Source organism: Comamonas jiangduensis, from assembly GCF_030162955.1.
GTDB lineage: Bacteria > Pseudomonadota > Gammaproteobacteria > Burkholderiales > Burkholderiaceae_C > Comamonas > Comamonas jiangduensis.
In genome coordinates this window covers 1-57671 of the sequence record NZ_JARXOV010000006.1, presented here as the reverse complement: position 1 = coordinate 57671, position 57671 = coordinate 1, and the positions used below count along the sequence as shown (strand labels likewise).

The window sequence follows — 57671 nt, the reverse complement described above, 5'->3', positions numbered from 1 at the left end:
TCAGCAACCCAGATGTGCGTGTGGCACGCAGCCTGGCTGCCTTGTTCAACCCGGTGCTCTACCCCGGCGGCAGCAGTGTGCTGCGCATTACCCAGCAGGAGCTGGCGTATTTGGTGGGCCTGTCGCGCCAGCGGGTGAATGAAGCGCTGGCGACGTTGGAGAGCCATGGTGCCATTCAGGTGGAATACGGCGGACTGCGGGTGATGGATTTGCAGGCTTTGCGCGAAGCGCGTTTTTGTGCCGCCAAGCGCCCAGCCGTGACAGAGAGTTACGTTCACAGGGCATAGTCTGAGCGGCCAGCAAGGCTGTGCAAGCGGAGTGACAATAGCCCCCTAACTCCAAGAGCCGAGCATGTCTTTCAAAGACCACCCCCATTCCCGAGGCCCCGCCAAAGACGGCGCCTCCCGTTCCGACCGACCTGACGGTGAGCGCTCCGAGCGCCGTGGCGGTGATCGCCCCCGTGGTGGTCCATCTTTTGGCGCACGCGATGAGCGCGGCCCCCGCCGCGAAGGCAACTTTGGGGGAGATCGCCCCCGTTTTAACGATCGCAACGATCGTGGCCCCCGCCCTGAAGGCGGCTTTGGCGGCGGTGATCGCCCCCGCTTTAACCGCGACGAGCGCGGCCCCCGTCCAGAGCGCAGCTTTGGTGACCGCCCACGCCGTGAAGAGGGTGGCTTTGGCCAGGCCGATCGTCCCCGCTTCAATGATGCGGAGCGCGGCCCCCGCCGCGAAGGTGGCTTTGGTGGTGACCGCCCCCGTTTTAATGACCGCAACGACCGTGGCCCTCGCCCAGAAGGCGGCTTCGGTGGTGGTGATCGCCCCCGCTTTAACCGCGACGAGCGCGGCCCGCGTCCAGAGCGCAGCTTTGGTGACCGTCCCCGCCGTGAAGAGGGTGGCTTTGGCCAGGCCGACCGTCCCCGCTTCAATGAGGCGGAGCGCGCGCCCCGCCGCGAAGGTGGCTTTGGTGGTGACCGCCCCCGCTTTAACGATCGCAACGACCGTGGCCCTCGCCCAGAAGGCGGCTTTGGCGGCGGTGATCGTCCGCGTTTTAACCGCGATGAGCGCGGCCCCCGTCCAGAGCGCAGCTTTGGTGACCGCCCACGCCGTGAAGAGGGTGGCTTTGGTCAGGCTGACCGCCCGCGTTTTAATGATCGCAACGACCGTGGCCCCCGCCCTGAAGGCGGCTTTGGCGGCGGTGATCGCCCCCGCTTTAACCGCGATGAGCGCGGTCCGCGTCCAGAGCGCAGCTTTGGTGACCGCCCACGCCGTGAAGACGGCGGCTTTGGTGGCGGTGACCGTCCCCGCTTCAACGATGGGGAGCGCGCTCCCCGCCGCGAAGGTGGTTTTGGTGGCGATCGCCCTCGCTCCAATGAGCGCAGCGACCGTGGCCCGCGTCCAGAGCGCAGCTTTGGTGATCGCCCACGCCGTGAAGACGGTGGCTTTGGCGGTGGTGACCGTCCCCGTTTTAACGATCGCAATGACCGTGGCCCTCGCCCAGAGGGTGGCGATCGCCCACGCTTTAACAAAGACCGTGGCCCACGTGATGACCGCAAGCAGGGCGACCGTCCCCGCTTTAGCAAGGGGGGCGATCGTCCCAACGCGGTACGTGAAGAGCGCCCTGACTACGCCAACAGCGTAGGCGAGGTACGCCGCTCCTTCAGCGGTATTCGCACCTACCGTGCGCCTGCTGAACTCAAGGGCAAGGCTGCGCCGGTGAAGGTGATTCGTCCAGAAGACAACCCGGGCGACGACAGAAAATAAAGAGAGCGCCTGGCGCTTGATAAACAAGCATTTCAGATATAAAACCATCTGAAATCCAGAAAGGGAGCGCGCAAGCAGCTCCCTTTTTTATGTCTGGCGCATGCGTGCTCTCTGAGACCCATCGGCACGAGCGGGCAGTTGGTGGTCACCGCCCGCAGCCAGGCCCAAGCCGGATGGCGCTGGCGTTGGCTGGGTTCAATCGTCGGCGCGGTTGGCCAGCAGGCTTTTGTAGATCACGGCACCGATGATGGCGCCGACGATGGGTGCCACCCAAAACAGCCACAGCTGGCTCATGGCAATGTCGGGGCCAAATACGGCCACGCCGGTAGAGCGCGCGGGGTTGACCGAGGTATTGGTGACGGGAATGCTGATGAGGTGAATCAGCGTCAGGCACAGGCCAATCGCCAGTCCGGCAAAGCCGGCGGCGGCACGTTGGGCCGTGGCGCCCAAAATCACGACCAGGAACAGCGCGGTCATGACGACTTCGGTGAGCACTGCCGCCGACAGGTCATAGCCGCCGGGTGAATGTGCACCAAAGCCGTTGGTGGCAAAGCCACCCAGGTCTGCACCGGCTTTGCCCGTGGCAATCACGTACAAAATGCCGCCGCCCACGACGGCGCCCAGCACCTGGGCGATCACATAGCCGGGGAGTTCGGCCCAGGCAAAGCGCCCGCCCATGGCCAGCCCCACGGAGACTGCGGGGTTGAAATGCCCGCCAGAGATGGGCCCCAAGGCGTAGGCGCCGGTCACCACGGTCAAACCAAATGCCAGTGAAACACCCACCGGCCAATCCCGATTTCTGGGAACGCCGCCGCCAGCACGGCGCTGCCGCAACCGCCCAGGGTGAGCCAGAGCGTGCCAATGAATTCAGCCGACCATTTTTGAACTGAGGTGTGCATAGCGCCTCCTGCACAAGATGCGGGGTGGATGCGGGCAGTACATCTGCCCGCTGTGGTGCATCCTAGGCACGCGGGGGGCGTGCGTGGGGGAGATGTAACGGTCAAAAATCGTCTTTCGAGGCGCGTGCTGCGCCTTTGTGACGCACGTAACATTTTGAAATTCCGTCTGTCGGGTTGGGGCTACGGCGTTAGCGCTGCCACAGGATGTCCGGCGTAATGTCGGCCACCCGTGCGCAGCCCAGATGTGCCATTGCCAGCTCCAGCTCCGCCCGCAGCAAATGCAGCAAATGGGCCACGCCCAGCAGACCTGCCGTGGCCAGCGCATGCATTTGCGGCCGGCCAATCAGCACCGCATGGGCGCCCAGCGCCAGTGCCTTGACCACGTCCGTGCCATAACGCACCCCGCTGTCTACCAGCAAAGGGGTGCCAGCGCCCACCGCAGCCGCGATGGCGGGCAGCACTTCCACGGGGCTGACGACACCATCCAGCACGCGCCCGCCGTGGTTGGAGACGACCAGCGCATCCGCACCGTACGCCACCGCCTGGCGCGCCTGTGTGGGGGACAAAATGCCTTTCACGATCAGTGGCAGCTGGGTGTGCGCGCGCAGCCAGCGCAGGTCGTCCCAGCTCGGGGCCTGTTGCATCAGCGGCGTGCCAAACAACATCGGGCCTTGCAGTGCACTGGTGTGCGTGGTGCTGGGCATATCGCGCAGGTTGGCCGCCTCTACGCCGTAGGGCAGCGCAAAGCCCGAGCGTTTGATGGACGCATCCACCGTCCAGACGATCGCGGTGTAGCCCGCAGCTTCAGCACGGCGAATGAGTTGCAGGCTGTGTGCACGGTCAGGCTGCAGATACAGCTGGAACCAGCGGGGTGCGCCTTGCCCCATTTCAGCCGCTGCCGCCTGGCCAGCTTGGGCAATGTCTTCCAGGGTGTAGCTGGACAGGGTGCTCACTAGCATGCCGGTTTGCAAAGCGGTGGCTGCCCGCACGGTGGCCAGCTCACCCTCGGGGTGTGCCAGGCACTGGTAGGCCACGGGGGCGAGCAAGAGGGGGCTGGCCAAGTCGTGGCCCAGCAGCGTGGTGCGGGTGTGGGCGTGCCCCAGGTCGGCAATCGGCTGGGGCAGCAGGCGCAGTCCATCCCAGGCCTGGCGATTGTGGGTGAGTGTGAGGTTTTGGTCTGCTCCGCCTTGAATGTGCCGCCAGGCATGCGCCTCGATGTGATGGATGGCATGGCGCTCATAGTCTGCAGCGCAGGCAATATCTGCAGGTATCTGGCCGTGCGCTGCACGCACCGGCGCTCCCAAGGCGTTGAGTTGGGGGGCGTGCATCAGGCCTCCGACCACATGCGCAGCAGGTTGTGGTAAGTGCCCGACAGTGCCGAGAGCTTGGAGTGCGCGGGATGGTCGGCAGTGAGTTGCTGGATGGACTGGTCCAAGTCAAACAGCAGCCGGCGCTGTTCGTCAGACTTGATCAGGCTTTGCGTCCAAAAAAACGAGGCATAGCGCGTGCCACGGGTGACGGGGTTGACGCGGTGCAAGCTGCTGCCGGGGTAGACGATGGCATCGCCCGCCGCCAATTTCACGCTTTGGTGGCCGAAGGTGTCTTCGACGATCAGCTCACCCCCGTCGTACTCGTCAGGCTCGCTGAAGAACACGGTAGTGGAGACATCGGTACGCACCTTGGTGGCCGTGCCCGGAATGACGAACAGGGCGTTGTCAATGTGGTTGCCGTAGGTGCCGCCGCCTTCGTAGCGGTTAAAACGGGGGGGCAGCACCCGCAGGGGCAGCGCTGCCGATAAATACAGCGGGTTGTGCCCTAGCTTGTCCAAAATCAGATTACCCATCTGGGCGGCCAAGGGGCTGTCTACTGGCAGTTGCCAATTGCTTTTCACTTGGGCAGCCAAGTGGCCCGCAGTCAGGCGGCCATCTTGCCAGTCTGCGGCCTCCATGGCTTGGCGGCATTCGCGGACTTCTTGCGCAGAAAGCAGGGCGGGGATGCGGAGCATCATGGTGAAGAACCTTTCAAAACACCGACCCCAGCAGGGGCGTGCGGCAATCAGTATCTACGCCAAAACCCCGCAGCAGTGCAGGCTGGCGGGGCTTGGTGGTGTGCGACTGGCCCTGGTCGAAACCGGGGCCAGGGTTGTGTGCATCAGTAGTTGAACTTCAGCGCTGCGACGGCAGAGCGGCCAGCACCCAAGGTGGCATAGTGCGGGGAATTGGCTGAAGCGTAGTACTGCTTGTCGCCCAGATTCATCACATTCAGCTGGAACGTCACATTGGGGTTGATGACGTAGCTCAGCATGGCGTCGTAGCGGGCGTAGCCGCTGACTTGGCGAATCAGCAACGCATCACCGTTATCCGCGTAGCTGGCATTCATGCTGCTTTGCGCATATGCACCCAGGCCCATAGTGAGCTTTTGCGTGGGCTTGTACGTGGCCCACAGGCTGGCGCTGTGCTTGGGTGTACCAGGGAAGGCCATGCCCGTGCCGGCTTTGGGTTTCCCTGCACTGGTCAAGCCGATGTCTTTTTGCTCGCTATCCATGAAGGTGTAGCCAAAGCTCACATCCACGCCGGGCGCAACGCGTCCTGCTACCCCCAGCTCCAAGCCATTGACCACTTTTTGGCCCGACATGCGCGCGTAGTTGTTGCTGCCTACGCCATCGGTCACCCGTGCGTCGGTGACTTCATTGCGGAAGATGGCTGCGTTGACGCTCAGGCGCTGTTCCAGCAGTTCCCATTTGGTGCCAAATTCGATGGAGCGCGTTTTCTCGGGCTTGAGGTCTTCCGCATTCAGGGTGCCTCGTGTGCCCGTGCTGTTATTGATCGCGGTGTTCCCATCCAGACCCAGATTGCTGTTGCCAGGCGTGGAGGAGCTGCCCATCGAGGCATACAGATTGCCCTGCGGGGTGAGCTTGTACACCACGCCCAATTGGTAGTTCAGCAAAGTGTCCACACGCTCAAAATTTTCGGTGGTCGTGCTGGCGCGGGTGCGGTAGTGGTCCAGGCGCAGGCCGGTGTTCAACAGCCATCGGTCGTTCAAGTCGATGGTGTCAAAGCCATACAGCGACAGTGTGTTGGACTGGAACTGGTTGGTGATGGGGCCTTTGACAATCGTGCCGCTAAATACACCGCCGGGGTTGCTTAAGCTGGTGCAGTACTGCGCATTCGCGCCGGTGCAGGCTGCTGCGTTGCTGCTAAATCCTGTGCCCGAGTAGCTGCCGTACTCCGAGGCTTCGTGTGCAATTTCTGCGCCGAAGGCAAAGCGGTTTTTCAGGCCCAGCCAGTTGCTTTGCCCCGTCAACTCGCTGACGTTTTGCCATGTTTGTGTTGCAGAGTGGCGGGTGTTGTAGCGGCGAAATACCTGCCCGGATGCCACGTTGCCCTTGCTGTCATCGGGCTGCGCCCAGATGTACTTCTGGGTGGAATCCGTATAGCGCAGGGTGTTGCGGAATCGGTTGGTGTCGCTCAGGTCGTGCTCGTAGTTGACCGTGAACACATCGCTGCGCTCCTTTTGCATGTCCAGGCCGCGCAGGCCGTACCAGTTTTCGCGATTGCCGCCGGTCGTGGGCTTGATGATGTGCGTGCCACTGGTGGGGTAGGTGGCGGGGCGATTGAAGGGCATGCCGCCATCTGGCACATCGTCGGTTTCCAGATGCTGCAAAGACAGGGTCAGGCGATCGGGCGTGTTCAGGCCAAACGTCACCGAAGGTGCAATCCCCCAGCGCTGGTTTTCGGGGCCATTACGACCGGGTACATCCGCGTCATGGGCCATGGCATTCAAACGCAAGGCGGTGGTTTCACCCAGTTTCCAGTTGCCGTCCAGGGTGGCGCGTTTGTAGTGGTCGGTGCCCAGGCCCACATCACCCGAGATGAAGTTTTCGTTTTTGGGTTTTTTGGTGCTCATGTTGATGGAGCCACCAGCCCCACCACGGCCTGCGTAGGCCGAGTCAGAACCCTTGACGATTTCAATCGCTTCGAGGTTGAACACTTCACGGGCGGAAGGGGCGATGTCACGCAGGCCGTCGATGAAGATGCTCGACTGTGCATCGCTGCCGCGCATGAAAGGCCGGTCACCGGACGCACTGCCGCCTTCGCCGGAGCCAAATGTGATGCCTGAACTGCCTTTCAAGGCATCTTTCAAGCTGGTTGCGCCGGTTTGCTTGATGACTTCTTCGCTGATGATTTGCACGCTCTTGGGCGTTTCTTTCAGCGGAGCCGTGAACTTGGAAGAGACGGCTTCGTCGACTTTGACCGGACTGGTCGCAGCCTCTTTGACGGTTACGGTCGACAGGGTGGCGGTTTCCTGGGCGAAAGCGGACGCACCCACGAAGCACAGGCCAGTGGCAAGAGCCAGCTGGGTGAGTTCGCAGTGCAGTCCCGCCTTGTTGGATGTTTTTGCGGCGTTGGACATGAAAATTTTAGTATGAGCGCCCCAGCGACATGTGGGGCATGCGCAATTCTATTGTTAATTGAGAATGGTTCTCTTTCGCCTTTCTATTGTTGTGGTGAGCGGTGTTGCTACATGGCAACAGCACAGCGGTCTTGAATTCTGGGCGACAGCCCCTATCTGGCTGGCTGTGCCAGCGTGCTGGCTCTGCATAATCGATGTTCCCGTCAGACAGTCAAAGATCAAACGATGAGTAAGCAAACCCATTCTTTTCAAGCGGAAGTAGCCCAACTGCTGCATCTGGTCACGCATTCGCTGTATTCCAACCCTGAAATCTTTGTGCGAGAGCTGATCTCCAACGCATCGGACGCTTGCGACAAGCTGCGTTTTGAGGCGCTGAACGACAGCAGCCTGTATGGCGACCAGCCCAACCTGGAAGTGCGCGTGTCCTTCGACAAGGATGCCAAGACCATCACTATCGCTGACACCGGCATCGGCATGAGCCAGCAGGAAGCGATTGAGAACTTGGGCACCATTGCCAAAAGCGGCACCAAAGCCTTTATGGATAAGCTCAGCGGCGACCAAAAGAGTGATGCGCAGCTGATTGGCCAGTTTGGTGTGGGCTTTTATTCGGGCTACATCGTGGCCGACAAAATCACCGTGGAATCGCGCCGCGCAGGTCTGCCTGCCAGCGAGGGCGTGCGCTGGGTCAGCGGTGGCACCGGCGAGTTTGAGGTCGAGCAAATCGAGCGTGCGCAGCGCGGCACCAGCATCACGCTGCACCTGCGGGATGACGCTGAGGAATTCTTGAACGGCTGGAAGCTCAAGCAACTGATCACCAAGTACTCCGACCACATCAGCCTGCCCATCTTGATGGAAAAGGAAGAGTGGAAGGACGGCGAGAACGATCAGCCCGGTGCCATGGTCAAGACCGGCGAGTGGGAAACCGTCAACAAGGCCAGCGCCCTGTGGACCCGCGCCAAAAAGGATGTGACCGAAGAGCAGTACAAAGAGTTTTACAAGGCCATCAGCCACGACTACGACGATCCGCTGAGCTGGAGCCACAACCGCGTGGAAGGCAATACCGAGTACACGCAGCTGCTGTACATCCCGGCCAAGGCACCGTTTGACCTGTACCACCGCGAAAAGAAAGCGGGCGTGAAGCTGTATGTCAAGCGCGTCTTCATCATGGACGACGCCGAAGCCCTGCTGCCTGGCTACCTGCGCTTTGTGAAGGGCGTGATCGACTCGGCCGACCTGCCGCTGAACGTGAGCCGCGAGCTGCTGCAGGAAAGCCGCGATGTGAAGCTGATCCGCGATGGCTCGGTCAAGCGTGTATTGAGCATGCTGGAAGACCTGGCCAAGCACGACAAGCATGAAGCGTCCACCGACGCCGACGGCGTGACCGACGTCGTCAGCGAAGAGGACAAGGCCAAGGAAGGCAAGTACAGCCAGTTCTACGCCGAGTTTGGCGCGGTGCTCAAGGAAGGCTTGGGTGAGGACTTCGCCAACAAGGAGCGCATTGCCAAGCTGCTGCGCTTTGCGTCGACCAGCAGCGACACCGTGACGGTCTCGCTGGCCGACTACAAGGCCCGTATGAAGGACGGTCAAGAAGCCATCTACTACATCACCGCCGAAACGCTGGCCGCTGCCAAGAACAGCCCACAGCTGGAAGTGTTCAAGAAGAAGGGCATTGAAGTCCTGCTGATGACCGACCGCGTGGACGAGTGGGCACTGAACTACCTGACGCACTTTGACGGCACACCGCTGCAGTCGGTGGCCAAGGGCGCCGTGGACTTGGGCAAGCTGCAAGACGAAGAGGAAAAGAAAGCCGCGGAAGAAGCCGCTGAAGCCTTCAAGCCGGTGTTGGCCAAGCTCAAAGAAGCGCTGAAAGACAAGGCCGAAGACGTGCGCGTGACCACCCGCCTGGTGGACTCACCCGCCTGCTTGGTGGTGACGGATGACGGCATGAGCCAGCAATTGGCCCGCATGCTCAAGCAAGCGGGGCAGGCCGTGCCGACCTCCAAGCCGGTGCTGGAGGTCAACCCCGAGCACGCCTTGGTGAAGAAGCTGGACGGCAGTGTGCACTTCCATGATCTGGCGCACATCTTGTTCGACCAGGCCTTGCTGGCCGAGGGCGGTATTCCGGAAGACCCCGCTGCCTACGTCAAACGTGTGAACGCGCTGCTGGTGTAAAAGTTTTTTACACCCACACCCATAGCCTCGGCAGTGCAAGCTGCCGAGGCTTTTTTTTAAGCGTTTTAGGCCTCTTGTGCTTATAAATAAAGCGTTGGAAGCTATGGTTTTATTCCCGCGTGCGCATGCCGTGCAAGCGGGGTTGCAGTGCGGGCTCCCGCAGATTTACGCACAATGCAGGGATGAAAAAACTGTGGACTTCCATCGCGCTGCTGTCCTTGCTGGCGGGGTGCTCTACCTCGGCAGGTGTCGGGGTGGGTGTGCCCGTGGGGCCATTTCGCATTGGCGTGGGTGTGGGAACCGGGGGCGTGTCTGCAGGCGTGGGCACCGGTGTGGGGCCGGTGGGCGTGGGCGTCGGGGTGAACCAGCGCGGGCAAGTGACGGGGAGTGCCGGCGTCGGGGCATCTGTGCCTGTGGGCGGTGCGAGCGTGGGGGCGGGCGTTGGAACTTCAACGGTCTTGCATGACCCCAAGGCTGGTTCTGCGTCCAAGGCGGAGCCTGCTGCAGCGCCTGACACTGCGCGGCCCTCCTCTGCGCCCGCCGCATCGGGCGCCGGTGCTGTGCAGTGGCGCGATGCGCAAGGCAATCTGGTGCCGGAGTGCCGGGTGCGTAGCGGCTGCTAATCGTCGCTCACGATGCGGTTGCGGCCACCACGTTTGGCGCGGTACAGGCGCGCATCGGCAATCGACAGAATTTGCTGGCTATGTCCCAGTTGATGGGGCAGCTCTGAAGCGACGCCGATACTGACCGTCACAAACGCTGCGGCCTGTGCTTGTACATGCGGCAAGCGCAGCGCTGCAATTGCTGCCTGAATGTCGTGGGCCAGTTTCAAAGCACCATCCAAGGTGGTATCGGGGAGCAGGCACACAAACTCTTCCCCGCCATACCGGGCGACCATGTCGCCGGGGCGATGGAGGCGCTGCGCAATCGCGTGGGCCACTTGCTGCAGGCACTCATCGCCATGCACATGGCCGTAGTGATCGTTAAAGGCTTTGAAGTCATCCACATCCAGCATTAGCAGCGCCAATGGCTGGTTGTGGCGCTGCATACGGCTGAATTCGCGCGTGAGCATGGTGTTGAAGTAACGGCGGTTTGCAATGCCCGTTAAACCATCAGCATGCGACAGCCGCTCTAGCAGGTTGCGCTGTTGCGCCAACTGCAAATGATTGCGCACGCGAGCAAGCAATACGGCAGTGCGAAAGGGCTTGGCAATAAAGTCTGCAGCCCCCATGTTCAGGCACACTTCTTCGGCACTGGCATCAGAGATACCCGTCAAAAAGATTACCGGGATGTGCGCGGTACGCGGCTCATTTCGCAGGCGGCGAAATACCTCAAAGCCGTCCATCTCGGGCATGAGTACGTCCAGCAAAATCAGGTCTGGATGGTATTGCAGCGCCATCTCCAGCCCCTTTTGGCTGGATGTCGCGGTTTGCACATCACACAACGTACCTACGACACTCGCGATCAGTGCCGCATTAATTTCCACATCGTCAATCACCAGCACTTTTTGTGCTTGTGTCGCAGACAGCAGCTGTGGGTGGATGGGCAACCAACTTGCGTAGGGCATGGCGCTTAATCGTGGGGTGAGGTGGTCGTGCAGTAGGCCTGGAGTTCGAGCACGCCAGCCTCGGCGGATTGGGCCACATGGTGTGCCAACTCCATGGCGCGCTCCGAGTCGGATGCTTTTAACGCGGTAGTCAATGCGGACGACAGATGGCCCAGGCGCATCAGCCCGAAGGTCGCTGCGGTGCCCGTCAGCTTATGCGCTTGCGCACGCATGGCTTGCCAGTCATGTTGCAGCGCCAGTGCAGGAAGTTGGCGGGCACGCTGTAGGCTGTCATGGGTGAACTGGTGGACCAATTGCTGCAGTTTGGCGCTATCAAACAATTGGGCCAGTGCATCGATGGCGCCGGGCTCAAAAACGGGGGGTAATGCGGTGGCTTGCCGATGGGTGGCGGAGGGCGCTTCGGAGGTGGGCCCTGCGCTGCCCAGCCATTCTTGCAATGCATGGTGCAGTGCAGATTCCAGCAAAGGCTTGCTCAAATGCGCATTCATGCCGGCCGCATGGGCGCGCTCTACGTCTTGCACCGCGGTGTGTGCAGTCATTGCAATGACGGGCAAATGTGCAAAGCCCGGGCGTTGGCGCAGCGCCTGGGTGGCGCTGAGGCCATCCATGTGCGGCATTTGAATGTCCATCAGCACGCAGGCGTAGTAGCCGGGGCCAGCGTGCTCTAGCCGCTCCAGCGCCTGCAACCCGTCTTCGGCAACTTCCGTTTGCAGGCCCAGTACATGCAGCATGCCCTCAGCCACGGCGCGGTTGAGGGGGTTGTCATCCACCACCAAAACGCGCAATCCCTGCCAGGTATTGGCAGGGGTGTGTGACTGCTGCTGGAGTGCCGGTGTTTGCGTGGGGGCGTGGACATAAGAGCGCGCAGGCTCCAAGACGGCAGTGAACCAGAAGGTACTGCCTTGGCCCAAGGTGCTGTGTACCCCGGCTGAGCCACCCATCAACTGCGCCAGGGCGCGTGAAATGGTTAAGCCAAGGCCAGTGCCGCCAAAGCGTCGCGTGATGGAGTTGTCGGCTTGCTGAAAGGCTTCAAACAACAGAGGCAAATGGTCTGCAGGAATGCCGGGGCCGGTGTCTTTGACACTCACGTGCAGCACGATGCGGTGCAAGGTGCTGCTGGCATCCAGTCGCAAAGCAATGTGAATGTGCCCAGACGTGGTGAACTTGATGGCGTTGTTGATGTAGTTCAGCAATATCTGCGCAATGCGATGGGGGTCGCCGCGCAGGTGATCGGGCACCTCGCGCGCCATTTTGTAGTTGAGTGACAGCCCTTTTTTGCTGGCATCTTCATGGCACATGCTGAGCACATCCAGCACCACGTTCTCCAAGCTGAAGTCAGTGCTCTCCAGCTTGAGCTGCCCCGCATCAATCTTGGAAAAGTCCAAAACTTCATTGACGATGCCGCGCAAATGCTGGCCCGCCCGCAAGATGTTGTAGAGCTGCTCACGCTGAGGCTGCGGCAGATCGGCTTTGAGCAGCAGTTGCGTCAGCCCCAAAATGGCATTGAGGGGCGTGCGAATTTCGTGGCTGATGCTGGCTTGCAGGGTGGAACGCTCTGCCGCGCTTTGCTCCGCATGGCGTTTGGCTTTTTCGAGTGCACGCGACTGCTGCATTTCTTTGGTCACGTCCAGCCACACGCCATTGAAAGTGATGCTGCCATCGCTTTCTTGGTGCGGGTTGGCCCGGGTTTTGATCCAGCGGGTAACGCCATCGAGCATCACGATTGACTGATCAAAGTCCACAGGCGTCAAGGTGCGTGCACTTTCCGCAAAGTGCTGTTCGGCCATGCGTGTGGCCTGCTGGTCGTGATGGCGAATCACTTCGGCGGCATGGCCAATGCCCGTGTCGGCATCGGAGGGCATGCCCATGAGTTGTGCCCACTGCGGGCTGGCAAAACGCAGGCGCAGTGCCCCTCCCGGCGCGAGCTGCATCTGGAAGACGGCACCGGGCAACGCGCTGGTGAGTTGTTGCAATTGTTCAGTCAGCAAGTGGTTGTGCTGGTGCAAGGCAAGCTCGCGCTCGAGCTGTGCCGCTTCTTGCAAGGCCGTGGCAAAGCTTTGCAAGGTGCGCGCCATGGTGCCGATTTCATCGGTGCGATCTTGGTCGGCAATCTGGAGGTGGTAGTCGTGCCTGCTCATGCGTTGCATGCTGGCGGTAAGACGGCCAATCGGTTGCGATACGTGGCGCAGGGCAATCCAGGCCGCACATGCTGAAATGGCCAGCACGCTCAACCACCCGGCCAGCGTGGTGGTAGTGATGGCTGCTTGGGTGCTGTGTTCGGCATCCTGCGACCTGGCCTGGAAAAACATTTGGCTTTCCGTGCGCAGCATATGGACTTCGGTCAGCAGATGGGTCAGCGCAGGCGTAAAGCTTTGGCTCAGTACGATCAGCGCATGCTGTGCCTGCCGCTGCAAGCTGGCGGTGACGACGCCGCGCCCCGCCGCAAACATATGCCTTGACTGGGTAAGCACTTGGTCCAATTGCAGCTCATGCTCGGGCAGCAGGGCATAAATTTCATGCAAATTGGCCTCAAAACGTTGCTGCATCAGCGCAAGATGCTCCTGAGATAGGAGTATTTGATCCTCGTGGCTTGCGGTGAGCACCGTATGCACCAAGGCAGACACCTCCGCGAGGTGTTGCCGCACCAAGGCCACGCGGCTGGTGGTGGCGTCTTGTTGCGCCATCAGCTGGTGGTAGCGCGATTCAATGCGCTGCATGTGCCAGGTGGCATAAACCGTGATCGTGGCAGAGGCAACCCCCATCAAGGCTACCAGCAGCACGATTTTGGCAGTCAAACTGAGAGAAAGGTGCTTCATGGGGAGCGATAGCTGTCGGCGCGTGGACTGTCAGTCGAAGGAGTCGGAGACGCAAGCATACGGCCTTGCGGCGCTGCAAGGCTAAAACAGATCGCAATCTTGGCAGCCTGCGGTTGTTGTACCGCTGGGCGGTGTGCGCAGCCCGTATCGGCAGTGATGGCCGCCTACAAAGAAGCGCTAGGCCGGCCGCCCTGGCAGCGGGGCAGGCCAAGGAGGGCGCAGTACAGCGCTGCGCCGACCGGGCATATCAAGCAGGTTCCACCACTTTTTCAGGAGCCGACAAAATTTCCAGCCGATAACCCAAGCCGTAAATCGCGCTGAGCTGGTAAATCTGGCCATCGCCGTGGAATTGCCCCAATTGCAACTTGGTGCGCAGTCTGGAGGCGTGGGTGTCGAGCGTGCGCGAAGGCGTAGGGGTGATATTGCCCCACACGGCTTCGGTCAGGTGATTGCGGGACAGCAATCGGCCGCAGTTTTGGAATAAGAACTCTGCCAGTTCATATTCGCGGTGCTTGAGCTCAATCGGCTGGTTGTTCAAATACACGGTGCGCGCGACAGGATCAAGGCGGTACGGCGAAAAATCCAGCCGCATGGTGGAGACGTCCGGGTAGGCGCGGCGCATCAGCGCGGTGACACGTGCCATGAGCTCTTGCACACGCAGAGGCTTGACCATGAAATCATCGGCACCGGCGTTGAACGCGGCAACAATGTCTTGCTCCTCGTGGCGCTGGCTGGCAAACAAGATGGGCAGTTTGCTGCCGCCCGCATCGCGCAGGGCACGCACCACCTCAATGCCGCTCAGGCCGGGCAGCAGCCAGTCAACGATCAAAAGGTCAAAGCTTTCGCGCCGCATGGCGCGCAGCAAATCTTCCCCCGTCTCAAACAAGATGGTGGCGTGGCCCATTTGGTGAATGGTGGCTTCCACCAGCTTCAGGAAAATTGGATCGTCGTCCAGAACAGCAATGCGCATGGCAGTGTTGTAACAAAAAATTTCACATTGTGGTGTGCGTCAATGCAAATGAATGCAAAACCGCAGGATATGTCTGTAGCTGAGGCGTTCATCTGGGCGTTTGGCGTTGCTTCTTGATGGGCGGCGGTAATCCAGCTAATATTTAATTAGAAAGTGAGCGCATGCTTTCTGTTTGGCTTGGAGTGTCCGAAGTTTGCAACTGACTGAGTGCTTCGAAAGGTAATTGCTGCTTGACCAGGATGACCGTGCAGGGGGCATCGCGTGCCACCCGCATGGGTACGGTGGCGATCAGACGTTGCATTTGTAGGCCATGGGTGGCGGCACCAAGGATGAGCAAGCCCACGTTATTGCCTTGCGCGTAGCGCACGATGGCTTGAGCGACGTCGGAGGCTTCAAGGACGTGGTAACTCACACCGTGCCCCCCTGTCTCCAGCCCTTGGGCCCAGTGCTTGAGCCTTGCCAGGTGGGTGCGGTGCAGCTGTGTTTCGCTACGGCTGCTGTCGGTGCTGCTACTGTCGGAGGGCGAGATCACGGTCACGACCGCAAGGCGCGCTCCTGGCCGGGTGGACAGCGAGCGCGCTACCGCTTGCCGCAGGCTGTACAGCGTGGCATCGCTCACGTCTTTGTGTGGCACGGCCACCATCAGGATCGGCACTTCAGTGATTTGCTGCACAGGCAGGGGGCTGGGCTGGTATTCCATGCCGGCGGCGGTGATCCAGCGGCGTAGCTTGCCCAGCAAAGGTATGCCGTGCAGGCGCATGCCGCGGCGTGTGATGGGCACTTGTTCTGGGTTGACTAGGTCAAAGGCCAGCTCGGCGGCGCTGGCATAGCGTTGGGCGGCGGCTGGCTCCAGGCAGCGCAGGATGATTTCTTGCAGCCAATCGGGTACGTCAGCGCGCAGCGCACGCGGCGGTGTGGGCGCCATCCACATGCGTTGGCGCATGCCGCCTTCGGTGGCGGGTGCGCCGAAAGGTAATTCTCCCGTGGTCAGTTCATAGAGCATGACGCCGATGGCAAAAATATCGCTGCGCACATCGCCGCGCACACCCACAATTTGCTCGGGTGCAATCCATGCTGGTGAGCCCACGGCTTTGCGCAATTCCTCGGCCAGCAAATCGGGGTAGTGCGCGTGGCAAGACAGGCCAAAGTCCAGCAGCACCGCGTTGCCGCTGTCTTGGATGATGACGTTGCCGGGCTTGAGGTCCAGGTGGCAGCAGTTTTGCTGGTGCAGGCTGTGGGCGGCCTGTGCCATGGCCGCTCCCAGCTGGGCAATGGTGTCGATGGCCAAGGGGGCAGGGTGATCCAGCCAGTGCTGCAAGGTGTGGCCCGTCATGTGTTCCATAACCAGGTAGGGCAGCCGCACCAGATCTCCCGCTGCCACAAAGCGTGGCACATGGGGCCCGTGTAGCGCGGGCAGGATTTGCAGCTCCATCTCAAAACTGACGATGTTTTCTGCGCCGTCGCCCGCGGTCATGCGCGGGATTTTCATCACCATCGGAAAGCTGGGGGCTGCCGCTGGCCGCGTGGTTGGTGCGTAACGCACGCTGTAGATGTGGGCCATGCCGCCTGCGTGGATGCAGTCCTCCACCACAAAACCATCAATTTCGGTGCCGGGCGTGAGCTTTTTCATCGGCCTTGCTCCAAGCGCTCGGCAAAGCTGCTGGGCATGCCGCTGCGCTGCAGTGCCTGTACGGCGGCAGGGTGGTCGTAGGCGACGCGGTGGAACGTCATGGTGGCGTTGTGGGCGTCGTACAGCGCATACATGGCACGCACATCACCATCGCGGGGCTGGCCGCAGGAGCCCACAATCGCCAGCCACTGGCGGTGTGCGGGCACCGGGATGGGCACGCCGGGTTGTGGCACAAAGCGCATCAGCTTGGCGGTGGGGGTGAGGTAGTACAGCGACTGGTGGTGTACGTGGCCGCTGAACACATAGCGGATGGCGGGGTCGATGTCGCTGGCAGCGGTCATGCTGCGCTCTGCCATCACGCTGTTTTCAATGTAGGTCCAGCGTTCGGGCTGGTGGGCGCTGGCGTGTACCAGCAGCACACTGCCGTGCTGGCTGAGCAAGGGCAACTGCTCCAGAAACTGCAGGTGCACGGGGGCGAGTTGCGCGTGGGTCCACTGCGCGCCTTGCTCGCCCATGTGCAGGATGTCGCTGGGCGGGTGCAGGGCCAGGTCATCGTGGTTGCCGCGCACGATCCATGCGCCTTCTTGCACGGCATGCATGATGGTGTCGAGCACCGCTGCGGGGCTGCCGCCGTAGCCGAGCATGTCGCCCAAAAAAGCCATTTGCGTGGCGCCTTGTGCGCGCGCATGGGCCATGCAGGCCTGCAGCGCTTGCAAGTTGGCGTGAATGTCAGAAAACAAAGCCAGTTTCATGCTGCCCATGGTTGCGCGAAAAGCTGGCGGCAGGCTTGCATGACACATTGGGGCTTACCCGCGAGGGGTGGATAAAAAATGAGCGCTTGGCACTTGAAGCCAAAGCGTTTCAATAAGTTTTTGCTCTGAAAGCATTGTTGAAAGAGCGCTAGCAGCTATTGTTTTTTATTTGCCCGATGTGGCTTGTCTTGCTGGCACACTGCAGCGCTTATGTCGTTACCCACCCCCAGTTACACCGAAGTCTGTGAAGACCGCGATTTTGTCGAGTGGCACCGTGGCTGCCCTTGGTGTGCGGTTTGGCTGATCCGGCTGGAGCATGCGCAGGTGATTGCACAGGTGGAACAAGTCCGTACCAGCGTTCAGCAATGGCTGCTGCCGCGCTATGCCCGCCAGCCCCATGTCACGCTGGGGTACCGGGGCTTGATGGCTGCGGCAGAAGGCACCCACGCTGCCGCAGAGTTTGGTGTGGCGCAATTGCGCGCTGATATTCAGGCGCTACAAGCGGCGCAGTTACAACCATTTGCACTGCAGGTACAGAGGGTAGGGAGCTTTGCCACCGTACCGTATCTGGCGGTTGCGCCGACTACGGCGTTGCTTGCCGCGCATGCGGCACTGCTGGCGCATGGGCCGTACCCTGGCTGGCGTTATGTGCCCCACGTCACCCTGGGGCACTATGGCAGCCGCTTACCTCTGCAGACGGTGTTGCAGCAGTTGCGGTGCAGTGTGCCTGCGGCCTGGAATTGGCAGGCACCGGTCACGCAGCTGTGGCTGGCACGCTACCGCACCCACGATATTGCGGGCGCATTGAGCTTTGAAGGGTATTTTGATTTACGCACCCAGGCTTACCATGCGCTGGCCGGTGCATGCATCGGCCCTGCGGCCCTCAATCAATCGTGAGGGTGACGGGAATGTTGCCGCGGGTGGCGTTGGAATAGGGGCAGACTTGGTGCGCAGCATCCACCAGCGACTGGGCCTGGGCTTTGTCCATGCCCGGAAGATGAATGCGCATACGCACGGCAATCCCAAAGGCTGGGCCGACAGGCCCTAAATCTACCTCTGCATCCACCGACACATCGGGCGGCAAGCTGATCTTCTGGCGTGCAGCCACTGCTTTGAGTGCGCCAATAAAGCAGGCAGAGTAGCCTGCCGCAAACAGTTGCTCGGGGTTGGTGCCAGTGCCGCTGCCGCCTGGCGGCGTGAGCTGAATGTCCAGTTTGCCATCGTGCGTGCGCGAAGCACCTTCGCGGCCGCCGGTGGTGTGTGCGTGGGCGGTGTAAAGCACTTTGTCCAGTTGCTGGGCCATGACGAATCTCCATCGTTCAACATTGAGGAAGTGAGCGTGCAAGCGCCCTTGCAGGCGTGCCGCAGTCAATGTACCTGCGCGGCGCCGGCAAGGGCGTAGGTCATCGCGCAAAACGCAAACGCCCAGCGGCGTGGTGCGGCTGGGCGTTTTTTGGATGGGGCGCGGGTTTAGTAGGTGTACACGCCTTGACCGGTTTTGCGGCCCAAGCGGCCAGCGGCCACCATTTCACGCAGCAAATAGCAGGGGCGGTATTTGCTGTCGCCGAATTCTTCCAGGTACACCTCCATCACGGCCAGGCACACGTCCAGACCAATCATGTCAGCCAGCGCCAGGGGGCCAATCGGCTGGTTGCAGCCCAGCTTCATGCCCGCATCAATGTCTTCCGCCGTGGCCGTACCTTCGCTGAGGACGTAGAAGGCTTCGTTGATCATGGGCACCAGAATGCGGTTCACCACAAAGCCGGGTGCATTTTTGACGGTGATGGGGCTCTTGCCCAGCTTTTCCGACAGGGCCTTGACGGTGTCGTGGGTGGCATCGCTGGTCTGCAGGCCACGAATAATCTCCACCAGCGCCATCATGGGCACGGGGTTGAAGAAGTGCATGCCGATGAACTTGTCGGCGCGCTGAGTGACGGCGCCCAGCTTGGTGATGGAGATGGACGAGGTGTTGGTGGCAACCAGTGTCTCAGGAGGCAGCGTGTCATCCAGCTGCTTGAGGATTTTGACCTTGAGGTCGTAGTTCTCGGTGGCGGCCTCAATCACCAACTGGGCGGGCTTGAGGTCGTCATAGCTGGTGGAAGTCTTGATCAGCGACAGGGCTTTTTCTTTGTCGGCGACGGTGATTTTTTCTTTTTTGATCAGGCGGTCAAGGCTGCCAGAGATAGTGGCCAAGCCCTTTTGCACGGCGGCTTCGGAAATGTCCACCATCACCACCGCAACGCCTGAAACGGCACATGCTTGTGCAATGCCGTTGCCCATGGTGCCTGCGCCAACGATGCCTACGGTTTGAATGCTCACGGTTGTATCTCCCTAGTTAATGATTGGTATGCGGGGAAGATGGTATCCAAATTCTGAAGTAGAGCGCGTAACGTAGGTGCCTTCAAGCTGCGGGAGCGGTCTGCATGAATGAAGTATTTGACTATGTCGTAATTGGTGCGGGCTCTGCGGGCTGCGTGCTGGCCGGTCGGCTGAGTGAAGATGGTCAGCACCAGGTGTGTGTCCTGGAGGCCGGAGGCACGGATGCCACGCCATTGGTGCAATGCCCGGCAGGTCTAGCGGCCATGTCCAAAGCAACGCACCTCAATTGGGCGATGCAAACGGTACCTCAGGCTGGTCTGAACGGGCGGTGTGGTTATCAGCCGCGCGGAAAGGTGCTGGGGGGCAGCAGTTCGGTCAACGCGATGATTTATCTGCGGGGGCAGCCGCAAGACTATGACGGCTGGGCGGCACAAGGTAATCCCGGGTGGGCTTGGGCAGATGTCAAGCCGTGGTTTTTGAAGGCGGAGCACAACGAACGCGGGGCCGACGCCTGGCATGGCCAAGGCGGGCCGTTGAATGTGGCGGACTTGCAGCAGCCCAACAGCTTGAGTCAGGACTTTGTCGAAGCGGGCGTGCAAGCGGGGTTTGCGCGCAATACAGACTTCAATGGCGGCAGCCAAGAAGGTGTAGGGCTTTACCAAGTGACCCAGAAAAATGGGGAGCGGTGGAGTGCCGCCAAGGCTTACCTCACACCGCATTGGGGGCGCCGTAATTTGCAGGTACGTACCGGGGCGCAGGTGCTGCGGATTGTGCTCACAACTACCAAGGCAGGACTGCGTGCAACGGGGGTGGAATATGTGCGTGGCGGTGTGCGCCACACAGTGCATGCGCGCCGCGAGGTGTTGTTGAGTGCCGGTGCGTTGTTGTCGCCGCAGATACTCATGCTGTCGGGCATCGGGCCTGCCGCGCATTTGAGAGAGGTGGGTGTGCAGCCTGTGCATGATTTGCCAGGCGTGGGCCACAACCTGCACGACCATCTGGATGCGCTGCTGGTGGCAGATGCTCCCCAGCTGACGCAGTCCTTTGGTTGGTCCGCGACAGGGCTGATGCACATGGTGCAAGGCGCATGGGAGTGGCACAGCAAGCGAACCGGCAGGCTAACCACCAATTTTGCGGAAGCAGGGGCTTTTCTGAAAAGCAGCCCCGAAGTATCGCGGCCTGATTTGCAACTGCATTTTGTGGTGGCCAAACTCATCGACCATGGGCGCCAGACCGTTTGGGGGCATGGTTTTTCCTGCCATGTGTGTGTGCTGCGCCCACAAAGCCGTGGCACGGTCAGGCTGCGCAGTGCAGACCCGTTGACGTTGCCCTTGATCGACCCCAACTTCTTGGCAGTGGAAGACGACTTGCAGCGTACCGTCCGGGGGGTGCAAATGGCGCGCCGCATCTTGGCGCAAGCCGCTTTGGCGCGGCATGGCGCGCAAGAGTTGCCTCATTCCGCCTGCGCGCAAACGCCTGGGGAAATTGCACAGTGGGTGCGGCAAACTGCAGACACGATTTACCACCCCGTGGGCACCTGCCGTATGGGGCATGGGGCGATGGATGTGGTGGATAGCCAATTGCGTGTGCACAGAGTGCTCGGGCTGCGGGTGGTGGATGCTTCTATTTTTCCGAGCATTCCAAGTGGTAACACGAATGCGCCCACCATCATGGTGGCCGAAAAAGCGGCATGCATGGTGCTGTCACACGCAGAGAAAACGTCTGTGGCAGCGGACTGAATGTGCGCTGGAGTCCTACAGTGCAGGAGGAGTGCGCTGTGCGTCGTCTGTTTACAAAAAGTAAATATTGCACGAGCTGTAACGGGGGCGCTTTGCCCTAGCTGGAACGTCTGTCCGGACAATCCGGCGACCAAAGCGTCTATTGCATACTTTGAAGACAGTAGTGCGATGAAAGCTTGATCAGTGTCAAGGCCGGAGCCTTTGGATTTGGTGGAAGTCCTTCTTTTCTTGAGAATCAGATGTTTCGGGCTTGATACAAGCTGTAACGCTGCATGGAGATGAAGTGACTGCTGAAAATAACCAGAAAGATTTGCAAGCTGAAGCTGCTCAAACTTTGGATGATCGCGTACGCGCTGCGTTGAGTGCTTCGACCATGGGCCTGTCGCCCGTGGCCTTGGGGTTGGCAACAGCCGACTGGTGCATGAATTTGGCATCTTCCCCCGGCAAGCAAATGACACTGGCGCAACGTGCGCTGCATCTGGCGCAGGAGGCTGCGCAAGCCAGTGTGCAACCTGCGGGTGAGCGTGATGCGCGCTTCAAAGACGCCGCATGGCAGCAGTGGCCTTACAGCGCCATGAAGGAGGGCTTCAAGGCCAGTGACCGCTGGTGGCGGGAGGCAGCGCAGGTGGAAGGTATGACCCGCCATCACCGTCAGCTGATGGATTTCTTTGCCCGGCAGTGGATGGATGCCTTGGCACCTTCCAACTGGGCGATTACCAATCCCGAGGTGCTGGCCAAGGCCAAGGAAACGCAGGGCGCAAGCTTGCGCAAGGGCTTTGAGCTGTTTGTGCAAGATCAGCAAGCGGCACACCAAGCCAAAGCCGATACACCAGCGCAAGCGCTGGAGCCACTGGAGTTCGCCGTCGGCAAAGACGTGGCCTGCACGCCCGGCAAAGTGGTGTTTCGCAACCATTTGATTGAGCTGATTCAATACAGCCCCAGCACTGACAAAGTGCTGCCAGAGCCTGTGCTGATCGTGCCGTCTTGCATCATGAAATACTACATTTTGGATTTGTCGCCGCACAACTCCATGGTGAAGTACTTGGTCGGGCAAGGACACACCGTGCTGATTGTGTCTTGGCGCAATCCCGACGCATCAGACCGAGAACTGAAGATGCAGGACTATCTGAGTACAGGTGTCTTGCAGGCGATGGCTGCTGTCAAAACGGTAACCGGTGCTCGCAGCATCCACACCATGGGGTACTGCTTGGGAGGTACTTTCTTGGCGATTGCAGCGGCCGCCTTGGGGCGCCTGAAGCGCAAGAAAACACGCACAGAAAAAGAGCAGGCCTTGATTCCCTCCGATATGCCCGAACTCAGTTCGGTCATCTTGCTGGCGGCGCAAACCGACTTTTCCGAACCCGGGGAGTTGGGTGTATTTATCGACGAGGCGCAACTGGCCAATTTGCGCCAGAGCATGAATGAAAAGGGGTATCTGTCAGGTAAACAGATGGGCGGATCTTTCCAGTTCTTGGCCTCCAAGGATTTGGTGTGGTCGCGCAACACACGGCGCTATCTGATGGGTGAGGATGACGCCAGTTTTGATTTGATGAGCTGGAATGCGGACCAGACCCGGTTGCCCGCACGCATGCACAACGAATATCTGACCTCGATGTTTTTGAACAATGCGTTGGCAGCCGGGCAGTACCGCTTTGCGGGTGCTACGGTGGCACTGATGGATATTGATGCGCCCATGATGGTGGTGGGAACCACCCGGGATCACGTCTCGCCGTGGAAGTCGGTCTACAAAATCCACTTGCAGACGGACACGCATGTGACTTTTGTGCTGGCTGCAGGCGGGCACAACGCCGGGATCGTGTCCGAGCCGGGGCGCCCACGTCGCAGCTATCAAATCGCCAGCGTGGAAGACGGTGCAGGCTGGATGGATCCCGATGACTGGGCAGCGCAGACCCCCGTGGTACAGGGCTCCTGGTGGGAGGCGATGGACCAGTGGATCAAGCAGCGCTCAGGCGCAGCGGTCAAAGCCCAACCCATCAAAGCCGAGCACGTGGTGTGCGATGCGCCTGGTGAATACGTCATGGTGCGTTACGCAGATTAAGGGCCTTCAGGCCCACGCAAGAGGTTGCGCAAGGCAGCAATGCAAGGCATTGCCTGCTTTCTACATAACAAAAGAGGGAGTGATGAGATGACGAATGCAGCAGCATTTACTTTGGCAGGCAAAAAAGGGCTGGTTCTGGGGGTGGCGAACGAGCGCTCGATTGCGTGGGGCTGCACAGCATTGGCGCGAGCGCAAGGTGCTGAGGTGGTGGCTTCTTGCCTGAATGAAAAAGCGCGCAAATGGGTGGAGCCCCTGACAGCGCCGATTGGTGTGGACTTGGTGAATTGCAACGTCGAAGAAGACGGGCAGCTGGCAGCATTGGTTCAGCATGCAGTAGACAAGTTCGGCAAGCTGGATTTCGTGATTCACTCGATTGCTTGGGCGCCTTTGGAAGACTTGCAAGGTGATGTGGTGGACAGCTCGCGCGAGGGTTTTGCCCGTGCCGTGAGCGTGTCGTGCCACTCCTTTGCGGAGCTGGCGAAGTTGTGTGCGCCGCACATGAAAGATGGTGGCAGCATGCTTTCCATGAGCTATCTGGGCTCCGGTGAAGCAGTGCCTAACTATGGGCTGATGGGGCCGGTGAAAGCAGCCCTGGAGTCCATGGTGCGCTATATGGCGATGGAGTTGGGACCACAGAACATCCGCGTGCATGCGGTCTCTCCGGGCCCCATCTTGACGCGTGCAGCATCTGGGATTGCAGACTTTGATGGCTTGATGGCTACCGCCCAGGCCAAGGCACCGCTGCAGCGCCTGGTGACGCTGGAAGAAATTGCCCAGCTGAGCGCATTTTTGTGTTCAGACGCGGCATCGGGCATGACCGGGCAGACCATTTATGTGGATGGTGGCGTGCACGCTGTCGATTAACGCCCGACATTGGGAAAACTGCTGCAGTGCCCTGCCACTGCAGATGTAGAAGATGTAAATTAAGGGAGAGCCGTATGAATACCCAAGCACCAGCCATAGACTGGATGGAAAACGTGACGTATGACGAGCTGGCGGTGGGCGACAGCGCGCGTTTGCTGCGCACTGTGACATTGCAAGATATCCAAGCCTTTGCGGCGGTCTCGGGTGATATCAATCCGGCTCACCTGAATGCCGAATATGCCGATGCGACCATGTTCCATGGCGTGATTGCACACGGTATGTTGGGCGCTGCTTTGATCTCTGCATTGTTTGGTACGCAGTTCCCTGGCCCAGGCACCATTTATCTGGGGCAAGAGCTGAAGTTCACCAAACCCGTGCGCATTGGCGATACCTTGACCGTGGTGGCTACGGTGGCGGAGAAGGACGACGAGAAAAAGCGCGTCAAGATGGACTGCCTAGTCACCAACCAAAAGGGGGAGGTGGTGCTCAAGGGCGAGGCCAAGCTGATGCCGCCGACGCAGAAGGTGAAAGTGCCCAAGATTGATGCGCCGCAGATTCAGCTGTTCGATCCCGAGGCACGGTTCAAGGAGTTGCTGTCACGGGTAGAGACGCTGGAAGCGGTGCGCTGCGCTGTTGTACACCCTTGTGATGAAGGCTCGCTCAGTGGTGCGATGGACTCTGCGCGCCATGGCTTGATCGTTCCGGTGCTGATTGGCCCGGAAGGTCGTATCCGCCGTGTAGCGCAAGAGGCTGGAATCAGCCTGGAAGGCGCAGAAATTATCTCCGTGGAGCACAGCCATGCCGCGGCAGAGCTGGCTGCAGCCATGGCCGCCCGCAATGAGGTGGAGATTTTGATGAAGGGCAGCCTGCATACCGATGAGCTGCTCAAAGCGGTGCTGGCACAACCCGGATTGCGCACAGGGCGTCGTCTGTCACACGTCTTCCGGTTTGATGTGCCGCGCTACGCCAAGCCGCTGCTCATTACCGATGCGGCCATCAATATCCGTCCGAGCTTGCAAGAGAAGGTGGATATTGTGCAAAACGCGATCGACTTTGCGCGCGTGCTGGGCACGCCAACACCCAAGGTGGCGATCTTGTCGGCGGTCGAGATGGTGACGCCCAGCATCCCTTCGACACTGGACGCCGCTGCGCTGTGCAAAATGGCCGATCGCGGGCAAATTCAAGGTGGAGAGTTGGACGGCCCTCTGGCTTTTGACAATGCCATTTCCATGGATGCCGTGCGCATCAAGGGCATTGATTCCGGGGTGGCGGGGCAGGCAGACATTTTGGCGGTTCCAGACTTGGAAAGCGGCAACATGTTGGCCAAGCAGCTGGAATATCTGGCTGGCGCTTCAGGCTCCGGCCTGGTGCTGGGTGCCCGTGTGCCGATTGCCTTGACCAGCCGCGCAGATGGCCCGCGTGCACGCGTCGCCTCGTGCGTGCTGGCCGTGCTGTCTGCACACGATCATCGCCAGCAACAAGCGGCCAATGCTTGGAAGCAAGGCTAACGTAGCAAGGAGAGAAAGATGGCCATTTTGGCGGTGAATGCGGGGTCTTCCTCGCTGAAGTTTTCTTTGCATCCTTTGCAAGATGGTCAGGTGCAGCCGTTTGTGCTGTCCGGCAACATTCAGGGGTTAGAGCCACACGGCACTCCCGAGATGAGCTGGACATACTTAGGCAAAAAGCACGCTGAGGCGCTTGTAGTAAGCGCTGATAGCTCTCCTTTTGCAACTGCTTTGCAAGGCGTGCGGGCCTTGGTTCAGCGGCTGGAGGCTGCGCCCGACATTCAGGCGGTAGCGCACCGCGTGGTGCATGGCGGCGGGGTGTTTACGGAGTCGGTGCTGGTGACGCCAGAGATTCTGGACAAGCTCGCCTCCTTCAACTCTTTGGCGCCCTTGCACCAGCCGCACAACTTGGAAGGCATCCGCCAGTTTCAGGCTGCATTCCCAGAGCTGCCGCAGATTGCCTGTTTTGATACGGCATTTCATGCCTCGATGCCCGAGGTGGACTATGCGTTTGCGCTGCCCAGGTCGCTGCAAGATCAGGGTGTGCGTCGCTATGGTTTTCATGGTTTGTCTTACCAATACATCATGTCCGTGTTGCAGGAGCACACCATCCGTGGGCGTGGCCGCGTGGTGATGGCGCACCTGGGCAACGGTGCCAGCCTGTGTGCTGCATTGGCCGGCAGCAGTGTGGCAACCACCATGGGCTTTTCAGCCCTGGACGGTTTGATGATGGGCACGCGCAGCGGCGCGCTGGATGCCGGGGTCTTGCTGTATTTGCTGGAGCAGGGCTGGACCCACGCGCAAATGGAAAAACTGCTCTACAAACAAAGCGGTTTGCTGGGTGTCTCAGGAATTTCTGCGGATATGCGCAAGCTGCGCGCGGACGGCAGCGAGAACGCACAGCGTGCGATTGACCAGTTTACGCACCGTGTCATCCGTGAAACCGGTGCCCTGGTGGCATGCCTGGGCGGTTTGGATGCGCTGGCATTCAGCGGCGGAATTGGTGAGAACGATGCCGTATTGCGTGCACAAGTGTGTGAGCGCCTCGCGTGGCTGGGCATTCGCATGGATGCACAGCGCAACCAGGAAGCTTCTGGCAAGCAGGCCTATGCCATTCATGCGCCGGACAGCTCGGTCGAAATTTGGGTGATTCCAACCGACGAGGGGCGTGTGGCTGCGCGTGAAGCGGCAGCGTTGCTGGCCCGCCAGGGCAAAGCTATGGCACAAGGGCAGGCGCCCGCAACGTCAGCGCTGGCTTAAGATAGTTCGACGGCACGTGCTGGGGCCAACAGTGGGGGCGTGGTAGATGGTGCAAAGGCCAGTCTGCCGCGCCCTTGATTTTTGGCGGTGTACAGCGCGTTATCTGCTTGCTGGAGCAAAGAGGCGAAGGGCGGCGAGTTTTCAGCGCTTTGCAGCGCGCAACCCGCACTCAGATGCAGGGCAAAGCCCAGCCTGTGCAGTGATTGATCGTGCAGCGCAGTGCTCAGGCGCTGGTAAAAATGCTCCACTTCCGCCTGGTTGGCATACATCAACAGACAAAACTCTTCACCCCCCCAGCGAGCGGCAAGCTCTTCGGCACGGATGTTGGCCTGCAGCACTTGCCCCAGAAGTTCCAGGGCTTCATCGCCCCTGGCGTGACCATGCTGGTCATTGACGGCCTTGAAGTGATCCAAATCCAGTAGCACCACAGCCCAAGGCAGGTTTTGGCGTTGTGCCAGTGCTTGCCGCTGGGGCGCAGCTTGCAGCAGGGCCCGTCGATTCGCCAGGCCTGTGAGCTGGTCCGTCATGGCCATGTCACGCAGCTTTTGGTTGGTTTCATCACGCCAGGCCACCAGCATGCTCACCAAAGACAAACTGCCACATACCTGGGCAATGATGGCAAACAGGTGGTTGGGCAAGCTGTCCTGGGTGAAACCTTCTTGGAAGAGTGCTTGTGAGGCCAGGTAAGACCGGGTCAACAGGCTCAGCCCCATCACCGCGGCGCAAGCTGCCATCAGATACCGCCACGACGAGGCGGCGGCGCGCTGGGGGCGCAGGCACATCCAGCCCAAGCTGGCAATGACGATGGCATGGCAGGCGCTGTACCACGCCATGCGCTGGGGAATGCTGTCTATCAAAAATGCAAAACCCACGGGGCCCAGGACACACAAAACCACTACCAAGCTGCGCAAGGGGCGCGGGCCCAGCCAGTGTTGCAGCGCTTGCGCCATTTGCCACTGCGCAGCGGAAGCCGCACAGGTAGCCGCCAAGCTCAGCATTGGCGCCCAACCACTGCCCCGCAGCCGGGCTGCAGCCAAAATCAGCCCCCAGCCGACGGCTTGCAGCACAAAATATTTCTGCGCATGCTGCGCTGCGGTGCTCACCGGGCTGCCCATCACCAAGGGCAATGCCATGCCGATCACCACCAAATTGATGGCAATTAAGACGGCCATGGATGCAAAGTCAAGCTGCATAGCGGAACTTTATTGGAAAGCAACTTCCGCAAAGCTGCGCAGCTTGCGGCTGTGCAGGCGCTGTGCACCGCCTTCACGCAGCAGTTCCACGGCACGCATGCCAATGCGCAAATGCTGGTCGACACGCTCGCGGTAAAAGTGATTGGCCATGCCGGGGAGTTTGATCTCTCCATGCAAAGGCTTGTCACTCACGCACAGCAGTGTGCCGTACGGCACACGAAAGCGAAAGCCATTGGCGGCGATGGTGGCGCTTTCCATGTCCAGTGCCACGGCGCGGCTTTGGCTAAAGCGGCGCTGGGGCAGGTTATCGGGCAAGAGCTCCCAATTGCGGTTGTCGGTGCTGGCCACGGTGCCGGTGCGCATGATGCGCTTGAGATCATCGTCCGACACCTGGGCCACATCAGCCACCGCCTGCTGCAGTGCTTGCTGGATCTCGGCCAGCGCCGGAATTGGCACCCACAGAGGCAGTTCCTCGTCCAGCACATGGTCTTCGCGCACATAGGCGTGTGCCAGCACATAGTCCCCCAGGCGCTGGCTGTTGCGCAGCCCTGCGCAGTGGCCCAGCATCATCCAGGCATGCGGGCGCAGCACGGCAATGTGGTCGGTGATGGTTTTGGCATTGGCCGGGCCGACGCCAATATTCACCATGGTGATGCCGCTGCGGTCGGCGCGCACCAGGTGGTAGGCTGGCATTTGCGGCAGACGCGGGGGCGTGGTGCCCAAGCCATCGATGGCCTCTGGTGCCAAGCCCGTGCGGCGGGTCACCACGTTGCCGGGTTCGATAAAAGCGATGTACTCGCTGTCCGCGTTGGCCATTTCGGCGTGGCCCAAGCGAATGAACTCGTCGATATAAAACTGGTAGTTGGTGAACAGCACATAGTTTTGGAACCACTCGGGTGCCGTGCCGGTGTAGTGGCGCAGGCGGTGCAGCGAGTAGTCAATGCGCGGTGCGGTAAACAGCGACAAGGGCAGGGCGCCACCGGGCTGTGGGTGCCAGGTGCCATTGGCAATGCCGTCATCCATGGCGGCCAGGTCTGGCAGGTCAAAGACCTCGCGCATCATTTGTCGGCGTTCCGCGCTCAAGCTGCCTTCGACGTGGTCGTTGTCCGCAAAAGAAAAATGAACAGGAATGGGCTGTGTGCTCAGTCCCACTTCAAATTGCACATCGTGGTTGCGCTCCAGCAAGCTGAGTTGGGTGAGCAGGTAGTCAGAAAAAAGGTCGGGTCGGGTGATGGTGGTTTCGTAAAGGCCCGGATGGTCCAGAAAACCATAGGCCAGACCGGTGTCAGGCCTGCGTACGGTGTGGGCCTGAAGACGCAGCAGTGGGTAACAAGCGCGCACGGGGTGGGCAAAGTCCTTGCCTTCCACGTACGTCTGCATGGCAGAGCGTAGATGCGCTATCTGCTGCTGGTACAGCGTTTTCAGGTGTTGAACCGCATCGCCAGCACGGGTGAATACGGCGGTAGCCACGGGAGGGGAAGCAGCAGAAGGTGTGTAGTGCATGCACTTATTGTGGCGCACCCATTTGACAACGGTGTTGTTGCCAGCGTAGGGCATCTTCGGCAGACATGGGGCGACAGAGGTAGTAGCCCTGAATCAGATCGCAGCCCAGATGCTTTAGCAAGCTCCATTGCGCTTTGGATTCCACCCCTTCTGCCACGGTGCGCAAATTCAAGCTGCGTGCCATTTGAATGATGGCGGTGACCAGGCTCACATCGTCTTGGTCTTGCGGCGTGTCTTTGATGAAAGCGCGGTCGATTTTGAGCTTGTCCAGAGGGTAGCGCTTGAGGTAGGCCAGCGAAGAGTAGCCTGTGCCAAAGTCGTCAATCGCCAGGCGAACGCCCAATTGCTGCAGCGCCTCCAAGGTCCCCAGTACATGTTCGGACTGTTTCATGAGCGTGGTTTCGGTCAACTCAATCTCCAGCCACTGCGGGTCAATCCCGGTGTCGGTCAGCACCTGCTGCACCTCGGTCAGCAAATTGCTCTGGTTGAACTCAATGGCGGACATGTTGACGGAAACCACCACGGGCGGCAGGCCCGCATCCCGCCACGCGCGCAGTTGCTGGCAGGCCGCACGCATCACCCAGCGGTCCACCAAAGAGATCAGGCCGCGAGATTCCGCAAAACTGATGAATTCACCCGGTGGCAGCAGGCCGCGCTCGGGGTGCTGCCAGCGCACCAGGGCTTCAAAGCCTTCCATGCGGTTGCTGTTCAGATCCCACTGGGGCTGGTAGTGCAGCACCAGCCCTTGGTTGGTTTCGATGGCTTCACGCAGGAGGCGGTCTTGCACCAGCAGTCGGCTGGGGCGCATATGCAGGAGTGCGCTGTAGTACTGGTGGCTGCCATGCCCTATGTTTTTGGCCGTTTCCATGGCGGCGCTGGCGTTGAGCATCAGCGCTTCGGCAGTGTCGCCATCTTCCGGGTAGATGCTTACGCCAATCGAGGCGGGCAGGTTCACCAGCCCGTTGTGCAGGGCATAGGGCTTGGTGAGCACAAACCGCATCTCGCGCAAGATGCATTCGGGCTGGCATGCCGTCAAGGGAGAGGCCAAAACCACCACAAACTCATCGGCCCCCAGGCGCGCTACGAGGTCGTCGGGGTGCACTTTGCTGCGCAGGCGGCGCGCAGCCTCCACCAGCAGCTTGTCGCCCGCATCGTGGCCCAGTGAATCGTTGACATCTTTGAAACGATCCAAGTCCACATATAGCACGGCAGCGGGGCGCTGGCATTGCTCTGCGCTTTGCAGCACCTGGCGCAGCTGGCGCATCAGCCCTTGGCGGTTGGGCAGGCGCGTGAGCGGGTCGTGAAAGGCCAGGAAATGCATTTCCGCCTCAGCCCGTTTGCGCTCGGTAATGTCGCGCAGCACCATCAGGCCAATCACATCCCCATCCTCGGGCAGCAGGTGGACGGTGACTTCCACATGCAACTCTTGTCCGCTGTGGTGCAACAGGCGGGTTTCCTGGGCGTTGCTGGTGCCTTGTTCCACCATGGGTTGTGCGCTGGCGCGCAAGACGTGGGGCAGCAGGTGCAGAACCGGGCGATCCACCAACTGGCTCAAAGGGTAGCCGGTGAGTGCAATGGCCGCAGGGTTGGCATCAAAAATGCGGCCATGGCGAAAGAAAATGATGGATTCACTGGTCGCTGCCGCATAGCGGCGCAGGCGGGTGTCGCTGTCTTGCAGCATTTGCATGGCATCGACCAGCGACAGGTTGTGCAGCGGCACCACCACGATGGCGCATACCTTGTGCTGGTGTGTCTGTGCAATCAGCTGGGTTTGGATGCGCTGCTGGTGGGCAAATGTCAGCGGTGTTTGCAGGCTGGTGCCCGATTGCTGGGCACTGGCCAGGCGCTCCAGCTCGCACAGCCAGCTGTTCCAGTCGCAGGGGCTGAGGTAGTTTTGCAGCAGTTTGCCCTGCAACTCCTGCGTGGGCATGCCCAGGAGTTGGGCATAGGCGGCGGTGGCCCACAGGCAACGGCCTTCCGGCCAGCTCAAGCAGGCCATTGGTGCGCCGGTGACCAGGGCCACGGCGTGCAGCACGTCGTGGGGTGGCTCGCTGGGGGCGTAGGTGGGTGCGGTGCTCATGGCTGCGGCGCAGAGAGGGGGTGATGGCATGGCCGAGCCGCGGCGCAAAGGCCTGGGCGCCCGAGCTTGCGCGGTGCGGGACAATCAACGAAAAGAGTGGTCGCGTGCATAGGTTGGCGGTATACCGGAGCCCAGGCACCGCCGTTTTGCGTTACGGCAAGTTACATCATCCTGGTGGCAGCTTACAGACAGCTGGCTGGATCGGTAGTGATGCATAAAAACAGGAGCTGTCAGCGTACGCTGTATAAGCATTTGAAAGCTCAACGGGGGGTAAGTGCCTATCAGTACTGCCCCAGTAACTATGATTTTTAAGGTTTCATGATTACGGTATTGCAGCGTGTGCGCCAAGCGCGGGTAGAGGTGGATGGGCAAGTGAGTGGGCAGATTGCCCAAGGGCTGCTGGTGCTGGTGTGTGCCGAGCAGGGCGACACCGAGCAAGAGGCCGATAAATTGCTGGCCAAAATTTTGAAGCTGCGCATCTTCAGCGACGATGCAGGCAAGATGAACCGCAGCGTGCAGGATGTGGGGGGCGGGCTGTTGATCGTCAGCCAGTTCACGCTGGCAGCAGACACCCGTGGCGGCAATCGCCCCAGCTTTACGCTGGCCGCCAAGCCTGAGGAGGGGTTGCGCCTGTACAACTACATGGTGGCGCAGGCCCAGCAGTGCTACGCAGCGGGCCCGGTGCAAACCGGGGTGTTTGGCGCCGACATGCAGGTGCACCTGGTCAACGATGGCCCGGTGACCATTCCGATGCGCATTGCCCCGGCAACTGCCACGGCGGATGCCTGACTGCGGCAAACCTTGAAGGGCTCGATTACAATCGCAGCCTCTTTTCCTTCCGAGGAGCGTTGCAGCGTCCACCCAGCACCCGCGGTGGCGTGAGGCTCGGAAGGGCAGCAGACGGCACACCCTGCCGCCTCGCTCCTAGGCAACGACGCTCACCCACGCTTTCTGTGCGGTGAGGTCTGTTCAGCCCCCAATCTCCCAGAACGTGGTTTTTTCAAGTTGTCTTCCGCACGGAGAAACCATGAGCAATACACAAGATCGCGCAATTACCGATATCTCTTTGGCCGACTGGGGCCGCAAAGAAATTCGCATTGCTGAAACTGAAATGCCCGGCCTGATGGCCATTCGCGAAGAGTTCGCTGCGGCCCAGCCCCTCAAGGGCGCACGCATCACCGGCTCGCTGCACATGACCATTCAAACGGCTGTGCTGATCGAGACTTTGAAGGACCTGGGCGCCGACGTGCGCTGGGCTTCTTGCAACATCTTCTCGACCCAGGACCACGCCGCTGCAGCTATTGCAGCGACTGGCACCCCCGTATTTGCCATCAAGGGCGAATCGCTGGAAGACTACTGGGACTACACCCACCGCATCTTTGAATTCGGCCCTGCTGGCTCCGAAAACGAAGGCCCCAACATGATCCTGGACGATGGTGGCGATGCCACCATGCTGATGCACTTGGGTCAAAAGGCCGAGAAGGACTTGTCCGTGCTGGCCAACCCTTCTTCTGAAGAAGAGCGGATTGTGTTTGCGGCCATCAAGGCCAAGCTGGCGCAGGACCCCACCTGGTACACCCGCAAGTCCGCCCAAATCATCGGCGTGACCGAAGAAACCACCACCGGCGTGCACCGCCTGAACGAAATGTCGGCCAACGGCAGCCTGCTGTTCCGTGCCATCAACGTGAACGACTCGGTGACCAAGTCCAAGTTTGACAACCTGTACGGCTGCCGCGAATCGTTGGTCGACGGCATCAAGCGCGCCACCGACGTGATGATCGCTGGCAAGGTGGCTGTGGTGGCGGGTTACGGTGACGTGGGCAAGGGCTGCGCCCAAGCCCTGTCCGCCCTGCGCGCCCAAGTGTGGGTGACCGAAATTGACCCGATCAACGCGCTGCAAGCTGCGATGGAAGGCTACAAGGTGGTGACCATGGAATATGCCGCCGACAAGTGCGACATCTTCGTGACCACCACCGGTAACAAAGACATCATCCGCCACGAGCACATGGTCGCCATGAAGGACCAAGCGATTGTTTGCAACATCGGTCACTTCGACAACGAAATCGACGTGGCTTCGATCGAGAAGTACAAGTGGGAAGAAGTGAAGCCCCAGGTCGACCAGATCGAATTCCCTGACGGCAAGAAGATCACGCTGCTGGCCAAGGGCCGTCTGGTGAACCTGGGTTGCGCCACGGGCCACCCTTCGTTCGTGATGAGCGCATCGTTTGCCAACCAGACCATCGCCCAGATCGAACTGTTCACACGCCCTGAAGCCTACGAAGTGGGCAAGGTCTACGTGCTGCCCAAGATCTTGGACGAAAAGGTGGCGCGCTTGCACCTGAAGAAGGTCGGCGCCATGCTGACTGAGCTGACCGATGCGCAAGCCGCTTACATCGGTGTGAAGAAGGAAGGCCCTTACAAGCCTGAAACCTACCGCTACTAATCATGGCGGGCAAAGCCGACCGCATGTGCGGCGGCTTTGCGACCTCTGGTGCTTTGCTGTAAATAGATAGCTGCTAACGCTTATCAGATAAGCGCTAGAGGCCAATTTGAGTGAATAAAAGGAAACTACGCCATGCGCGCAGATGTATTTTTGGTGGACCACGGTCATGCCAGCACCCGTTCGCAGGCCCAGCGCCTGATCGCTTCGGGCGTGGAGTGGCGCTTGACGCCGCTGGCCCCTTGGAAAAAAGTCGTCAAAAACGGTGACGATATCCCTGTGGGCGCTGAGCTCAAGCTGCTGGATGACGCCGAAGTCAAATTCATCTCCCGCGGTGGTTTGAAGCTGGAAGGCGCACTGGCCGCCACGGGTGTGAACGTGCAAGGCCTGCGGTGCCTGGATGTGGGGCAAAGCACCGGCGGTTTTACTGACTGCCTGCTCAAGCACGGCGCAGCCCAGGTGATTGGTGTGGACGTGGGCCAGGGCCAGTTGCACGAGAGCCTGCGTGCAGACGTGCGTGTGATTTGTGTGGAGGGCGTGAATGCGCGTTCCATGACCGCAGAGATCTTGCAAGATGCCTGCGAAGAAGTGATTTCCGAGCGCTGGGAAGAGGAAGAAGACAACGACACCCTGCCCCAGGCTCCGTATGCGTGGATGCGCAACGGCGGTGAAATCGCCGAAGACTACGACGACAGCAACGACGCCAAGGACACCGACATCGAAGCCTTCAAGGCCGAGCGAGCCGCCAAGGCCAAGGCGCGCGAAGAGGGCTGTGTGCCCACCGAGCGCCGCCGTAAAGAAGCCTACGCGGATGTAGATACCACCCCGGCGTTTGACTTTGTGACGGGCGATGTGTCCTTCATCTCGCTGACGCTGGTGTTGCCCGCCGTGGTGCGCCTGCTCAAGCCCCATGGCCAGTTGCTGATGCTGGTCAAACCCCAGTTTGAGTTGCAGCCCGGCCAGGTTGGCAAGGGCGGCATTGTGCGTGACCCGGCCTTGTACCAAGAGGTGAAACAGCGTGTGTGCGATTGCCTGGCCGAGTTGGGCCTGCAAGTGAAGGGCTGGATGGATTCCGCCATTGAGGGCGGTGACGGCAACCACGAATTCTTTGTGCATGCGGTGCAAGGCGCCAGCATCAAGAACCTGGACGAGCCGCTGCCCGACCAGCCTGCTGCGCCTGCGGCCAAGCGCGTCTCGCGCACCGTGCTGCGCGAGCTCAAGCGCATTGACGTGATTGACGACGAAGAAGACGGCTACAACGTGCCTGGGCCTGCGCGCCCCAAGCGCAAGAACGCCAAATAAGTCCGGCACCGCCCGTGCGGTGTGCCGCTTGCACGCTGCATGGCGTGGTGGATGTGGCGGACGTGAGAGACAGGTCGGCAGGGGCTGCCAGCTTGTCTCAGACAACATGATTGCAGACAGCTTGCCGGGAGGGCAGGCGAGGAGTGATGACCGTGGCCCATACAAAGACCAGCAACTTCCCCATCAGCTTTGAGTTTTTTCCCACCAAAACGCCCGAAGGCGCGGCCAAGCATGTGCAAGTGCGTAAGGATTTGTATGCCCGCCAGCCCGAGTTTTGCTCGGTAACCTACGGCGCAGGTGGCTCGACCCAGGCAGGCACTTTCAGCATGGTGCGTGATATTCAGGCCGAAGGCATGCAGGCGGCCTGCCACTTCTCGTGCATCGGCGCCACCAGCGCCAAGGTGCGCGCAGAGCTGCAAGAGCTCAAGGACATGGGCGTGAAACGCCTGGTGGCGCTGCGCGGCGATTTGCCCAGCGGCTATGGCTTGGGCGGTGAATTTCACCATGCCAGCGACCTGGTGGAATTCATCCGCAACGAGTTTGGCGACTGGTTCCACATCGAGGTAGCGGCCTACCCCGAGACCCACCCGCAGGCCAAATCTCCCGAGGCAGACCTGAAAGCTTTTGCTACAAAAATCCAGGCGGGCGCACACAGCGGCATCACCCAGTACTTCTACAATGCCGACGCGTATTTTCGTTTTGTTGAAGGGATTCAAGCACTTGGCGTGCAGGTGCCGGTGGTTCCCGGTATCATGCCCATCCTTAATTCCTCTCAACTCATGCGCTTTTCCGATGCGACCGGCGCTGAGATTCCCCGCTGGATCCGCCTGCGCCTGCAGGCCTACGGGGACGATGTGACCTCGATTCGCGCCTTCGGCATGGATGTGGTCACACGCTTGTGCGAGCAGTTGCGCGATCAAGGCGCACCGGGCTTGCACTTTTATACGATGAACCAGAGCGCTGCTACCTTGGAGCTGTGCGACCGATTGGGCTTGTAATGGCTTGAGCGGAACGCGCTGGCTTTCTGGTGGTGCTTATCGTGCGCTCACCGTTAGAAGGGTCAGACCATGCAAGCTCATGGGGGTCAGCCTGTTTCCGTTAGTGTGTCTTTTTTGTCTTTGGCACGTCCGCGTGCCTTGCCAGCAGCATCGGTGCTGCTGGCTGCGTTGTTAAGCGCTTGCGCGCCCCTGCCCACCGAGCGCACAACACCCGCCCAGGGCGATGCTGTGCGCGCGCCCCAGGCCAGCTCCCGCACCGGCGCGGAATTGTTGGCCAAGATGGCCCCCCCCCCTTTGCGGCCAGACCGCATGAAGGATCCGGCCAAGGCCATGCAAGAGCGCTTGTATGAGCTGGAATGGCCCGAAGTCGATCAGCAAGGCGTTGCCTCGTGGTACGGCCCCGGATTTCATGGCCGCAAGACGGCCAATGGCGAGCGTTTTAACCAGTACGAACTGACAGCCGCCCACCCCACGTACGAGTTCGGCACCCAGTTGTGCGTGCGCAGCAAAAGCACCGGCCAAACGGTGGTGGTGCGCGTGAACGACCGTGGCCCGTTTGTAAAAAACCGAGTGATTGATTTGAGCAAGGCGGCGGCCGAAGAAATCGGCATGCTGGGCAAAGGCGTGAAGTCGGTAGAAATCTACAAGCTCGACGAGGGTGAAGACAGCTGCCCTGAAGCGGTGCTGGCGGCCAGCAATTAAGTTGTGCCCACTTGCCCCTTGGCACGTGCAACAGGTGTAGCACGCCGGGCTCAATAAAAAAGGAGCTGCCCGCGCTCAAACATCAAGGATTTCAGTGTGATAAGCATCTGAAAACCTTGTTGCAAGCGCGCAGGCAGCTCCTTTTTTTGTGTAGCGATGGGGGTGGATTTACTCCCCAAACTCCAGCGTGTGAGCGGCGTTCTTGTCTTGCGCCAGCAGCTTTTGCATTTGCGGCAGCGTTTCCTTGAGCGCAGCGCGCAGGGTGAAGGGCGGGTTGATCACGAACATGCCGCTGGCAGGCAGGCCGGGGCGCTTGCCTTCGGCGGTGTTGCCCCAGTCGTTCACTTCGCTGCGGATCTTGCTGCCCTTGACGGTGAGCGTGGCGTGCAGCCAGCCCTTGCCAGCCTTGGTGGTCAGGGTTTTGAGGCGCTTGGGCAAATCGTGTGCATCCTGGCGCGGAATGATGGGGTACCACACGGCATAGGTGCCGGTGGCAAAGCGCACCAGGGCGTCTTCGATCATGGTCAGCACGCGGCCATAGTCGGTCTTCATTTCATAGCTGGGGTCGCACAGCAAAAAGCCGCGGCGCGAAGGCGGGGGCAAAAAGCGCTTGATGCCGTTGAAGCCGTCTTCCATCAGCACTTCCACCTGCTTGCCTGCTTCCAGTTGGGCCATGTTGCCGTCCAGCGAGCGCCAGTCATTGGGGTGCAGCTCAAACAGGCGCAGCTTGTCTTGCGGGCGAAGCAGGCTTTGGATGATGAACGGCGAGCCGGGGTAGGTTTTGACGCCCTTGCCTTGGTTGACGCTGCGCACGGTTTCTACATAGGCACGCAAGGCCGGGGTTAACTCATCCAGGGGGGTATCGAGCAGGCGTTCAATGCCGCCCTTGGCTTCACCGCTGGTGTTGGCAAAGTCGCCGTCCAGGCGGTACAGGCCCGCGCCCGCGTGCGTGTCGATCACGCTGATGGCGGTGTCTTTTTGCGCCATGTGTTGCAAGGCGGCGATCAAGATCGTGTGCTTGAGTACATCGGCGTGGTTACCGGCGTGAAAGCCGTGGCGGTAGCTAAACATAGGTGTGAATTCTTTTCGGTTCGTGCGGCAGTCCAGGCTGCAGCGGGGCGGCGGCCCAAGGCCGCAGGATGGCGCCAGTGTGCGGGGATTGCCGCTGATGCGGGTAAATCCACACCAACACCAGGTGCTGATGGCGCTATTGGACGCTATTTTGTATAATGGCGGGCTTCGCAGCGATTTTATGGCCCCGCGGCGAAGTACTAAAGCAGAGGTTTTGCCGAGGCTTTGGTAGTTACCGCCTAAGAGGCTTCCTAGTTCAGCAATTGAATTTAAGAAGAAGCACCGACCGCGGAAAAGGGCCTTCCAAACCTTCTTGAAAGAGAAATCTCATGTCTACATTCAGCGCAAAGCCCGCTGAGGTGCAACACGAGTGGTTTGTGATTGACGCCACCGATAAGGTGCTCGGACGTGTCGCCAGCGAAGTGGCACTCCGTCTGCGCGGCAAGCACAAGGCAATCTACACACCTCACGTTGACACCGGCGACTACATTGTCATCATCAACGCCTCCAAGCTCAAGGTCACTGGCACCAAGAACCTGGACAAGGTGTACTACCGTCACTCTGGTTATCCTGGCGGCATTACTGCCACCAACTTCCGCGACCTCCAGGCTAAGTTCCCTGGCCGCGCTCTGGAAAAGGCCGTCAAGGGCATGTTGCCCAAGGGTCCCCTGGGCTACGCCATGATCAAGAAGCTGAAGGTGTACGGCGGTGCTGAGCACCCCCATACCGCACAGCAGCCTAAGGCTCTGGAAATCTAAGGAGACCTCAATGATTGGTGATTGGAACAACGGTACAGGCCGTCGCAAGTCCAGCGTGGCTCGTGTATTCCTGAAAAAGGGCTCCGGCAAGATCACTGTGAATGGCAAAGACATTCAGCAGTACTTCGGCCGCGAAACCTCCATCATGATCGCTAAGCAGCCTCTGGCGCTGACTGGCAATCTGGAAGCTTTCGACGTGCTGGTGAACGTGCACGGCGGCGGCGAATCCGGTCAAGCCGGTGCAGTGCGCCACGGCGTGACTCGTGCGCTGATCGACTATGACGCAGCGTTGAAGCCTGCACTGAGCCAAGCCGGCTTCGTGACTCGCGACGCTCGTGAAGTTGAGCGTAAGAAGGTCGGTCTGCGTGGTGCTCGTCGCGCCAAGCAGTTCTCGAAGCGTTAATTCGTTTCAGACCTTTGGCAGGCTGCGCTTCGGTGCAGCCTCCTCACAAAAAAGCCGCTTCTACCTTCGGGTGTGGCGGCTTTTTTGTGGGCTTTACCGCTGGGTCTGTGCGGGAAAGATGGCGGGCAATGCCCCCACTGCGACTGGCGTCAAAGCTAGGCGCTGGCCTAATTCCTGAGCAAAACGCAGTACCATTACAGCCGATTTTGAGAAGAACACTCGGAGTATCCCCATGAGCGCCGTTGCAGAACCCACCACCACTGAAATGCCTGATCCCATCGTCTTCACCGACAGCGCTGCTGCCAAGGTGGCCGACCTGATTGCGGAAGAAGGCAACCCAGACCTGAAGCTGCGCGTGTTTGTGCAAGGCGGCGGTTGCTCGGGTTTCCAGTATGGTTTCACTTTTGATGAAATCACCAATGACGACGACACCACCATGACCAAAAACGGTGTGTCGCTGTTGATTGATGCCATGAGCTACCAGTACCTGATTGGTGCAGAGATCGACTACAAGGAAGATCTGCAGGGTGCGCAGTTTGTGATCAAGAACCCCAATGCCCAGACCACTTGCGGTTGCGGCTCGAGCTTCTCGGTGTAACAGCGCCGATTGCGTCTGTTTTCCCCTTCCCAAAAGCCGCTGCTTGCCAGCGGCTTTTTTGTGATCAAATTGCCTTAAAACGTAGACTGGATGAGCGCTAGCAGCTATGAAAAACAATATCGGTCAACCTGCAAGCAAGCAAGAGCCCCTGCTGTGGCTGGTGGCCATTGGCTTTTTCATGCAGTCGCTGGATGCCACGATTTTGAACACGGCCTTGCCCAGCATGGCAGCATCCTTGGGGCAAAGCCCGCTGCATATGCAGTCGGTGGTGGTGGCCTATGCGCTGACGACGGCCATGTTGATTCCAGCCACGGGCTGGGTGGCAGACCGCTTTGGTACACGCCGTATTTACACGGCGGCCATGGCCTTGTTTGTGCTGGGCTCGGTCTTGTGTGCGCTGGCCCCTACGCTGCAGTTTTTGGTGATGGCGCGGGTGGTGCAGGGGGTGGGCGGCGCCATGATGCTGCCCGTGGGGCGGCTGGCAGTGCTGCGCGCCTATCCGCGCGATGCCTTCATCCGCGCCATGAGTTTCATTGCCATTCCGGGGCAGGTGGGGCCCTTGATGGGGCCGGCGGTGGGTGGCTGGCTGGTGGAGTTTGCATCCTGGCACTGGATTTTTTGGATCAATGTGCCAATTGGTATCCTGGGCGTGTGGGCGGCATGGCGCTGGATGCCGCTGAACGATCAGCAGCCCAAGCGCGCATTTGACGGTGTGGGCTTTGCCTTGCTGGCCGCTGGCATGGTGGGGGTGTCGCTGGCGCTGGATGGTTTGTCCGGTGTGGGGATGGGGCATGCCCTGGTGGCCGTGCTGCTGGTGTTCGGCATGGCCAGTCTGGCAGCGTACTGGATGCACGCGCTGCGCAGCAGCCAGCCCTTGTTTGCCCCATCGCTATTTAGCGTGCGCTCATTGCGCGTGGGCTTGCTGGGTAATTTGTTTGCCCGCTTGGGCAGTGGGGCTGCGCCCTTTTTGGTGCCGCTGATGCTGCAGGTGGGTTTGGGTTTGTCGCCCTTTCATGCGGGCACGATGATGCTGGCCACGGTGCTGGGCGGCATGCTGGTCAAACGCGTGGCGGTGCAGACAGTGCTGCGCTTTGGTTACAAGCGTGTGCTGCAGGTGAATTCGGTGTTGCTGGGGGTGATGATTGCGGGCCTGGGGCTGGTCAGCCCCGCACAGCCGGTGTGGCTGATCGTGGCGCAATTGTTTGTGTTTGGCGCCATCAACTCGATGCAGTTCTCAGCCATGAATTCGGTCACGCTCAAGGACATGACCGGGGAGTCGGCCAGCAGCGGCAACAGTCTGCTGTCGATGGTGCAGATGCTGGCGATGAGCATGGGCGTGGCCATAGCTGGAGCGGTGCTCGCGGGCTATGCCGACATGTGGCAGGCGCGCGAAGGCTACAAGCTGCTGGCGCTGCAAGCCACGTTTGTGACGGTGGGGGTGATGACCTTGGCGGCCACTTTGGTGTTTAGCCAGTTAGAGCCGGATGAAAAGGTGCGCAGCGCGCCAGACGGGCACGACTAAGCACCGCTGCTGCATCAGGCGGGATAAATCGCTCCCAGAATGCGTGGCCCGTGCGCGCCCGTGACGGCGGGTAAATTGCCGGGCAAACCCAGCATGCATTGGCGGGCCAGCCAGGCAAAGGCGGCAGCTTCCACCTGCAGCGGTGGCAAGCCGCGTGCGGCCGTGCTTTGTACGTGGGCATGCGGCAGCAAGGCTTGGAGCTGGCGCATCAACTCGGTATTCAGAGCACCACCGCCGCACACCAGCAAGCTGTCACTGTTGGGTGCATGCCGCATCAACGCCTGTGCGCAGCTGTGGGCGGTAAAGGCGGTGAGCGTGGCTTGCACATCCTGCGGGCTGGGTGTGTGGCCGAATGCTTGCAACTGCGTGTGCAGCCAACTGGGGTTGAAGAGATCGCGCCCGGTGCTTTTGGGAGGGGATAGCTGCAAAAACGGCTCTGACAGCAGCAACTGCAGCAGCGCCTGCTGCACCGTGCCAGCCGCGGCCCATTGGCCTTGGTTGTCATAGGCTGCGCCGGTGTGCTGCAGGCACCACCAATCCATCAACGCGTTGCCGGGCCCGCAGTCAAAACCCATCACAGGCATTGGTGCGCCAGAGGCGGGCAGCAGGCTGATATTCGCAATGCCGCCGATGTTGAGCACAGCGGTGCTGCGGTCCGTACGGCTGAAGACGCCTTGGTGGAACGCTGGCACCAAAGGAGCGCCTTGGCCGCCTGCGGCCACATCGCGGCTGCGCATGTCGGCGACGACGGTGATGCCTGTGCGCTCTGCCAGCAGGGCTGGGTTTTGCAGTTGCAAGGTGTAGCCGGTGCCATCGTGTTGCTGCGGCTGGTGGCGCACCGTTTGGCCGTGGGCGCCAATCGCGCTCACGTGGCTGGCCGGGGTGCGGCTTTGGTCCAGCAACTGCTGCACCACGTCAGCATAAGCGCGGCTGATGGCATTGCCCGCCAGCGCGGCACGGTGTAGCTCATTGCAGCCTTGGGGGGTATTGAGCGCCAGCAGTTCTTGCCGCAAATCCGAAGCAAAGCCCTGGGCGGCGTATGCCAGTACGTGCAGTTGCTGCTGGGCATCCCACTGCACCAGCACGCCATCCACGCCGTCGAGCGAGGTGCCGGACATCAGGCCGATATACAGGGCGGTACGATTAGGAGCAGGGAGGTGGGCAGTGGGCATACAAACGCGGCAGGCAAAGAAAAAGGGCCTCGATTGCTCGAGGCCCTCAGGAGGTTAGCACACCCTTATTGGGCGCTGGCTTGGCGAATCAGCTCTGCCGAGGCCAGTTGCGTGTGCATATGCTCTGCATGCTTGGCAAACTGCTTGCGCACTTTCTCGGAGATTTCGTTGGCTTCGCTCTTGGCGATGATGGCCTGGGGGTCTTGGTGGTTGCCATTCACACGGAATTCAAAGTGCAGGTGCGGCCCTGTGGACCAGCCGGTAGAGCCGACGGCACCAATGAATTGGCCTTGTTCTACAGACTGCCCCTTCTTGACGTCAATGCGGCTGAGGTGGGCGTAGACGGTCACGTGGGCAGTGTTGGCATGCTTGACGTAGATGACGTTGCCATAGCCGTTTTGCCAGCCCGCAAACTCAATCACGCCATCACCCACGGTACGTACCTTGGTGCCGGTGGGGGCCGCAAAGTCGGTGCCCAAATGGCGGCGCCATGTGTTGTGGATGGGGTGCTTGCGCATGGCAAAGGTGCTGCTGACGCGCGAGAATTCCACGGGAGAATTCAGGTAGGCACGGCGCAGGCTGGAGCCGTCCATGGCGTAGTAAGAGCCACGTTGGCCGGGCTCTTGGAACCACATGGCCTGGTGCAGCTTGTCACGGTTTTGGAATTCTGCGGCCAGCACCCGGCCAGAGCGCAAGAACTCACCGTCGGCTTCCAAGGTTTCGTAGATGACGGAGAAACGGTCACCCTTGTGCAGGCGGTGGAAGTTGATGTCCGAAAAAATATCGACCACTTGCACGGCCACGGCGTCGGGCAAGCCTGCAGCGTCGGTGGCGGCAAACAAGGTGCTGTGGATGGTGCCACCTGTCAGGCGGGTGTTGACGACCAGCGGTGCGGTCGAGACGGTGCTGACAAACTGGCCTTGGGCATCGCGCTCCAGCACCAAACGCTGAAAGTTTTGGCTGTCTTCGCTCTCAATCCAGCGCACGGTCAGCTTGCGCAGCTGGTGGTCGTTGCTGGCCTCGGCGGACACCAAGCGGCCATTGCGGCTGAACACGTGCTGGCGAGCCAGCTCATTGCTGCGCAAAAAGGCCGAAGCGCTGGGGTCTGCAATCCCCAGACGCTGCAGCAGCGATTCTGGGGTATCGCTGGAGCGGGTGTAGTCCGTGCGGAACAGCGAAAAATCGTTCAGATCTGTCAGATCGGCCAGCGTGCTGCCCTCGACCAGCGAGGGGATCGTTTGGGTGAGCGTGCGGACAGGCATGTCGGCAGGATCTGGACCCAGGGACGCAACGGCGAAGGCGCCACCTCCTGCGGTGAGCATGAGGGTCGCAATCGCGGCGGTTAGGCGTTTCGGGTGGCGCTGGATGGACTGTGCCAGCTGTGCAAGGAAAGCACTGCCGGCAGAAACTAGTTTGTGATTCAAAACCTGGGTTCCTGGGAAGTGTGCGTACCTTGAAGACGGAAAGGCATGTGAGGCATGGGGCACGCGTTCTGTCAGCATAGTGGCCATTTACCAGTATGTAAATGCCTTGCCGACTAGAATTGGTCACTGCAATCGAGCCGAAATTATACCGGGGGGCCTATACCCCGCGCTGGAAAAAACCCTTATGAATCAAAATGCTGTTACAACATACCCGGTCACTGAGGCTGTAAGACAAGCGCTTGAAATCACCTTGCGCGGCGTTGACGAATTGTTACCAGAAGCTGACTGGACACAAAAGCTGGCGCGTTCGGCGGCAACCGGGGTGCCGCTGCGCATCAAGCTGGGTCTGGATCCTACAGCGCCGGACATCCATTTGGGGCACACCGTGGTGCTCAACAAAATGCGCCAGTTGCAGGATTTGGGCCACCAAGTGATCTTTTTGATCGGTGACTTCACCACGCTGATTGGCGACCCTTCGGGCCGCAACTCGACCCGTCCGCCGCTGACCGCAGAGCAAATCCAGGCCAATGCCGAGACGTACTACACCCAGGCGGCCAAGGTGTTGGACCCGGCCAAGACCGAGGTGCGTTACAACAGCGAATGGTGCGACAAGCTGGGCGCGCGCGGCATGATTGAGCTGTCGGCCAAGTACACCGTGGCACGCATGATGGAGCGCAACGACTTTCACACCCGCTTTACCGAAGGCAGCTCCATCAGCCTGCACGAGTTTTTGTACCCGCTGCTGCAAGGCTATGACTCGGTGGCCTTGAAGGCCGACCTGGAGCTGGGCGGCACAGACCAGAAGTTCAACCTGATGATGGGGCGTCATCTGCAGGCCGAGTATGGGCAAGAGCAACAGTGCGTACTCACCATGCCGCTGCTGGTGGGCCTGGACGGCGTGCACAAGATGTCCAAGTCCAAGAACAACTACATCGGCATTACGGAAGACGCCAACACCATGTTCGCCAAGGTGCTGTCGATTTCGGACGACCTGATGTGGGACTGGTACACGCTGCTGTCCTTCCAGAGCCTGGCGCACATTGCCCAGCTCAAGGCTGAGATTGCTGCGGGCGGCAACCCCAAGCACGCCAAGGTGGCGCTGGCCAAGGAAATCACCACGCGTTTCCACAGCGCTGCAGCTGCCGATGCGGCCGAGCAAGACTTCAACAACCGTGCCAAGGGCGGCATTCCCGACGATATCCCGGAGCTGAGCCTGTCGGGTGCGCCCATGGGGATTGGTGCCTTGCTCAAGCAAGCGAACCTGGCGCCTTCCACCAGCGAAGCCAACCGCCTGATCGACGGCGGCGGCGTGCGCATTGACGGCACCGTCATCAGCGACCGCGGCCTGAAGGTAGAGTCGGGCACTTTTGTGGTGCAGGTGGGTAAGCGCAAGTTTGCCCGCGTGACGCTGGCCTGACCGTTGGCGACGCACTGGCCTGCCCAAGCCAGCAGCCAGAAGTCGCAATTCACCTGCAGCTTGGAGAGAATGGGCGCTGCGCGTCCCCCAAGCCGCTGCCTTGGAAAAGGCGGCGGCTTTTTTGCTTTTAAAAAATGAGCTGTTTGCGCTTGTGAAATAAGGGTTTTAAAGTGTTTGGTATTTGAAAGCCATGAAATACAAGCGCCAGTAGCTCACTTTTTAATGGCTATGGGTGGCGCTGATGCGGTGTCGTCTGCGGCGAGGGTCGCTTGGAAAAACGGTACATACGCGCGGTCTTCTTCAAGGATGTGGCAGCGCAGCCAGTCTTTGAGAAAGTCCAGCGCCTCCAGGTCGACATCTTCCCCGGCCTCAAAGCGCAGCAGCCAATCCATGGCCTGGGCGGTGAAGTGGGCGTGTTCGGCAGTGTGCTCGGCCGTTTGCGGATAGCCGTAGCGCTGGAACATCACCTCTTCTTCAATGAAGTGGTTGTGGGTGTAATCGACCAAGCCTTCAAGCACCTGCCCGATGACGGCACGCTCAGGAATGGGGTTGCTCAGCTCGTCATACAAGGTGTTGATCAATTGCACCAGCGTCTGGTGCTGCGCATCGATGCGCGGAATGCCCAGCATGAGCGCACTGGACCACGGCATAAAGGTCATGAACGATCCTTTCAATTCACTCTGAGAAGGCGGAGAGAAAGCGCGCGGGGCAGTGTGCGCGGCGCGAAGCTGTACAGAATGCAGAAAGGGCCACGCGGCTCCAAGGGGGCAACCCAGGCGCCCCCAGCGCTTGCTGACGCAGGTCAAACACTTCGGGGCAGCCTGTCGTGTGTGCCCCACGCCAATCAGATGGCTGTCTGGCCGAGGTGTTCACGCGCAGGTGTGCCAGCGCGGGATAATCTGGCGCATAGCGCTGGCCGTAGCTGGCTTCACAAGTGATTTTTATGTCCTCCTCTCACGCACTACCCCTTGATATCGTCGTCATGGCTGCCGGCAAAGGCACCCGCATGAAAAGCAAGCACCCCAAGGTGTTGCAAAAACTGGCGGGCCGTGCCTTGCTGCAGCATGTGCTGGATACGGCCGCGCAGTTGCAGGCGCGCTCGGCCGTGGTGATTACCGGCCATGGTGCGCAAGAAGTAGAAGCCGCCATCGCCCAAGGCCGCAGCAGCCAGGCTTTGGATTTGAAGTTTGTGCGCCAAGAGCCGCAGCTGGGCACCGGCCACGCCGTGCAGCAGGCTGTGCCTGCGCTGGCGCAGGACGGCATGGTGATCGTGCTTTCGGGCGATGTGCCGCTGACCCAGGCATCCACCCTGCAAGACCTGGTGCAAGCTGCAGGCGGCAGCCGCATGGCGCTGCTGACCGTCACCCTGGACAACCCCACGGGCTATGGCCGCATCGTGCGCAATGCCCAAGGCACGGTGCAGCGCATCGTTGAGCAAAAAGACGCGAGCGACGCCGAGCGCGCTATCACCGAGATTTACAGCGGCATCATGGCCGTGCCCGCAAAGCGCTTGGCGCACTGGCTTGCGCAACTGAACAACCACAACGCCCAAGGCGAGTACTACCTGACGGACATTGTTGCCATGGCGGTGGCCGATGGTGTGGACGTGGTGGCCCACCGCATCACGGATGCCGTGCAGGTGGCTGGCGTGAACAGCCCGCTGCAACTGGCCGAGCTGGAGCGGGCCCACCAGCAGCGCCAGGCACACCGCTTGATGGAGCAAGGCATTCGATTGGCCGACCCCGCCCGCTTTGACCTGCGTGACGATGTGCGCGGTCATGCGGCGCAACTGCTGTGCGGGCCGGATGTGGAAATTGATGTGGGCTGTATCTTCACCGGCAAGGTGGAACTGGGTGAAGGCGCCAGCATTGGTGCCTACTGCCACATCAGCAATGCCACGATTGCGGCGGGCGCGGTGATTCACCCCTACACCCACATTGATGGTGAAAAGTTGGGCGCCAGCGTGGGCGAAGGTGCGCTGATTGGCCCCTTTGCCCGCTTGCGCCCCGGCGCGCAGCTGGGCAAGGAGGTGCACATCGGTAACTTTGTGGAAGTGAAGAACTCCATCTTGGCCGACGGTGCCAAGGCCAACCACTTGGCCTACCTGGGCGATGCTAGCGTGGGCGAGCGGGTGAACTACGGCGCGGGCTCCATCACCGCTAACTACGACGGCGCCAACAAGCACCGCACGGTGATTGAGGCCGATGTGCACGTGGGCAGCAACTGCGTGCTGGTGGCACCGGTGACGATTGGCGCTGGCGGTACGGTGGGCGGTGGTTCTACCATTACCAAGAGCACCGAGCCGGGTGCATTGAGCGTGGCGCGTGGCAAGCAAGTCAGTATTGCCAACTGGACGCGCCCCGCCAAACAACCCAAGCCCTAATCTGTCAAGGAGCCTGCCATGCATGCGTTCACCCCTGTGCCCACCACGCTCGAAGCAGCGCTGGGATTGATTGCGCAGCAGCGGGCTGAGCTGGATCGCTTGCATGCGGCGCACGAGGCCTGGATGCGCGCCGTTGCGCACGATTTGCGCGCGCCCTTGCGGCATGTGGTCTCGTTTGCACCGCTGCTCAAAGAGTCGGTGGAAGAGTTGGCGGCAGCAGCGCCCCAAGCGGGCTACGCCGCAGAAGATGCGCGCGAGTTTGCGGCCACGATGGAGCAATCAGCCCGCAAGATGAGCGCCATGCTCGATGGCTTGGCCCACATCTCACGCATGGCTCGCACCGCCTTGCACCTGGAGGTGCTGAACTGGTCGGCGCTGGTGCAAGCGGCGGCGCAGCCTCTGCAAGCACAGCATCCGCAGGTGCAGTGGGTGTTGCCAGACCAGCCCGTGTGGGTGATGGCCGATGCCGACAGCCTGCGCTCTGCCATGCAAGCGCTGCTGGACAACGCCGTCAAATTCTCTGCCACGCAGCCACAGCCGCAGGTGTGTGTGGAGGCGCAGCCTTTGGCAGCGGGCGGCTGGCGCTTGACGGTACAAGACAACGGCGTGGGGTTTGACGCCAGCCGTGCACAAGGCCTGGGCGAGCTGTTTCAGCGCATGCACCGGGAGGGCGAGTTTGCCGGTGTGGGTTGTGGCCTGGCGCTGGTGCACACGGTGGCACAGCGCCATGGTGCCCGCTGGGAGGTGCAGTCGCAGGTGCAAGCCGGTTGCACCGTGCACCTGGACTGGCCGGCCGCTGTTTGATTGTGCATTCAATAGGCCTCTAGTGCTTATATAGCCTGCGCTGGTAGCTATTAATATTGCTTCAGGGTGCTCAAGCGTTTTCGGGTTTGTGTGCCAGTTGCGGCAGGTGGGGGCTGAACTTGGCGCGCTTGGTGGCAAAAAACGTCTTCACATTGCGCACATTGCGGTGGGCGGTGAATAGGCGTTGCGACAGGGCCAAATACGCAGGCATATCACTGCATGCCACCACCAGCACAAAGTCAGGCCCCGGTGAAACGCGCCAGCATTGCTGCACACCGTCTTCAGCCACGGCCAAGGCTTCAAACTCATCCAGTGCCTCGGCGTGCTGGCGCTCCAGCGTCACTTCCACCAGTGCTTGCAAGCCATGCCCTACCAGGGGCGCCACCGCTTCGGGGCGTACGATGGCCACTTGCCGCTCAATCAGCCCCAGTGCATGCAGGCGGCGTACGCGGCGCAAGCAAGTCGGCGGGGAGATGTGCAGTTGCTCGGCCACCTGCAGGTTGCTTTGCCCTGCATCGCGTTGCAGCAGGTCTAGCAGTTGCAGGTCGGTGAAATCGAGTGAGAATTCAGAGGAATTTATTTCGGATTTCATTTGATTTTGAAATTAAATTTCTCCAAGGATTTGGTATGAAATTTAATTTCTTTTATTCAAGAAAATAGATCATAAGTTTTGCATAGATGCTTTTAGCATCACGCCACGTTTCAACCTTTCCGGAGTTCCGCCTATGTGTGGCATCGTTGGCGCAGTTTCCACGCGCAATATCGTTCCTTTGCTGGTGCAAGGCTTGCAGCGGCTGGAGTACCGTGGGTATGACTCCTGCGGCGTGGCCGTGCACCGCATGGTGGCCGGCAGCCCCATCAGCCAAGGCCTGCAGCGCGCGCGCAGCACGGCGCGCGTGGCGGAATTGCTGGAGCAAGTCACTACCGACGACCTGCAAGGCCTGACCGGCATTGCCCACACCCGCTGGGCCACGCACGGCGAGCCAGCGGTGCGCAATGCCCACCCGCATTTCAGCTACGGCCCGGGTGAAACCATCGACAGTGGCAAGCCCGCCCGTGTGGCACTGGTGCACAACGGCATCATTGAAAACTACGAACAACTGCGCGCCGATCTGCAAGCCAAGGGCTACAACTTTGCCAGCCAGACCGACACCGAGGTCATCTGTCATTTGGTGGACAGCCTGTACAACGGTGATTTGTTTGATGCGGTGAAGGCTGCGCGCGCCCAGTTGCATGGCGCCTACGCGATTGCCGTGATGCACAAGGACGAACCCCATCGCGTGGTGGGTGGCCGTGCCGGATCGCCCCTGGTGCTGGGCGTGGGCCAGGACAATAGCGAATTCTTCCTGGCATCGGACGCGATGGCCGTGGCGGGCGTGACCGATCAGATCGTGTACCTGGAAGAGGGTGATCTGGTGGATTTGCAGCCTGGACGCTACTGGATTGCGGGCAAAGACGGTCACGCTGTGCTGCCCGAGCAGCGCCCCATTAAAACTGTGCACGCCCACAGTGGTGCGGTGGAGTTGGGCCCTTATCGCCACTACATGCAAAAAGAAATTTTCGAGCAACCCCGCGCCATTGGTGACACGCTCGAAGGTATTGTCAACATCGCCCCCGAGTTGTTTGATGGTGCCGATGGCACTGCGGCATGGCGGGTGTTCAAAGACATCGACAACGTCTTGATCTTGGCCTGCGGCACCAGCTACTACAGCGGTTGCACCGCCAAGTACTGGTTGGAAGGCATTGCCGGCATTCCGTGCAACGTGGAAGTGGCCAGCGAATACCGCTACCGCACCAGCGTGCCCAACCCCAAGACCTTGGTGGTCACCATCAGCCAGTCGGGGGAAACCGCCGACACATTGGCCGCACTGCGCCATGCGCAAAGTCTGGGCATGACCAACACGCTGACCATCTGCAACGTGGCCACCAGTGCCATGGTGCGCGAATGCAAGCTGGCCTACATCACCCGCGCCGGCGTGGAAATTGGCGTGGCATCGACCAAGGCATTCACGACACAGCTGGCCGGTTTGTTCCTGCTCACACTGGCTTTGGCGCAGTCCAAAGGCAAGCTGACAGAGGACAAGGAGCAGCAATACCTGACCGCCATGCGTCACCTGCCCGTGGCGCTGCAGGCCGTGCTGGCGCTGGAGCCGCAGGTAGTGAGTTGGGCCGAAAACTTTGCCAAGCACCACAACGCCTTGTTCCTGGGCCGTGGCATGCACTACCCGATTGCCATGGAAGGCGCGCTCAAGCTCAAAGAGATCACCTACATCCACGCGGAGGCTTACCCGGCGGGCGAGCTCAAGCACGGCCCTCTGGCCTTGGTGGACAGCGCCATGCCCGTGGTCACCGTGGCGCCCAACGATGAGCTGCTGGAAAAACTCAAGAGCAACATGCAAGAAGTGCGCGCGCGCGGTGGCGTGCTGTATGTGCTGGCCGATGCCAAGACCAACATCGACAACGCCGAAGGCATGCACGTGATCCGCATGCCCGAGAATTACGGTGCACTCAGTCCCATCTTGCACGTGGTGCCGCTGCAGCTGCTGGCCTACCACACGGCCGTGGCACGCGGCACGGACGTAGATAAGCCACGTAATTTGGCCAAATCCGTGACCGTGGAGTAACGCAGTAAACGGCTTTTTAGCGCTTATTATTCTGGGTAATTAAAGTCGTAAATTCGCAATTAAAGTCGTAAACCCCGGGCTAGCATCCATGCGGGTTTGCGGGACGAGGATTTGTAACTGCAAAGTCGTAAACTCAGAAACATCTGAGTAATTTCTGCTTGCAGTATTTAAGCTTAGAGCTTTCCAGCTTTGGTTCGAATGCTATGAAAAAAGCGCTCCATTGGAGCGCTTTTTGTTTTGGTGGTTAGTTAGGCTTTTATGTTTTGTCTGAAATGGCCAAGGCACTCCGGTTGTATGTCTGTTTTGCAGCGATAGCTGCCTGTCGCGTCGCCCTCCAGACTGACTGCTTATTGCTGCATAGCAGCCATAGACAGGCTTTGATGAAGCTACTTGAGGCCATCAAGAAAAAGCTGGGCAATTCAAGCTGCTGCTGGAATTTGAGTTCAATCAAATTCGCCTGATGGCATTTGTAAGATTCAAGAAAGTGGAAATTTGCAATTTAAAGAACCCTATCGATTGAAAAATGCATAGATTCAATACGATCGATAGGAAAACTCTAAAACATCAATTGTTGGTGCGATGAATTTTGCAAAATGTATAGCGTTGTAGCATTGCTACGAGCCAATTTTAGGTGCAGAGCGTTTGTTTTTTTCCCATAGACTCGTTTCGTCTCGCAGGTTGATTTCTGCTTGATGCTTGTATTGCGCTGCCTCTCTAACCGGAGGCAGCTTTTTTTTTGAAGCTTCTCATATCTCTGAATTTTCATTTCTTAGGTGGTAGATGCTCGTTCAACGTACAGCTTGTCTGAACGATTATCGAGTTGAGTCCAAAGGGAAGTCACAAAGCTAGCTTTAGTGTCACTGGCTCAATCCTCTCATGCACTGAGTTTCCAACTAAGCCGGTGTGATTCACTGACTGCATTCTCCATAGCGATACCCCTCATGCAGCACCCGTAACAGCTTGAAGAAAGGGTATTGCAAGCAATGAAACAGTGGTTTTTGGGCTGAAGCACGCGATGCGATAACGCCACTGCTACGCACAGGGGACGGCTGCGGCATGATTAGTGGCTTACTATCAGTTACAGCCTAGCTGCTGCATAGGTCTATGCCAACTACATCGATTGGTGGCTGGTCAATCCTTGACCTTGTAGCGAACGTCTTTGACTATTTATGACCGAATTAGCTGCCGCCCCTTTGCCGACCTCACCCAACCCCAGCGTCCGACCCATCAATGCAGATGCCCTGTGGAGGCTGCTGTCCAAGCCTCACCCGACTGTGGGCAAGGCCCGCCACTTGGGGGAGGCGCTGGTACAAGCGGGCTTGGTGTCCGCAACTGAGTTGGAGGCTGGCCTGCGTGTACAGCGCCAGGAGCGCAATGAAGGCACTTATCGCAAGATTGGGCAAATTTTGGTGGAAAGCGGGGCATTGACCCAAGAGCAGTTGGGCCAAGTAATTGCCACCTGGTTGGGCGATTACACCGTGCATCCGGGTGATATAGCGTCTGAACCTGCCGCTATCGCTTTGGTGCCCCGCACACTGGCAGAGCGTGAATCTGTGCTGCCGCTGCTGGCCCGTGACGACGCGCTGGTGGTGCTGATGGCTGACCCTAGCGACCGCGAGCTGCTCAGCGAGTTGCGGTTTCTGACCCAGCGCAGACTCATCGCGCTGCGGGCTGCGCCAGGAACGCTGATGCCCGCCATCCACAAGGCCTATCGCACTCGTCCCAACGATCCGGGCAGCGCTGCATCAAGTGCACGTGCTACTTCGCAAGATCTACTGAACAGCCTGACTAATGCGTTTCCTGATGTGGAGGCCGACCACGCCGATGTGATCAGCGAATCGGACAACACGCTGGTGCGGCTCATCAATTCTGTGATTGACGAGGCTATCCAGCACCGCGCGTCCGACATTCACATCGAAACCGAGCCAGCACCGAGCAATGTGCGCGTGCGCTTGCGCATCGATGGCGACCTCACACCCTACCTGGTGCTGCCCGCGCGCTATCGCTTCGCGATGGTGGCGCGTATCAAGATCATGGCCAACATGGACATTTCCGAGCACCGCAAGCCCCAAGACGGGAAGATCAACTTTGCCCGTTTTGGAGGCCCCCCGGTGGAGTTACGTGTGGTTACGGTGCCGACCTCACACGGGTTGGAGGATGTGGTGCTTCGCTTGCTGGCCGGGGCTAAGCCCCTGCCGCTGGACAAGATCGGTCTGAGCCAATCCAACCTGAATATCTTGCGCCAAGTGGTGCAGAAAAGTTATGGCCTCATACTGGTATGCGGGCCCACAGGCTGCGGCAAGACAACCACGCTGCACTCGGTGGTCAGCGACATTAATATTGCCGGTCGCAAGATCTGGACGGCTGAAGACCCCATCGAGATCACACAGGAAGGTCTGCGCCAGGTGCAGGTAAATCCGCGCATCGGCTGGACCTTTGCCGCCGCCATGCGTACATTCCTGCGCGCCGACCCGGACACAATCATGATTGGCGAAATGCGCGACGAGGAAACCGCACGCATTGCGATTGAAGCATCGCTGACCGGACACTTGGTGCTGTCCACTTTGCACACCAACTCGGCACCCGAGAGCATCGCGCGGCTGCTTGAGATTGGTCTAGACCCTTTCAACTTCTCAGATTCACTGCTGGCCATCCTCGCGCAGCGCTTGGTGCGCCGCCTGTGCACGGCCTGCCGCGAGCCGCATGTGATCGATGAACAGTCGCTGACGGATCTGGCATCGCAGTACCTGAGTAGCGGCGCAAGCAACACGCCCGAATTGCGCCAAGCGCTGGTGGCGCGCTGGCGCCAGACACACGGTAACGCGCAGGGCGAATTGCGCCTTTGGCGACGCGTGGGTTGCCCACAGTGTGAAGGCAATGGCTACCACGGGCGACTGGGTATCCATGAACTCATGCTCAGCGACGACACCATCCGCCAGCACATCCGCCACCGGGCACCGGCGTCGGACATCCGCCATTCAGCTCTGGCAGCTGGCATGCACACCCTGCGCCAAGACGGAATAGAAAAAGCGCTAGAGGGGCTGACTGACATGGCGCAAGTGGTGGCGGCGACGAACATGTGACGAGCGTTGTGCCGATACAAGGGTAATCAAAATAAGAGCGACGGGCCCCTGAATACATTGAAAATTAACGAAAATTAATCACTGCAGGTTGAATCGACCAGAGTTTCTTCGCAACTTGTTTACATTTTTAACAGCGCTAAGAACTCCATTTTCAGGGGCCAAACCAGCCTTATGCAATGAACTAGGATCCCTCCTTGCCTTCACTCCAGGTGCAGACGCGGTTGCGGCCTTGGTGTTTAGCCGCATAGAGAGCGGTATCCGATCTGTTCAAAGCTTCATCAATACTGCTCAGTGATGCATCCAGCACGCTCACGCCCAAGCTGACGGTGACGGTAATGGCTCCCTGGTCGGTGGTGGCAGGAGCACTGGCAATGGCGGCTCGCACGCGTTCGGCCAGTTGCAGCCCGTCATGCAGGTCAGTCTGGGGGAGCAGCACGGTGAATTCTTCGCCACCCAAGCGTGCAGCCATATCGCCCGAGCGCAGGTTTTGGCGCAGCACCGAAGCCAAGTGCTGCAGCACTTGATCGCCTATGCCATGGCCCCATGTATCGTTGACTTTCTTGAAGAAGTCGATGTCGATAATGAGCAGGATGCCTGGCTTATGGTGAGAGAGGCAGATGGCGTTGTATTCCTGCTGAATTCTGTCCATGAAGGCGCGCCGATTGGGCAGCTTGGTCAGCGTGTCCGTGGTGGCCTGCTGCTCTAGCAACGATTCCCGCTGCTTGCGCTGAGTGATGTCATCCACCACCCAGAAAAGCCCCAGTTGGCGATCTCCATGCCACAGTGGGATGCGTTGGACTTCAAAAACGCGTCCGCTAGGCAGCGGCAGCTCGATGCGCTGAACGGTGGGCAGATGAAGGTGCTGCGGGGCACTCGGCTCAGCAAGCATGTCTGCGGGCAGTAACCGGTTTATCTTCGCTTCGAGCACCCTGGGTATCCTGGTTATGGGGGCCGGCAGTTCGAGCAGATTGCACAGGTTCTGGTTCATGGCAACGATCGAGCCAAAAATCCGCTCTTGAAGCATCACGCCACTGGGGAAGCGTTCGATAATCGCTGTCAACCGCTGCTGGGCTGTGCGCAGGGCAATCTCGGCACGGTGGCGATCGTCAGCGTCCACGATCGTCCAGATCACCTGGCCCTGGGGGTCTTGAGGGTCGAGCAAGGTACCGTGCACATCATGCCAGCGCGAGGTTCCGTCACCCAATTGGAAGATCCACTCTCGGTGTGTGCGCCCCTGCTCGCGCAGTTCGGCATAACACGCTTCGAAGGACTTAAAGCTAGTGGCATCCGGGTGGATGATCTGGGTGCTTTGTCCCACCAAAGAGGTGCCGGGTGCACCAAAGATGCTGCGTGCGCGCTGGTTGGCCTGAGTGATACAGCGCTCTGGTGAGACCAGCAGTATGGCGCAGGCGTTTTCGTCGAGCAGAGCCCGCACCAACTGCGTCTGCGCTACGCGTTTGGTAATGTCGGTATGTGTACCGAGCATGCGCAAGGACTCGCCTGCGGAAGTATCGGCAAGATCTCCGCGAGCCTCCACCCACAACCAGTCCCCAGTGGCCGTGCGCAAGCGGAACTCGCAGTGGTAAGTTTCACCGCGCTCAAGGTGGGCCTGCACACTTTGCTGGAATTTTTTCAAATCGTTTGGATGCATCGATGCGAGCATGGTTTCGCGCGTCAGTTGTTTGGCCTGGGCTGGATATCCCAGCATTTCCCAGCAGCGCGCATCCCAATGCACCAAGTTTGTGTCCAAGTCCCAAGACCACATGCCATCATGCACGGCCTCCATCGTCAGGCGCAGATGCTGCTCGCTGACACGCAGTGCCTCTTGCATTTTGTGTTGAAGGGTTACATCCTGAGCGTAGCCGTGCCAGAGCACACCTTCATCGTCACCATGGCGCTCCGGTTGGGCTGCTATCTGCACCCAGTGTAAGTAACCCTCTTCATCGACAATCCGGTAGCGGCCTTGCCAGGGTTGCAGATCGGCAGAGGCTTGGAGCAGTTCGGTACGCACACGCTGCCCATCGTCCGGGTGAATGAAAGCAAACAAGGCTTGACCATCACTCCCCCCTGCTTTACCTGACATCTGGTGCAGTTTGCGCATGCCTGGGCTGACATACGGCAGGCGCAAGTTGCCATCGGCGCGCACCTGCAATTGGAAAAGTCCGCCGGGCACTTGGGTCACCAGCTTGCGCAGCAACTCTTCGCTGCGTGCAGCTTGCTCCTGGGCTTTGCGTCGTTGCAGAGCCAGCCATCCGCTGATTAGCACTATCAAAACCAAAAGCACGCTGCCCACCCCGTGGCGCAACAAGGAGGTTTGAATTTCTTCGTGCAACGGCTCCGAAAGTGCTTGTTTGTCCAGCCCAATCAACACCAGTAGCGGGAAGCCGTTGACACGGTGCCAAGTATTGTGACGGGCCACGTCGTCGACACTTGACGTCGAATCGTACTCGCCATGCATGGCACCGTGCTGGCGCAGGAATTCATGCTCCTCGGAAACGAATTTGCCCAAAAACGCACTTTCTTCCCCTGAACTGGCCATGAAGGCGCCATCATTGCGCAGCAGCATTACCAGGTCATTGGGCTTTCTGAGAATTTCGCGAAAGAATTTAGACAGGTAAGAGGGTGCTACTGATATCACGAGCACGCCCTCAAAGCGGCCCTGTGATCGTATAGCTCGCGAAATTTGGATAGTCCACAATTTGGATACCCGGCCCATCACCGGTTGACTGACGTAGAGCCCGGAATCACTACTGGCCTCAGCATGGGTGCGAAAATGTGCGCGATCACGGATCGACGTAGAAGTGGGCTGCCTGGGCGGGTCTTGCAGGTTGGAGTACACAATATCGCCTTCACGATCGGCAACCGCGATTTGCAAGATAGAGCCTGCAGGATAGCTGCTGATGGCTGTATGCACCGCACGGTCGAAGTCTTCGGCATGCCCACCCATGTATTCCGCCACCAAGTTTTGAGCAACGAAATCCAGCCCCGTGAACAGCGTCTGGCTCAACACAGCCAATGTTTTGGTCAACTGGGCGGAGCGCAGCATGGTCTGCTGGTAGAGGTCTGTCTTTTTTTGGTTCTGACTCGCAAGCAGGCCATTCCAGTAAAGCGCCAAGCATGCAAACAGCAGTATCAATACCAAAAAGCTACGCCAATAGAACGAATTTTTAGAATTGAGAAAGGCGCGCTGCAAAGAAGGCCAAACATTGAACATACGAGGGATGAGCGGCGAAGCCTTCAAGATGGTTCTGGAGGTACCGACTTCGTCGGCTTAGTAATTAGCTAATTGTTTCATCTTTGGATTACTTTTACTAATAGCATTTTCGCAAAAACACTGTTTTTGAATTGACCAGCTTTTACCCTAGCCAGTTTGCTGGCCATGAGAAAACGTCAGCACAAAACTTTGCTCAATGACTGCTTTAGGCATGAACAGTCATTGATATTTCTGATTTGACCGGCTGCAATCAG

At 59.8% G+C, this 57671-nt stretch carries 43 protein-coding genes, 1 pseudogene and 1 riboswitch (1 of these 45 running past the window's edge); of the genes and pseudogenes, 24 read left to right on the top strand and 20 right to left on the bottom strand.

What is annotated here, in order from left to right:
* On the top strand, positions 1-287 hold the final stretch of the coding sequence (locus QEP12_RS06580) for a Crp/Fnr family transcriptional regulator (RefSeq protein ID WP_174864011.1). It extends 469 nt beyond the left edge of the window; the window shows 287 of its 756 coding nt (coding positions 470-756); the start codon falls outside the window, past its left edge; the stop codon is at positions 285-287.
* A 64-nt stretch (positions 288-351) separates the two neighbouring features.
* Positions 352-1761 carry a hypothetical protein gene (locus QEP12_RS06575; RefSeq protein WP_284213743.1) on the top strand — a complete coding sequence of 470 codons (1410 nt, stop codon included), beginning with the start codon at positions 352-354 and terminating at the stop codon, positions 1759-1761.
* 195 nt (positions 1762-1956) lie between these two features.
* Here QEP12_RS06575 and aqpZ read toward each other — a convergent pair.
* The 4 genes and pseudogenes from aqpZ to QEP12_RS06555 form a co-directional block, all read right to left on the bottom strand.
* A pseudogene (aqpZ, locus tag QEP12_RS06570) lies at positions 1957-2660 on the bottom strand (aquaporin Z).
* A gap of 188 nt (positions 2661-2848) precedes the next feature.
* The gene (locus tag QEP12_RS06565) at positions 2849-3988 is read right to left on the bottom strand and encodes an alpha-hydroxy acid oxidase (RefSeq protein ID WP_284213742.1); all 1140 of its coding nucleotides are present in this window, start codon (positions 3986-3988) and stop codon (positions 2849-2851) included.
* The gene (locus tag QEP12_RS06560) at positions 3988-4668 is read right to left on the bottom strand and encodes a Fe2+-dependent dioxygenase (RefSeq protein ID WP_284213741.1); all 681 of its coding nucleotides are present in this window, start codon (positions 4666-4668) and stop codon (positions 3988-3990) included. Before QEP12_RS06560 ends, QEP12_RS06565 begins: the two co-directional genes overlap by 1 nt.
* Positions 4669-4811: 143 nt before the next feature.
* Complete coding sequence (locus QEP12_RS06555; protein ID WP_284213740.1) at positions 4812-7073, bottom strand: TonB-dependent receptor; 2262 nt, start codon at positions 7071-7073, stop codon at positions 4812-4814.
* Between the two features lie 225 nt (positions 7074-7298).
* On the opposite strand from QEP12_RS06555, the gene htpG reads away from it, so the two are divergent.
* Positions 7299-9245, top strand: coding sequence for a molecular chaperone HtpG (htpG, locus tag QEP12_RS06550; protein WP_284213739.1), 1947 nt, complete (start codon positions 7299-7301; stop codon positions 9243-9245).
* A gap of 182 nt (positions 9246-9427) precedes the next feature.
* The gene (locus QEP12_RS06545) at positions 9428-9868 is read left to right on the top strand and encodes a hypothetical protein (RefSeq protein ID WP_284213738.1); all 441 of its coding nucleotides are present in this window, start codon (positions 9428-9430) and stop codon (positions 9866-9868) included.
* Here QEP12_RS06545 and QEP12_RS06540 read toward each other — a convergent pair.
* The 5 genes from QEP12_RS06540 to QEP12_RS06520 all read right to left on the bottom strand — a co-directional run bounded on the left by QEP12_RS06540 (position 9865) and on the right by QEP12_RS06520 (position 16980).
* Entirely contained in the window at positions 9865-10812 is a 948-nt protein-coding gene (locus QEP12_RS06540) for a GGDEF domain-containing response regulator (RefSeq protein ID WP_284213737.1), read from the bottom strand. The genes QEP12_RS06545 and QEP12_RS06540 overlap by 4 nt on opposite strands.
* Before the next feature lie 5 nt (positions 10813-10817).
* Entirely contained in the window at positions 10818-13628 is a 2811-nt protein-coding gene (locus tag QEP12_RS06535; protein ID WP_284213736.1) for a hybrid sensor histidine kinase/response regulator, read from the bottom strand.
* Between the two features lie 247 nt (positions 13629-13875).
* A complete protein-coding gene (locus QEP12_RS06530; protein WP_219162979.1) occupies positions 13876-14598 on the bottom strand; it encodes a response regulator transcription factor in 723 nt (240 codons plus the stop codon).
* Between the two features lie 142 nt (positions 14599-14740).
* Positions 14741-16228 carry a bifunctional serine/threonine-protein kinase/universal stress protein gene (locus QEP12_RS06525; protein ID WP_284213735.1) on the bottom strand — a complete coding sequence of 496 codons (1488 nt, stop codon included), beginning with the start codon at positions 16226-16228 and terminating at the stop codon, positions 14741-14743.
* Positions 16225-16980, bottom strand: coding sequence for a metallophosphoesterase family protein (locus tag QEP12_RS06520; protein ID WP_174862374.1), 756 nt, complete (start codon positions 16978-16980; stop codon positions 16225-16227). The genes QEP12_RS06525 and QEP12_RS06520 overlap by 4 nt, the downstream gene beginning before the upstream one ends.
* A 210-nt stretch (positions 16981-17190) precedes the next feature.
* Here QEP12_RS06520 and QEP12_RS06515 point away from each other — a divergent pair, with 210 nt between their 5' ends.
* Positions 17191-17877 (top strand): 2'-5' RNA ligase family protein, encoded by a 687-nt coding sequence (locus QEP12_RS06515; protein WP_219162977.1) that lies wholly within the window; start codon positions 17191-17193, stop codon positions 17875-17877.
* On the opposite strand, the gene QEP12_RS06510 is transcribed toward QEP12_RS06515, so the two are convergent.
* Together QEP12_RS06510 and QEP12_RS06505 are read right to left on the bottom strand one after the other, a co-directional pair.
* Positions 17864-18283, bottom strand: coding sequence for an organic hydroperoxide resistance protein (locus QEP12_RS06510; protein WP_219162976.1), 420 nt, complete (start codon positions 18281-18283; stop codon positions 17864-17866). The genes QEP12_RS06515 and QEP12_RS06510 overlap by 14 nt on opposite strands.
* 167 nt (positions 18284-18450) lie before the next feature.
* Entirely contained in the window at positions 18451-19299 is an 849-nt protein-coding gene (locus tag QEP12_RS06505; RefSeq protein ID WP_219162975.1) for a 3-hydroxybutyryl-CoA dehydrogenase, read from the bottom strand.
* 104 nt (positions 19300-19403) lie between these two features.
* On the opposite strand from QEP12_RS06505, the gene QEP12_RS06500 reads away from it, so the two are divergent.
* The 5 genes from QEP12_RS06500 to QEP12_RS06480 all read left to right on the top strand — a co-directional run bounded on the left by QEP12_RS06500 (position 19404) and on the right by QEP12_RS06480 (position 26726).
* Positions 19404-21038 carry a GMC family oxidoreductase gene (locus tag QEP12_RS06500; protein WP_284213734.1) on the top strand — a complete coding sequence of 545 codons (1635 nt, stop codon included), beginning with the start codon at positions 19404-19406 and terminating at the stop codon, positions 21036-21038.
* Between the two features lie 283 nt (positions 21039-21321).
* Positions 21322-23097, top strand: coding sequence for a PHA/PHB synthase family protein (locus QEP12_RS06495; protein ID WP_257469115.1), 1776 nt, complete (start codon positions 21322-21324; stop codon positions 23095-23097).
* An 87-nt stretch (positions 23098-23184) separates the two neighbouring features.
* Positions 23185-23961 carry an enoyl-ACP reductase FabI gene (fabI, locus tag QEP12_RS06490; protein ID WP_174862378.1) on the top strand — a complete coding sequence of 259 codons (777 nt, stop codon included), beginning with the start codon at positions 23185-23187 and terminating at the stop codon, positions 23959-23961.
* Positions 23962-24035: 74 nt separating this feature from the next.
* Positions 24036-25469 (top strand): bifunctional enoyl-CoA hydratase/phosphate acetyltransferase, encoded by a 1434-nt coding sequence (locus QEP12_RS06485; RefSeq protein WP_174862379.1) that lies wholly within the window; start codon positions 24036-24038, stop codon positions 25467-25469.
* Between the two features lie 18 nt (positions 25470-25487).
* Positions 25488-26726 (top strand): acetate/propionate family kinase, encoded by a 1239-nt coding sequence (locus QEP12_RS06480; RefSeq protein WP_284213733.1) that lies wholly within the window; start codon positions 25488-25490, stop codon positions 26724-26726.
* On the opposite strand, the gene QEP12_RS06475 is transcribed toward QEP12_RS06480, so the two are convergent.
* The 3 genes from QEP12_RS06475 to QEP12_RS06465 are packed head-to-tail and all read right to left on the bottom strand — an operon-like array spanning position 26723 to position 31502.
* Entirely contained in the window at positions 26723-27919 is a 1197-nt protein-coding gene (locus tag QEP12_RS06475) for a GGDEF domain-containing protein (protein WP_284213732.1), read from the bottom strand. The genes QEP12_RS06480 and QEP12_RS06475 overlap by 4 nt on opposite strands.
* 9 nt (positions 27920-27928) lie before the next feature.
* Positions 27929-29422, bottom strand: coding sequence for an AMP nucleosidase (locus tag QEP12_RS06470; RefSeq protein WP_174862381.1), 1494 nt, complete (start codon positions 29420-29422; stop codon positions 27929-27931).
* A 4-nt stretch (positions 29423-29426) separates the two neighbouring features.
* The gene (locus QEP12_RS06465; protein WP_284213731.1) at positions 29427-31502 is read right to left on the bottom strand and encodes a putative bifunctional diguanylate cyclase/phosphodiesterase; all 2076 of its coding nucleotides are present in this window, start codon (positions 31500-31502) and stop codon (positions 29427-29429) included.
* A 318-nt stretch (positions 31503-31820) separates the two neighbouring features.
* Here QEP12_RS06465 and dtd point away from each other — a divergent pair, with 318 nt between their 5' ends.
* From dtd to QEP12_RS06440, 5 genes are all read left to right on the top strand, one after another.
* On the top strand, positions 31821-32291 hold the full coding sequence (dtd, locus tag QEP12_RS06460; protein WP_219162968.1) for a D-aminoacyl-tRNA deacylase: 471 nt from the start codon (positions 31821-31823) through the stop codon (positions 32289-32291).
* A gap of 45 nt (positions 32292-32336) precedes the next feature.
* A riboswitch (S-adenosyl-L-homocysteine riboswitch) is annotated at positions 32337-32449 on the top strand.
* 80 nt (positions 32450-32529) lie between these two features.
* Positions 32530-33945: an adenosylhomocysteinase gene (gene ahcY, locus QEP12_RS06455; RefSeq protein WP_219162967.1), complete on the top strand. Its 1416-nt coding sequence runs from the start codon at positions 32530-32532 to the stop codon at positions 33943-33945.
* 132 nt (positions 33946-34077) lie between these two features.
* Complete coding sequence (locus QEP12_RS06450) at positions 34078-35244, top strand: TlyA family RNA methyltransferase (RefSeq protein WP_284213730.1); 1167 nt, start codon at positions 34078-34080, stop codon at positions 35242-35244.
* A gap of 146 nt (positions 35245-35390) precedes the next feature.
* Positions 35391-36242: a methylenetetrahydrofolate reductase [NAD(P)H] gene (metF, locus tag QEP12_RS06445; RefSeq protein ID WP_219162965.1), complete on the top strand. Its 852-nt coding sequence runs from the start codon at positions 35391-35393 to the stop codon at positions 36240-36242.
* A 69-nt stretch (positions 36243-36311) separates the two neighbouring features.
* Entirely contained in the window at positions 36312-36944 is a 633-nt protein-coding gene (locus tag QEP12_RS06440) for a septal ring lytic transglycosylase RlpA family protein (RefSeq protein WP_284213729.1), read from the top strand.
* Positions 36945-37112: 168 nt separating this feature from the next.
* Here the strand turns inward: QEP12_RS06440 and QEP12_RS06435 are convergent, their stop codons facing one another.
* Positions 37113-38015, bottom strand: coding sequence for a 23S rRNA (adenine(2030)-N(6))-methyltransferase RlmJ (locus QEP12_RS06435; protein WP_174863170.1), 903 nt, complete (start codon positions 38013-38015; stop codon positions 37113-37115).
* Positions 38016-38344: 329 nt separating this feature from the next.
* Here QEP12_RS06435 and rplM point away from each other — a divergent pair, with 329 nt between their 5' ends.
* The 4 genes from rplM to mdtD all read left to right on the top strand — a co-directional run bounded on the left by rplM (position 38345) and on the right by mdtD (position 41296).
* The gene (gene rplM / locus QEP12_RS06430; RefSeq protein WP_219162963.1) at positions 38345-38773 is read left to right on the top strand and encodes a 50S ribosomal protein L13; all 429 of its coding nucleotides are present in this window, start codon (positions 38345-38347) and stop codon (positions 38771-38773) included.
* Between the two features lie 10 nt (positions 38774-38783).
* On the top strand, positions 38784-39176 hold the full coding sequence (gene rpsI / locus QEP12_RS06425) for a 30S ribosomal protein S9 (RefSeq protein ID WP_219162962.1): 393 nt from the start codon (positions 38784-38786) through the stop codon (positions 39174-39176).
* Positions 39177-39408: 232 nt separating this feature from the next.
* Entirely contained in the window at positions 39409-39774 is a 366-nt protein-coding gene (erpA, locus tag QEP12_RS06420) for an iron-sulfur cluster insertion protein ErpA (protein ID WP_284213728.1), read from the top strand.
* A gap of 106 nt (positions 39775-39880) precedes the next feature.
* Positions 39881-41296: a multidrug transporter subunit MdtD gene (gene mdtD, locus QEP12_RS06415; protein WP_284213727.1), complete on the top strand. Its 1416-nt coding sequence runs from the start codon at positions 39881-39883 to the stop codon at positions 41294-41296.
* Positions 41297-41310: 14 nt separating this feature from the next.
* On the opposite strand, the gene QEP12_RS06410 is transcribed toward mdtD, so the two are convergent.
* Positions 41311-42468, bottom strand: coding sequence for an anhydro-N-acetylmuramic acid kinase (locus QEP12_RS06410; protein ID WP_174863937.1), 1158 nt, complete (start codon positions 42466-42468; stop codon positions 41311-41313).
* A 65-nt stretch (positions 42469-42533) separates the two neighbouring features.
* Positions 42534-43892 (bottom strand): M23 family metallopeptidase, encoded by a 1359-nt coding sequence (locus tag QEP12_RS06405; protein WP_284213726.1) that lies wholly within the window; start codon positions 43890-43892, stop codon positions 42534-42536.
* Positions 43893-44076: 184 nt separating this feature from the next.
* Between QEP12_RS06405 and tyrS the strand changes: the two genes are divergently transcribed.
* Positions 44077-45309, top strand: coding sequence for a tyrosine--tRNA ligase (gene tyrS / locus QEP12_RS06400; protein WP_284213725.1), 1233 nt, complete (start codon positions 44077-44079; stop codon positions 45307-45309).
* Positions 45310-45521: 212 nt separating this feature from the next.
* On the opposite strand, the gene QEP12_RS06395 is transcribed toward tyrS, so the two are convergent.
* A complete protein-coding gene (locus QEP12_RS06395; protein ID WP_174863167.1) occupies positions 45522-45968 on the bottom strand; it encodes a bacteriohemerythrin in 447 nt (148 codons plus the stop codon).
* 284 nt (positions 45969-46252) lie between these two features.
* On the opposite strand from QEP12_RS06395, the gene glmU reads away from it, so the two are divergent.
* Positions 46253-47692 (top strand): bifunctional UDP-N-acetylglucosamine diphosphorylase/glucosamine-1-phosphate N-acetyltransferase GlmU, encoded by a 1440-nt coding sequence (gene glmU, locus QEP12_RS06390; RefSeq protein WP_284213724.1) that lies wholly within the window; start codon positions 46253-46255, stop codon positions 47690-47692.
* Positions 47693-47710: 18 nt separating this feature from the next.
* Complete coding sequence (locus QEP12_RS06385; RefSeq protein ID WP_174863166.1) at positions 47711-48496, top strand: sensor histidine kinase; 786 nt, start codon at positions 47711-47713, stop codon at positions 48494-48496.
* 70 nt (positions 48497-48566) lie between these two features.
* On the opposite strand, the gene QEP12_RS06380 is transcribed toward QEP12_RS06385, so the two are convergent.
* A complete protein-coding gene (locus QEP12_RS06380) occupies positions 48567-49088 on the bottom strand; it encodes an Lrp/AsnC family transcriptional regulator (RefSeq protein ID WP_284213723.1) in 522 nt (173 codons plus the stop codon).
* A 133-nt stretch (positions 49089-49221) separates the two neighbouring features.
* Here QEP12_RS06380 and glmS point away from each other — a divergent pair, with 133 nt between their 5' ends.
* Both glmS and QEP12_RS06370 read left to right on the top strand, forming a co-directional pair.
* Positions 49222-51120 carry a glutamine--fructose-6-phosphate transaminase (isomerizing) gene (gene glmS / locus QEP12_RS06375; RefSeq protein ID WP_284213722.1) on the top strand — a complete coding sequence of 633 codons (1899 nt, stop codon included), beginning with the start codon at positions 49222-49224 and terminating at the stop codon, positions 51118-51120.
* Between the two features lie 1169 nt (positions 51121-52289).
* Positions 52290-54203 (top strand): GspE/PulE family protein, encoded by a 1914-nt coding sequence (locus QEP12_RS06370; protein WP_284213721.1) that lies wholly within the window; start codon positions 52290-52292, stop codon positions 54201-54203.
* A gap of 181 nt (positions 54204-54384) precedes the next feature.
* Here QEP12_RS06370 and QEP12_RS06365 read toward each other — a convergent pair whose 3' ends face one another.
* Positions 54385-57444 (bottom strand): diguanylate cyclase, encoded by a 3060-nt coding sequence (locus QEP12_RS06365; protein WP_284213720.1) that lies wholly within the window; start codon positions 57442-57444, stop codon positions 54385-54387.
* Positions 57445-57671: the final 227 nt, after the last annotated feature.

Coding starts and splice junctions, on each gene's coding strand:
- QEP12_RS06575 (WP_284213743.1), top strand. CDS start 352: ATGTCTTTCAAAGACCACCCCCATTCCCGAGGCCCCGCCAAAGACGGC.
- QEP12_RS06565 (WP_284213742.1), bottom strand. CDS start 3,988: ATGCACGCCCCCCAACTCAACGCCTTGGGAGCGCCGGTGCGTGCAGCG.
- QEP12_RS06560 (WP_284213741.1), bottom strand. CDS start 4,668: ATGATGCTCCGCATCCCCGCCCTGCTTTCTGCGCAAGAAGTCCGCGAA.
- QEP12_RS06555 (WP_284213740.1), bottom strand. CDS start 7,073: ATGTCCAACGCCGCAAAAACATCCAACAAGGCGGGACTGCACTGCGAA.
- htpG (WP_284213739.1), top strand. CDS start 7,299: ATGAGTAAGCAAACCCATTCTTTTCAAGCGGAAGTAGCCCAACTGCTG.
- QEP12_RS06545 (WP_284213738.1), top strand. CDS start 9,428: ATGAAAAAACTGTGGACTTCCATCGCGCTGCTGTCCTTGCTGGCGGGG.
- QEP12_RS06540 (WP_284213737.1), bottom strand. CDS start 10,812: ATGCCCTACGCAAGTTGGTTGCCCATCCACCCACAGCTGCTGTCTGCG.
- QEP12_RS06535 (WP_284213736.1), bottom strand. CDS start 13,628: ATGAAGCACCTTTCTCTCAGTTTGACTGCCAAAATCGTGCTGCTGGTA.
- QEP12_RS06530 (WP_219162979.1), bottom strand. CDS start 14,598: ATGCGCATTGCTGTTCTGGACGACGATCCAATTTTCCTGAAGCTGGTG.
- QEP12_RS06525 (WP_284213735.1), bottom strand. CDS start 16,228: ATGAAAAAGCTCACGCCCGGCACCGAAATTGATGGTTTTGTGGTGGAG.
- QEP12_RS06520 (WP_174862374.1), bottom strand. CDS start 16,980: ATGAAACTGGCTTTGTTTTCTGACATTCACGCCAACTTGCAAGCGCTG.
- QEP12_RS06515 (WP_219162977.1), top strand. CDS start 17,191: ATGTCGTTACCCACCCCCAGTTACACCGAAGTCTGTGAAGACCGCGAT.
- QEP12_RS06510 (WP_219162976.1), bottom strand. CDS start 18,283: ATGGCCCAGCAACTGGACAAAGTGCTTTACACCGCCCACGCACACACC.
- QEP12_RS06500 (WP_284213734.1), top strand. CDS start 19,404: ATGAATGAAGTATTTGACTATGTCGTAATTGGTGCGGGCTCTGCGGGC.
- fabI (WP_174862378.1), top strand. CDS start 23,185: ATGACGAATGCAGCAGCATTTACTTTGGCAGGCAAAAAAGGGCTGGTT.
- QEP12_RS06485 (WP_174862379.1), top strand. CDS start 24,036: ATGAATACCCAAGCACCAGCCATAGACTGGATGGAAAACGTGACGTAT.
- QEP12_RS06480 (WP_284213733.1), top strand. CDS start 25,488: ATGGCCATTTTGGCGGTGAATGCGGGGTCTTCCTCGCTGAAGTTTTCT.
- QEP12_RS06475 (WP_284213732.1), bottom strand. CDS start 27,919: ATGCAGCTTGACTTTGCATCCATGGCCGTCTTAATTGCCATCAATTTG.
- QEP12_RS06470 (WP_174862381.1), bottom strand. CDS start 29,422: ATGCACTACACACCTTCTGCTGCTTCCCCTCCCGTGGCTACCGCCGTA.
- QEP12_RS06465 (WP_284213731.1), bottom strand. CDS start 31,502: ATGAGCACCGCACCCACCTACGCCCCCAGCGAGCCACCCCACGACGTG.
- dtd (WP_219162968.1), top strand. CDS start 31,821: ATGATTACGGTATTGCAGCGTGTGCGCCAAGCGCGGGTAGAGGTGGAT.
- ahcY (WP_219162967.1), top strand. CDS start 32,530: ATGAGCAATACACAAGATCGCGCAATTACCGATATCTCTTTGGCCGAC.
- QEP12_RS06450 (WP_284213730.1), top strand. CDS start 34,078: ATGCGCGCAGATGTATTTTTGGTGGACCACGGTCATGCCAGCACCCGT.
- metF (WP_219162965.1), top strand. CDS start 35,391: ATGACCGTGGCCCATACAAAGACCAGCAACTTCCCCATCAGCTTTGAG.
- QEP12_RS06440 (WP_284213729.1), top strand. CDS start 36,312: ATGCAAGCTCATGGGGGTCAGCCTGTTTCCGTTAGTGTGTCTTTTTTG.
- QEP12_RS06435 (WP_174863170.1), bottom strand. CDS start 38,015: ATGTTTAGCTACCGCCACGGCTTTCACGCCGGTAACCACGCCGATGTA.
- rplM (WP_219162963.1), top strand. CDS start 38,345: ATGTCTACATTCAGCGCAAAGCCCGCTGAGGTGCAACACGAGTGGTTT.
- rpsI (WP_219162962.1), top strand. CDS start 38,784: ATGATTGGTGATTGGAACAACGGTACAGGCCGTCGCAAGTCCAGCGTG.
- erpA (WP_284213728.1), top strand. CDS start 39,409: ATGAGCGCCGTTGCAGAACCCACCACCACTGAAATGCCTGATCCCATC.
- mdtD (WP_284213727.1), top strand. CDS start 39,881: ATGAAAAACAATATCGGTCAACCTGCAAGCAAGCAAGAGCCCCTGCTG.
- QEP12_RS06410 (WP_174863937.1), bottom strand. CDS start 42,468: ATGCCCACTGCCCACCTCCCTGCTCCTAATCGTACCGCCCTGTATATC.
- tyrS (WP_284213725.1), top strand. CDS start 44,077: ATGAATCAAAATGCTGTTACAACATACCCGGTCACTGAGGCTGTAAGA.
- QEP12_RS06395 (WP_174863167.1), bottom strand. CDS start 45,968: ATGACCTTTATGCCGTGGTCCAGTGCGCTCATGCTGGGCATTCCGCGC.
- glmU (WP_284213724.1), top strand. CDS start 46,253: ATGTCCTCCTCTCACGCACTACCCCTTGATATCGTCGTCATGGCTGCC.
- QEP12_RS06385 (WP_174863166.1), top strand. CDS start 47,711: ATGCATGCGTTCACCCCTGTGCCCACCACGCTCGAAGCAGCGCTGGGA.
- QEP12_RS06380 (WP_284213723.1), bottom strand. CDS start 49,088: ATGAAATCCGAAATAAATTCCTCTGAATTCTCACTCGATTTCACCGAC.
- glmS (WP_284213722.1), top strand. CDS start 49,222: ATGTGTGGCATCGTTGGCGCAGTTTCCACGCGCAATATCGTTCCTTTG.
- QEP12_RS06370 (WP_284213721.1), top strand. CDS start 52,290: ATGACCGAATTAGCTGCCGCCCCTTTGCCGACCTCACCCAACCCCAGC.